This is a genomic window from Anaerolinea thermolimosa, from assembly GCF_001050195.2.
In the GTDB taxonomy this organism is placed as follows: Bacteria; Chloroflexota; Anaerolineae; order Anaerolineales; family Anaerolineaceae; genus Anaerolinea; species Anaerolinea thermolimosa.
Map to the genome: position 1 here is coordinate 3296645 of NZ_DF967965.1, position 43089 is coordinate 3339733.

General features: G+C 58.6%; 41 protein-coding genes (1 of these 41 running past the window's edge). 19 read left to right on the plus strand and 22 right to left on the minus strand.

The features are described from left to right. Positions 1-204: the start of a response regulator gene (locus ATHL_RS14780; RefSeq protein WP_062195484.1), read on the minus strand. 1485 nt of this gene lie to the left of the window's left edge; the window shows 204 of its 1689 coding nt (coding positions 1-204); it begins with the start codon at positions 202-204; its stop codon lies off the left edge, out of view. Between the two features lie 104 nt (positions 205-308). On the opposite strand from ATHL_RS14780, the gene cutA reads away from it, so the two are divergent. Next, a complete protein-coding gene (cutA, locus tag ATHL_RS14785; protein WP_062195485.1) occupies positions 309-626 on the plus strand; it encodes a divalent-cation tolerance protein CutA in 318 nt (105 codons plus the stop codon). Between the two features lie 26 nt (positions 627-652). Here the strand turns inward: cutA and ATHL_RS14790 are convergent, their stop codons facing one another. From ATHL_RS14790 to ATHL_RS14800, 3 genes are all read right to left on the minus strand, one after another. Next, positions 653-2002 carry a thioredoxin family protein gene (locus tag ATHL_RS14790; protein WP_114679508.1) on the minus strand — a complete coding sequence of 450 codons (1350 nt, stop codon included), beginning with the start codon at positions 2000-2002 and terminating at the stop codon, positions 653-655. A gap of 187 nt (positions 2003-2189) precedes the next feature. Then, positions 2190-3302, minus strand: a complete 1113-nt coding sequence (locus ATHL_RS14795) for a DUF5667 domain-containing protein (protein ID WP_062195487.1) — start codon at positions 3300-3302, stop codon at positions 2190-2192. Further along, positions 3292-3840 (minus strand): RNA polymerase sigma factor, encoded by a 549-nt coding sequence (locus tag ATHL_RS14800; RefSeq protein WP_062195489.1) that lies wholly within the window; start codon positions 3838-3840, stop codon positions 3292-3294. The genes ATHL_RS14795 and ATHL_RS14800 overlap by 11 nt, the downstream gene beginning before the upstream one ends. 139 nt (positions 3841-3979) lie before the next feature. Here ATHL_RS14800 and ATHL_RS14805 point away from each other — a divergent pair, with 139 nt between their 5' ends. Genes ATHL_RS14805 through mnhG form a run of 7 tightly spaced genes read left to right on the plus strand, consistent with a single transcriptional unit; the run spans position 3980 to position 9732 of the window. Beyond that, positions 3980-6277 (plus strand): putative monovalent cation/H+ antiporter subunit A, encoded by a 2298-nt coding sequence (locus tag ATHL_RS14805; RefSeq protein ID WP_062195490.1) that lies wholly within the window; start codon positions 3980-3982, stop codon positions 6275-6277. Then, positions 6277-6690, plus strand: a complete 414-nt coding sequence (locus tag ATHL_RS14810) for a Na+/H+ antiporter subunit B (RefSeq protein ID WP_062195492.1) — start codon at positions 6277-6279, stop codon at positions 6688-6690. The genes ATHL_RS14805 and ATHL_RS14810 overlap by 1 nt, the downstream gene beginning before the upstream one ends. Before the next feature lie 4 nt (positions 6691-6694). After that, a complete protein-coding gene (locus ATHL_RS14815; RefSeq protein ID WP_062195494.1) occupies positions 6695-7090 on the plus strand; it encodes a sodium:proton antiporter in 396 nt (131 codons plus the stop codon). Further along, the gene (locus ATHL_RS14820; protein ID WP_062195495.1) at positions 7087-8583 is read left to right on the plus strand and encodes a Na+/H+ antiporter subunit D; all 1497 of its coding nucleotides are present in this window, start codon (positions 7087-7089) and stop codon (positions 8581-8583) included. Before ATHL_RS14815 ends, ATHL_RS14820 begins: the two co-directional genes overlap by 4 nt. Continuing rightward, positions 8580-9053, plus strand: coding sequence for a Na+/H+ antiporter subunit E (locus ATHL_RS14825; RefSeq protein ID WP_174233930.1), 474 nt, complete (start codon positions 8580-8582; stop codon positions 9051-9053). The genes ATHL_RS14820 and ATHL_RS14825 overlap by 4 nt, the downstream gene beginning before the upstream one ends. Then, entirely contained in the window at positions 9050-9313 is a 264-nt protein-coding gene (locus tag ATHL_RS14830; RefSeq protein WP_201797991.1) for a monovalent cation/H+ antiporter complex subunit F, read from the plus strand. Before ATHL_RS14825 ends, ATHL_RS14830 begins: the two co-directional genes overlap by 4 nt. 2 nt (positions 9314-9315) lie before the next feature. After that, entirely contained in the window at positions 9316-9732 is a 417-nt protein-coding gene (gene mnhG / locus ATHL_RS14835) for a monovalent cation/H(+) antiporter subunit G (RefSeq protein WP_062195497.1), read from the plus strand. Here the strand turns inward: mnhG and ATHL_RS14840 are convergent. Further along, the gene (locus ATHL_RS14840) at positions 9729-10841 is read right to left on the minus strand and encodes an NAD/NADP-dependent octopine/nopaline dehydrogenase family protein (protein WP_062195499.1); all 1113 of its coding nucleotides are present in this window, start codon (positions 10839-10841) and stop codon (positions 9729-9731) included. The two genes, mnhG and ATHL_RS14840, sit on opposite strands and share 4 nt — an antisense overlap. Before the next feature lie 57 nt (positions 10842-10898). Next, positions 10899-12527, minus strand: coding sequence for a cobalamin B12-binding domain-containing protein (locus ATHL_RS14845; protein ID WP_062195500.1), 1629 nt, complete (start codon positions 12525-12527; stop codon positions 10899-10901). 179 nt (positions 12528-12706) lie between these two features. Between ATHL_RS14845 and ATHL_RS14850 the strand changes: the two genes are divergently transcribed. Both ATHL_RS14850 and ATHL_RS14855 read left to right on the plus strand, forming a co-directional pair. Continuing rightward, a complete protein-coding gene (locus ATHL_RS14850; protein ID WP_162787735.1) occupies positions 12707-13144 on the plus strand; it encodes a CBS domain-containing protein in 438 nt (145 codons plus the stop codon). Positions 13145-13151: 7 nt separating this feature from the next. Continuing rightward, positions 13152-14441 carry an ArsB/NhaD family transporter gene (locus ATHL_RS14855; protein ID WP_062195502.1) on the plus strand — a complete coding sequence of 430 codons (1290 nt, stop codon included), beginning with the start codon at positions 13152-13154 and terminating at the stop codon, positions 14439-14441. Between the two features lie 51 nt (positions 14442-14492). Here the strand turns inward: ATHL_RS14855 and ATHL_RS14860 are convergent, their stop codons facing one another. After that, a complete protein-coding gene (locus tag ATHL_RS14860) occupies positions 14493-15509 on the minus strand; it encodes a LacI family DNA-binding transcriptional regulator (RefSeq protein WP_062195504.1) in 1017 nt (338 codons plus the stop codon). 92 nt (positions 15510-15601) lie between these two features. Here ATHL_RS14860 and ATHL_RS14865 point away from each other — a divergent pair, with 92 nt between their 5' ends. Next, positions 15602-16375 (plus strand): class I SAM-dependent DNA methyltransferase, encoded by a 774-nt coding sequence (locus tag ATHL_RS14865; RefSeq protein WP_062195505.1) that lies wholly within the window; start codon positions 15602-15604, stop codon positions 16373-16375. Here the strand turns inward: ATHL_RS14865 and folK are convergent. Genes folK through folE form a run of 4 tightly spaced genes read right to left on the minus strand, consistent with a single transcriptional unit; the run spans position 16372 to position 18631 of the window. Then, on the minus strand, positions 16372-16866 hold the full coding sequence (gene folK / locus ATHL_RS14870) for a 2-amino-4-hydroxy-6-hydroxymethyldihydropteridine diphosphokinase (RefSeq protein ID WP_062195507.1): 495 nt from the start codon (positions 16864-16866) through the stop codon (positions 16372-16374). The genes ATHL_RS14865 and folK overlap by 4 nt on opposite strands. Further along, entirely contained in the window at positions 16863-17225 is a 363-nt protein-coding gene (folB, locus tag ATHL_RS14875) for a dihydroneopterin aldolase (RefSeq protein ID WP_062195508.1), read from the minus strand. The genes folK and folB overlap by 4 nt, the downstream gene beginning before the upstream one ends. A gap of 10 nt (positions 17226-17235) precedes the next feature. Continuing rightward, positions 17236-17973: an SDR family oxidoreductase gene (locus ATHL_RS14880; protein WP_162787736.1), complete on the minus strand. Its 738-nt coding sequence runs from the start codon at positions 17971-17973 to the stop codon at positions 17236-17238. Beyond that, positions 17966-18631 carry a GTP cyclohydrolase I FolE gene (folE, locus tag ATHL_RS14885; RefSeq protein ID WP_062195510.1) on the minus strand — a complete coding sequence of 222 codons (666 nt, stop codon included), beginning with the start codon at positions 18629-18631 and terminating at the stop codon, positions 17966-17968. Before folE ends, ATHL_RS14880 begins: the two co-directional genes overlap by 8 nt. Before the next feature lie 329 nt (positions 18632-18960). Between folE and ATHL_RS14890 the strand changes: the two genes are divergently transcribed. Continuing rightward, positions 18961-19899, plus strand: a complete 939-nt coding sequence (locus tag ATHL_RS14890; protein WP_062195511.1) for a carbohydrate kinase family protein — start codon at positions 18961-18963, stop codon at positions 19897-19899. A gap of 111 nt (positions 19900-20010) precedes the next feature. Here the strand turns inward: ATHL_RS14890 and ATHL_RS14895 are convergent, their stop codons facing one another. The 3 genes from ATHL_RS14895 to ATHL_RS14905 form a co-directional block, all read right to left on the minus strand. After that, the gene (locus tag ATHL_RS14895; RefSeq protein ID WP_062195513.1) at positions 20011-21186 is read right to left on the minus strand and encodes a sugar ABC transporter permease; all 1176 of its coding nucleotides are present in this window, start codon (positions 21184-21186) and stop codon (positions 20011-20013) included. Positions 21187-21197: 11 nt separating this feature from the next. Beyond that, positions 21198-22718, minus strand: a complete 1521-nt coding sequence (locus ATHL_RS14900; RefSeq protein ID WP_062195514.1) for an ATP-binding cassette domain-containing protein — start codon at positions 22716-22718, stop codon at positions 21198-21200. An 86-nt stretch (positions 22719-22804) separates the two neighbouring features. Further along, positions 22805-23944 (minus strand): sugar ABC transporter substrate-binding protein, encoded by a 1140-nt coding sequence (locus tag ATHL_RS14905; RefSeq protein ID WP_062195516.1) that lies wholly within the window; start codon positions 23942-23944, stop codon positions 22805-22807. Between the two features lie 305 nt (positions 23945-24249). On the opposite strand from ATHL_RS14905, the gene ATHL_RS14910 reads away from it, so the two are divergent. Further along, the gene (locus ATHL_RS14910; protein WP_062195518.1) at positions 24250-25314 is read left to right on the plus strand and encodes a response regulator transcription factor; all 1065 of its coding nucleotides are present in this window, start codon (positions 24250-24252) and stop codon (positions 25312-25314) included. Here the strand turns inward: ATHL_RS14910 and ATHL_RS14915 are convergent. The 3 genes from ATHL_RS14915 to uvrA all read right to left on the minus strand — a co-directional run bounded on the left by ATHL_RS14915 (position 25311) and on the right by uvrA (position 31525). Then, positions 25311-26912, minus strand: coding sequence for an ATP-binding cassette domain-containing protein (locus ATHL_RS14915; protein WP_084001532.1), 1602 nt, complete (start codon positions 26910-26912; stop codon positions 25311-25313). The two genes, ATHL_RS14910 and ATHL_RS14915, sit on opposite strands and share 4 nt — an antisense overlap. A 113-nt stretch (positions 26913-27025) precedes the next feature. Then, entirely contained in the window at positions 27026-27544 is a 519-nt protein-coding gene (locus ATHL_RS14920; protein ID WP_062195519.1) for a DinB family protein, read from the minus strand. Between the two features lie 18 nt (positions 27545-27562). After that, positions 27563-31525: an excinuclease ABC subunit UvrA gene (gene uvrA, locus ATHL_RS14925; protein ID WP_084001534.1), complete on the minus strand. Its 3963-nt coding sequence runs from the start codon at positions 31523-31525 to the stop codon at positions 27563-27565. A 413-nt stretch (positions 31526-31938) separates the two neighbouring features. Between uvrA and ATHL_RS14930 the strand changes: the two genes are divergently transcribed. From ATHL_RS14930 to ATHL_RS14940, 3 genes are read left to right on the plus strand one after another with little or no spacing between them, the layout of a single operon-like run. Next, positions 31939-33750, plus strand: a complete 1812-nt coding sequence (locus tag ATHL_RS14930) for an ABC transporter ATP-binding protein (protein ID WP_062195521.1) — start codon at positions 31939-31941, stop codon at positions 33748-33750. A 14-nt stretch (positions 33751-33764) separates the two neighbouring features. Then, positions 33765-35597, plus strand: a complete 1833-nt coding sequence (locus tag ATHL_RS14935) for an ABC transporter ATP-binding protein (RefSeq protein WP_062195522.1) — start codon at positions 33765-33767, stop codon at positions 35595-35597. After that, entirely contained in the window at positions 35594-36253 is a 660-nt protein-coding gene (locus ATHL_RS14940; protein ID WP_062195524.1) for a pyridoxamine 5'-phosphate oxidase family protein, read from the plus strand. The genes ATHL_RS14935 and ATHL_RS14940 overlap by 4 nt, the downstream gene beginning before the upstream one ends. Here ATHL_RS14940 and ATHL_RS14945 read toward each other — a convergent pair whose 3' ends face one another. Genes ATHL_RS14945 through ATHL_RS14955 form a run of 3 tightly spaced genes read right to left on the minus strand, consistent with a single transcriptional unit; the run spans position 36254 to position 38543 of the window. Further along, positions 36254-36934, minus strand: a complete 681-nt coding sequence (locus ATHL_RS14945; protein ID WP_062195525.1) for a hypothetical protein — start codon at positions 36932-36934, stop codon at positions 36254-36256. Positions 36935-36978: 44 nt separating this feature from the next. After that, entirely contained in the window at positions 36979-37824 is an 846-nt protein-coding gene (locus tag ATHL_RS14950; protein WP_062195527.1) for an SDH family Clp fold serine proteinase, read from the minus strand. Positions 37825-37844: 20 nt separating this feature from the next. Then, positions 37845-38543, minus strand: coding sequence for a rhomboid family intramembrane serine protease (locus tag ATHL_RS14955; RefSeq protein WP_062195529.1), 699 nt, complete (start codon positions 38541-38543; stop codon positions 37845-37847). Between the two features lie 171 nt (positions 38544-38714). Between ATHL_RS14955 and ATHL_RS14960 the strand changes: the two genes are divergently transcribed. The 3 genes from ATHL_RS14960 to ATHL_RS14970 are packed head-to-tail and all read left to right on the plus strand — an operon-like array spanning position 38715 to position 42244. Beyond that, on the plus strand, positions 38715-39803 hold the full coding sequence (locus ATHL_RS14960; protein ID WP_062195530.1) for a hypothetical protein: 1089 nt from the start codon (positions 38715-38717) through the stop codon (positions 39801-39803). 22 nt (positions 39804-39825) lie between these two features. Then, positions 39826-41430 carry a murein biosynthesis integral membrane protein MurJ gene (gene murJ / locus ATHL_RS14965; RefSeq protein WP_084001537.1) on the plus strand — a complete coding sequence of 535 codons (1605 nt, stop codon included), beginning with the start codon at positions 39826-39828 and terminating at the stop codon, positions 41428-41430. A gap of 58 nt (positions 41431-41488) precedes the next feature. Further along, the gene (locus tag ATHL_RS14970) at positions 41489-42244 is read left to right on the plus strand and encodes a SagB/ThcOx family dehydrogenase (protein ID WP_062195533.1); all 756 of its coding nucleotides are present in this window, start codon (positions 41489-41491) and stop codon (positions 42242-42244) included. On the opposite strand, the gene cyaB is transcribed toward ATHL_RS14970, so the two are convergent. After that, positions 42229-42843 (minus strand): class IV adenylate cyclase, encoded by a 615-nt coding sequence (gene cyaB, locus ATHL_RS14975; protein WP_062195535.1) that lies wholly within the window; start codon positions 42841-42843, stop codon positions 42229-42231. The two genes, ATHL_RS14970 and cyaB, sit on opposite strands and share 16 nt — an antisense overlap. Next, positions 42818-43089: hypothetical protein (locus tag ATHL_RS14980; protein WP_162787737.1), on the minus strand; the 272-nt coding region annotated here is incomplete at its 5' end. The genes cyaB and ATHL_RS14980, both read right to left, overlap by 26 nt.

The following is a 43089-nucleotide window of genomic DNA, read 5'->3' on the forward strand; positions in this document are numbered from 1 at the left end:
CAGGTCTTTCCCGCTCAAACCGGGCAGGTTGATATCAGTAAGGATCAGATCAGGCACCCATTGAATGGCGCGGGCGATGGCCGAGTTGGCGTCTCCTACGGTAGCCACCTGAAACCCCACCGACTGCAACGCCTGCCGCCCGATGAGGTCAGCCACCACAGGGTCGTTTTCCACGATTAAAATACGATCGCGCCCATTCGCCATGCTCTTAATCATAGCATGGTTGCATGGAAAATAGATGTGCGAACGATTTGCCTTAATGAATCTGTTAAGTCTTCCCCCTGCCAGAACCGGAAAGGAGACCCATCATGACCGAACCGTGTTGCATGATCCTCACCACCACCGATGACCCTCAGGAAGCCGAGCGAATGGCCGAATTACTGGTGACCCGCCGGCTGGCCGCCTGCGTACAGACCACCGGCATTACCAGCCGGTACATCTGGAAGGGCAAATTCACCCGGCAGGACGAAACCCTGCTCATCATCAAGACCACCACCCGCCTGGCGATTGAGGTTGAAAGGGCCATCCGTGAAAACCACAGCTACGAAGTGCCCGAAATCATCCAGGTTCCCATTGAGCGGGGCCTGGATGCCTACCTTCAATGGATCGCCGAAAGCACCCTCTGATGACAGAAACCTCACTGGCGGCCCTGTCACCTGCCGGGACGCTTCTCGGTGCCCACCCAGATGCCGTAAGCCGGTAATATACGCCGATGGATCAGTAACACCAGCCCGGTGAGCGCAAAGGCCACCCCGAAGACCAGGAGCGAACTGCTCAACCGGTTCATCAGGGCCGGGTTGAACACCATCACCCCGGCCAGGGTGACCATGAGCATCCCACCGATCAATTTGAGTATCCGCCCGTGTTTCTCTTCCAGGCGGCTGGCCTTAAGCGTGTAAACCGCGCTGAAGAAAAGGATCATTTCATCAAGCTGGTAGATCACCAAGTAGAGCAACAGCAGGAGTACGAACGTCAGCGCACTCACCTGCTGGGTGGTAAGCAGATTCGTCCAAAGCACCGGGAAGCCCGCCGTGCAGGAGAACTCCACCAGCGAGACGCCTGCCGCCATCACCACGGTGGCCCCTGCCAGCCCCCAGAAAGACTGGCTGGCATCCATCACCCGGCGAATCCGCTGATAAATGCCCGGTTTCTTCGCGTCGTCGATGGTAAAAGAAATTCCTTCCTTGTAAAAGAAATAATCCTTGACGTTCACCGCGCCAAAGAAAAGCGCCACCAGCGCCACCACCAGGCGAATCCATCCCACAAAGCTCACCAGGCTCAGCACAGTGAACAGGCCAGCGATGAACAGGGCGTACACCCCCGCCGTCACAGTGAGGAAAATCAGACCGATCAGAAGCACCTTTTTCCGCGAACCCGTGTGCAGGGTGAGGGCCAGCAACATGGTCAGCACCCATACTGAACAGGGATTGACCCCATCCACAAAAGAGATCAGCACCGTGCTGATCCAGACTGACTTTCCCGTCAGGTCTACCGTGCCAAAGAAAGGCAGTTCCAGCGTTTCACGGCTGGCTTCCACCGGTTGGCCGCTCCCCGCCGGTGCCAGAGAAACCTGCCCGGCTGGCACACCGGGAACGATTCCCGCGCCAGGGTCGGGGCAGACCTTGCCCAGGCATGCCTGTACCGCCGCCTCGACCTTTTCCTGAGTCTGGTCGCTAAAACCCTCAAAATACTGATCTCCGATGAAAAAAGTGGGCACAAAACGTGCCTCAAACCCGTGTGCTTCGGCCATTTTCTTGAACAGCGCCAGGTTTTCTTCGCTATTCCAGATCTCAAACGCGCGCACCTCGGCCTGTGGAATGCGCTGGGTCAGGTCGGCCAGAAAGGGTTTGGCTCTGGCACAGTGCGGACAGCCATCTCCCCAGAAGAAATAAATGGGCACTTTGTCTGAAGGCTGGGGAGCCTGGGCAAACACCCCTGAAAAACCACCCCACACCATAAGCCCGGCCCAGATCAAAGCCAGGAACACCTTCCAACCTTTCACGGTTTACTCCTCACCACTGGAAATTTGCACCAGGAAGCACAATCTCGTTCAGTTTACCCGAGATTGTTTTTCGGAAAATGAAAATTATATGAGAAACCGCCCCTGATCGAAAAGCCACCCGCTGGTGCTGATAACAAACAGGGCGCCATCTTTCTGGCGCCCTGTGAAGGAATGCCCGTCCTGAAGGTTACGGTTTTCTCCCTCCGCTGCCGTTTCCACCGCCAGGGGACGGGTTCACCGGTTGCGGGCCAGGACCCTGAGGAGTACACGTTGTGCAATCACCGGTTCCCGGGCCCGGTCCATACCCGCTCCCCGGGATGGGGGTATTTTCTACCCACGGATTCCCCCCGGCCTGATTTCCCTCACCATAACCACTGCCTGGCGTCGGGGTGCCGGTCGTCCAGGGGTTGCCGCTGCCAGCGGGCTTTTCACTGCCTTTGCCCTGGGGAGTACACTCCGGGCAGGTACCCGGCCCCGGGCCGTAGCCGCTGCCAGGGGTGGGTGTTTCTTCTGTCCACGGGTTGCCTGGCGTGGGGTTGCTTTGATCCTCGTAATGACCGGCCCGCACGCGCACCCGATAACCCGCCGGATCGGTGATTCCCTCTTCAACCAGGCGCAGGCGGGTTTGCAGGCGGCTTTGCACCCGCAATAGCTGGGCTTCATCGGATGCAGGGGCGGATAATTTCCACTGTTCTACCCGTTGAAGCTGGTTTTGCAACCGTTCACGCAGGCGCGCCAGCTCCATCGTCATGGACTCATCCCCGGCTTCTGCAGCCTGGCGCAGGGCAAATTCCACCTGCTGTTCCCAGCGGGCTACCAGCCATTCGGGAATGGTCTTTCCTGCGCGAATGAGACCATCGATTTCATCCATGCGCCGCTCCGCAAACGCCATTGCCAGGTCAAGGCGCGTTTGTTCGCGGGTGGTCAGTTGCAGGCGGGCATCCTCACTGGCCAGTTTAATCTCATATAGAGGCTGGTCAGGCGCACTGCCCTGCGCCGCGGCGACGGTTACCCCGGCGCCTCCAAACAATAACGAAAAGATCAGAATCAGCGTTGCCAGAACGTTCATACGAATTGGCTCCTTTCTCCACGGAATGGGTATGTTCCACTCTTTATGACGCAAAGACGCCCGCGGAGATACGGCCACCATGGTCTGAGAGATTTGCTCTGCCTGGGAAAGGAACCGCGCCCGTCCCTGTGCCTGAGCGCGGGGATCACGCGGAGAGACGTCCTTTAAAACCCGCAGCAGGCGCGAGAGCTCTCGCTCATCAACGTCAGAGGTTCGATCACTATGGTTCATCGAGTACAGCTTCTCCTTCCACCCGCAACATACGCCGCAGCGCCGCCAGCGCGCGGTGCTGCAGAGATTTCACAGCTCCCACAGGTTTGCCCAGTGCCCGGGCAATGGCTTCATGATCCCAGCCTTCCAAAAACCTGAGCACCACCACCTGACGCTGATCAGGGGTGAGGGAAAAGAGGGCCGACCTGACACGCTCCCGCTCAATCCGCTCCTCCACCAGGCCGGGATGATCATGCTCCACCCCGATGTCTTCCGTCAGTTCCTGCATGGGCACCGGCTGGCGGCGGTAGTAATCGGTAATCCAGTTATGGGCAATGCGATACAGATAAGCCTGCAACTGGTCCTGCGGTCCGCCGCCATTCCGCAGGGCGAGCAGAAACCTGCTGAAAGTTTCAGCAGTACATTCTTCCGCCAGGGATGAATCACCCAGCAGCCGCGCGGCATATCGATACACACCCGGGCTGTAATGATCGTAAATTTCAGCAAGCGCCGCCAGGTCAAAACGCCTGGCTCGTTCCAGCAGGCCTTCATCCGCCACGGATTCACCTCTGTTTTCTATTATGACGCAGAGGAAAGGAAGAGGTTACGGGGAATCCAAAATTCATCCCTCTACCCTTGTCAACCGGCATTTTTTAAGATAAAAATAAAAAATATTACGACCGACCGGAGGAATCATCATGGTGGGATTGCTTTTTTCCGGCCTGGCCGCAACGCTCATTGCGCCATTCATCGTGCGTCTGCCTGTGCGACGGGCTGCCTGGTTGCCCGGAATTTTCCCCGCGGCCATCTTTGCGTACCTGCTTTTCAGCCTGCCGGCCATGCATACCAGCCGGGAAAGGATCGCCAGCCTGGCCTGGGTGCCTTCTCTTGAGGTCGACCTCACCTTTCGCCTCGATGGCCTGGGGTTCCTGTTCTCCCTGCTCATTGCCCTCATCGGCCTGCTGGTGGTCCTTTACGCCAGCGATTATCTCCAGGGCCACCCGCAGCTGGGACGTTTCTATGCCGCGCTGATGCTCTTCATGACCGCCATGCTTGGCGTGGTCTGGAGTGATCATCTGCTGGGGCTGTTTGTTTTCTGGGAACTGACCAGCATCAGCTCTTATTTATTGATCGGCTTCAACCACGAGGAAGAATCATCGCGCAAGGCGGCGCTCCAGGCATTGCTGGTTACCGGCGGCGGCGGGCTGGCGCTCCTGGCGGGGCTGGTTCTCCTCGGGCTGAGCGGCGGAACCTTCGCATTGAGCACCCTCAACCTGCGCGGAGAAGTGCTTCGTGCCAGCCCAGCCTACCCGCTTGCCGTCGGGCTGATTCTCCTCGGTGCGCTGACCAAATCGGCACAATTTCCGTTCCACTTCTGGCTACCGGGGGCCATGGCCGCCCCGACCCCGGTTTCAGCTTACCTCCATTCAGCAACCATGGTTAAGGCCGGGGTTTATTTGCTGGCTCGCCTCAACCCGGCGCTGGGAGGTACTCCTTTATGGAACACGCTACTGGTCTGCTTCGGGCTGATCACCCTGGCCGGAGGGGCCTTTCTGGCCCTATCCCAGCATGACCTGAAACGCCTGCTGGCCTACACCACGGTGGGTGCACTGGGCGGTATGGTGTTCCTTCTTGGCATTGGCACACCCCTGGCCGTAAAAGCGGCTCTCACGTTCCTGCTGGCTCATGCGTTGTACAAAGGAGCGCTCTTCCTTGTGGCCGGTGGCATTGACCATGCCACCCATACTCGCGATATCCGCAGTCTCAGCGGGCTGGCGCGTGCCATGCCCTGGACGGCTTCAGGAGCACTGCTGGCGGGAGCCTCCATGTTTGGTCTACCCCCCACCTTCGGGTTCGTGGCCAAAGAATTGCTCTACGAAAGCACCTTGGCCCACCCTGCGGCAGGCTGGCTGATTCTGTTCGTGTTCCTGGCCATGATCGGCATGGGGCTGGTATCAGCCTGGGTGGCAATCAGGCCGTTTCTTGGCCCTCTCTCCTTCCATCATGCCCACGAAAATTCGTGGTTGCTCTGGGGGCCGCCGCTGCTCCTCGGGTCGCTGGGAATCCTGGCCGGATGGCAGGCAACCGCCGTGGGTGAGCTGTTGATTCAACCTGCGGCAACCGCCATCCTGGGGGAGGCGCAGAAGGTGAAACTTTCTCTCTGGCACGGGATCACGCCCTATTTCCTTCTCAGTCTGGCCACCATGGCCCTGGCCGCCATGGCTTACCTCTGGAGCAAACCGGTGCAAAAGTCCATCGAAAGATTCTTCGCCCACCTGGCTCCGCTTGGGCCCGAACGCGGCTACCGCCGCGCCATGAACGGTCTGATCCACCTGGCCAATTTTCAGACAAACCTCTGGCAGAACGGCTATCTGCGCGTGTACATCCTTTTCATCATCCTCACAACCCTGGCGCTGGCCACAGGGGCTCTGCTGTTCAACGCGCAGGGGCTGCATCTGCCCGCCTTTACCCCGCCGCGTTTTTACGAGGTCTTGCTGATCGGAATCATCCTTGCGGGGGTGGGGGCTGTCGTACGCACCACCTCGCGCCTGGCAACCATTGCCCTGCTGGGCACAGTGGGGTTGAGTATTTCGCTGATCTACCTCCTGTATAGTGCTCCCGACCTGGCCATCGTGCAGTTCGCTGTCGAAACGCTCACAGTGATCCTCTTTGTGCTGGTCATTTACCGGTTACCCAAGTTCACCCGCATTCAGGGGCAACCAGCCCGCTGGTTTGACCTGTTCGTAGCCCTGGCCGGTGGCACCCTGATGACTCTGCTGGTGTTGCTGGTCACTTCTGAAACGTTTGTCTCGCTGGTCTCTCCGTATTTCAATGCCAGCAGCCTCCCGCTTGCCAAAGGGCGCAATGTGGTCAATGTCATCCTGGTAGATTTTCGTGGGTTCGACACCCTGGGTGAAATTACCGTACTTTCTCTCGCAGCCATTGGGGTTTTTGCCCTCCTTCGGCTGGTTTCTCAAGACAGGAAGAAACCCTGATGAACGGTCGTTCTTTGCTCCTCAATGTTGCTGTCCGGTATCTCATGCCGTTGTTGCTCATTTTCTCGGTGTTCCTGCTGCTGCGTGGTCACAATGAAGTCGGCGGCGGGTTCGTCGGGGGGCTGGTGGCCGCGGCGGCCTTCATGCTCTATGCCATTGCCCATTCCCCTGCCGAAGTACATGACTTATTGCCTGTTTCACCCCGCACGCTCTTCACCCTCGGCCTTTTCATGGCGCTTCTGAGCGGGTTACTGCCCGTGTTTGGCAACCAGCCATTCCAGACCGGCCTGTGGTTGCCCGAGCCACTGCCCGTCCTGGGCAAGGTAGGCACGCCATTCCTCTTCGACACGGGGGTATATCTGCTGGTGATCGGCGTAATCCTGCACATTTTATTAACCCTCGCGGAGGATTGAAGCCATGAACATCCTGATTGCCCTGGCCACTGGCGCCCTTTTTACAGGAGGTCTCTATATGATGATGCGCCGCAGCCTTGTTCGGGTGCTGGTGGGCATCCTCCTGCTTGGCAACGCCATCAACCTCACCATCTTTGCCGCGGGGAGACTCGTGGCGTTCACCCCTCCCATCATCGCACCCGGCCAGTCGCGCCCCCCTGATGGTGTAGCCGACCCCCTCACCCAGGCTCTCATCCTGACGGCCATCGTCATCAGTTTTGGCATCACCGCCTTTGCCGTGGCCCTGGTACGCCAGACGTACTCACAGACCGGCACCGATGATCTCGACCTGCTGCGCTGCACCGATGTACCCTGCCCCCCCGAACCGGACTGGGAAGAGCCTCAGGAGGGAAACTCATGAATCTGGCAGTCATGGCCCCCATCCTTCTACCACTGACCAGTGCCATCCTGGCACTGGCGGCCTGGCGTGCCCCAGGCCTCCAGCGCTGGGCCGCCGTAGCTGGCACCTTCCTTCAGTTCGGCGCAGCACTGGCTCTGTTGAACCGCGTCAACCAGTCAGGCATCCAGACGTTCCAGGTTGGTTCCTGGCCAGCCCCTTTTGGCATTACTCTGGCCGTCGATCTCTTTGGGGCCATCATGCTGGCTGTTTCAGGGCTGGTTGGCCTGAGCGTGGCTCTTTATGCCCTGAACGGAATCGACGATGAACGGGTCGCTTACGGCTTCTACCCCCTGTTTCATATCCTGCTCATGGGAGTCAATGGCGCCTTTGCCACTGGAGACCTCTTCAACCTCTATGTATGGTTTGAAGTAATGCTGATGGCCTCCTTCGTCCTCATGGCACTTGGCGGTACACGCGCTCAGCTGGAGGGTTCGGTGAAATATGTGGTACTGAACCTGCTGGCTTCTTCGTTGTTCCTCTCGGCTACCGGCCTGCTCTACGGCCTCACGGGCACCCTCAACCTGGCGCAACTGGCGCTGGTTCTCCCGGAGACCCAGCCCCACGGCCTGACCCTTGCCCTTTCCATGCTCTACCTGGTGGCTTTTGGCATCAAGGCCGCCATCTTCCCCCTCTTTTTCTGGCTTCCGGCCTCCTACCACACACCGCCCGTGGCAGTGACGGCTCTGTTCTCAGGACTGCTGACCAAAGTGGGGGCTTATGCCATGCTCCGGGTGTTCACCCTCATCTTCCGCACCGATCCGATCTTCACCAACACCCTTTTCCTGGTTCTCGCGGGGCTCACCATGGTCACCGGGGTGCTCGGCGCCGCGGCCCAGTGGGACTTCCGCCGACTGCTTTCCTTTCACATCATCAGCCAGATTGGCTACCTGGTGATGGGGCTCGGGTTGGCCAGCCAGGCGGCCCTGGCAGGCGCCATCTATTTCATGGTGCATGTCATCCTTGCCAAAACAGCCCTCTTCCTCATCGCCGGAATCGTGGAACGCCTGCGCGGGAGCTTTGATTTGCACCAGCTGGGAGGGCTGTACCGTTCTCAACCATGGCTGGCGCTGGGTTTTGCCCTCCCGGCACTGGCGCTGGCCGGTTTGCCGCCCTTCTCAGGGTTCTTTGCCAAGCTGATGCTGGTGCGCGCCGGGTTAGAAGCAGGGCAGTACATCATCGTCTTCACGGCCCTGGGAGTGAGTCTGCTCACCCTCTTCTCCATGAGCAAGGTTTGGGGTGAGGTCTTCTGGAAGCCCGCCGCCATGGAACCGGCTGCTGTGGCAGACCGGGGCGGTGTTCCAGTCTGGATGATTTTACCCACCGCACTGCTGGTGGTGGGTGGTCTTTTGCTGGGTCTCTTTGCCGAGCCTGCCATCCAGTGGAGTCACCAGGCGGCCTTCCAGTTGCTCCACCCTGACCTCTACATCCAGGCTGTGCTGGGAGGGTTGCCATGACCATTTTTCTCCTCAATGTACTCCTGGCAGTGGCATGGGGAGCGCTGATCGGCGACTTCAGCCCCATCAACCTGGCCTTCGGCTTCGCCCTGAGCTACCTGACGCTGTGGGTGGTGCTGAAAGAACGCCAACGGCCAGCTTACTTCCGCCGCTTTCCGCTTGCGATAGAGTTTATTTTCTTCTTTCTCAAGGAACTGACACTGGCGAACCTGCGCATGGCGCGCACGGTGCTTGCCCCGCGATTACCTCTACGTCCGGCAGTGGTGAGCATTCCAGTCGAGTTGCAAAGCGATGCCGCCATCGCCTTGCTGATGAACCTCCTCACCCTCACCCCGGGTACCCTCTCACTGGACATCTCCGGTGACCGAAAGACCCTTTTCGTCCATACCGTCTGGCTGGAAAACGAAGAAGACTTCCGCCGTGAAATCAAAGAAGGATTCGAGCGGCGGGTCAGGGAGTTGTTCGAATGATGGTTGAAATACTCTGGATGCTAACCCTTTTTCTCCTCAGCACAGCTCTGGTGCTCGGGTTTCTCCGCCTGGCACGCGGGCCGCGCCTGCCCGACCGGGTCATTGCCCTCGATTTAATCACCATCATCGTCATGGGCTTCATCATCGTCACCGCGGTGCGCACCCGGCAAACCGCTTTTCTGGATGCCGCGATTGTGCTCGCCCTGATCTCTTTCCTCGGAACGGTGGCTTTTGCTTACGCCATCGAAAGGAGAGTATGAGCATGTCTGAATGGATCATCGCGCTGGTGATGTTTGGCGGAGCTTTCTTCATCTTCCTGGCGTCGGTGGGCATTCTGCGCATGCCCGATCTCTTCCTGCGCATGTCGGCGACTTCCAAAGCGGCCACCCTCGGTGCCGGACTGATGCTCGGTGCCACCGCTCTGGCTTTTGGCGAATTCAGCGTGGCCACACGCGCTCTTGCCACGATTGTGTTTTTGTTGATCACCACCCCGGTTGCGGCCCACATGATCGCCCGCGCAGCCTACTTTGACGGCGTGCCGCTTTTTCCGGGCACCCTCTTGGATGAACTGCGCGGGCATTACCATCTTACCAACCACACGCTTGACAGTGTGGTGCAGGATAGCACCGACACCTGGATCCCCGAAATCGAAGGGGATGATTTTCCTGAAGTGCGCTAGGCGGTCTCCAGCACGCCATTCGTCACGTAATTTAACAGCTCATGACTGCTCAGATCAGCGATGCCCAGCTTTTCCACCGTGCGGCCCTTACGCCAGTAATCAGTGCGGTGGATGATGCACGCCAGGCGGATGATGGCGTCCATTCCACGGACTGAGACCCCAAACCGCTGCCCCAGAGAAGCAATCGGCACCAGGCTCATGGGCACATCCTCAAAGATATAACGGTGGTTGAGGGTGGGCGGCGCTTTGATGCCGTAGTAGCCCGGCTGATTGTGGATGGCCTCGTTGAGGTCTTCTCCCTGCGTATCATAGGCCAGCTTCAGCCATTCCAGCGCCGTGCGGGCTCGAATGCCCAGTGAAGCCGCCACCGTAACCCGCTCCCGATCAAGCGCCTCAAGCACCCGCGCCACAGAGGGGGTAACCCCGTCAATGTAAAACTGATAATCTCCATGCGTGGCTTCGATCCATCCCGCGTTGAGCAGCGCCAGAGCCGGATGAAAGATCGCCCCCATATTGTTCAGCCCCGTCTGCAAGACATTGCCGCCATCGATGAATTGAGGGTAAGCCACGTGGATCATTTCCAGCACCTGCTCGTTGCGTACCGAGGGAAGCGCCGCCAGCGGCACCGCCTCTTTAACCCGGAAAATCCGCGCCTGAGCCGGGCCATCGGAGCGCGAAGCGTAAATGAAGGTTTCCGTTTCGGCGATGGTCACATCAGCCTGACAGCCCTGATCGCGCAGTACCTTGTGGAACTCAATCGCCCCACAGGTGCGCCCGGGATGGAGCACCACCATCTGCCCGTCTTTCAGGTGGGGAGCCAGGCCACGTGCCAGGTCAGCATGTGCTGAAGAAGGCACCACCACCATGATCATATCGGCGTGCTGCGTGGCCTCCTCGAAACTGGACGTGACACATGCCAGTTTTCCAAACCCGCGCAGTTCAGAGTCTGGCGCCTCCAGATCGATCCCCCCACGCCGCGCAATCGCCGCAACATGCTCGTAGGTACGGTTATACAGGGTCACTTCAAAACCCATCAGCGCCAGATGGGCAGCCATGGCTTTGCCGCCGTGCCCGGCGCCTACTACGGTGAACTTTGGATTCTGGTTCATAGATTCTCCCTCCCGGAAAAGAAATGGAAAGCAGAAAGCCGCCGCCTGGGCAGGCGGTCACTGGAGAAAGGATGCAAGGCGTTCAGCCTCACTCAACGGGCGGCCCATTTCATCGACCGCCAGACAGGCCCCATTGACGATCTGCGTACGAACGGCCCCGCGCGCAAAGGGGTTGTTGCGCAATTGCGGGGCATCCAGAATGCCCGATTGCACTGCACGCGCCAGGCAGGCGGGGTCGGCCAGAGGATCCCGGCTTTCTGACCCGGCCAGATTGACCATGGCCTGCAAGGTGATATGCGCCTCACGCACAAGCTCATCTTTCCGCGCCACCACACGCGGGTCGGCAGTCATATCGGGGGCGCCTTGCAGGGCATTTTCGATCGAACGGCGCGCCAGCCCGCAGGCCTCGATGACATCCTCGGCCGTAGCCGCATGGTGAGCTTCTGTGTGACCCACCACGTGAACAATATGCGGGTGCAATGCCATTTGCAGGTAAACACTGGCCACCAGGTGGGCACGGGCGGCCACAGGATCAAGTGGATAGCTGAGCAGACCGGTGCGCGTTTGCCGCCAGATGCGGAATTCCGGCCCCTCCAGCGGGGCAATCAGTTCGAGCACGGCCAGCATCTTGGCCAGGTCCATCGCATCCGAAAGCCCTGGCGGGCTGTTGAACATGAGTTGAGCGATATAATCCTTCACGCCAAAAGCGCGCGCGTTGTATGCCGCAAGGTAGGCCGAAACGACAAACACAACATCGGGGGCATCGCGCATACCCCAGTGGTGCGGTTCATTTAACTCCACCGGGATTCCCCTTGCCCCGTACCAGGCCATTACCTGCTGGTGTTCGCGAATCGAACCTTCCAGATCCCACGGCCCGCGGCCATCCATCTGATTGAACCAGAAGAGCGGAATGGCACACCAGGCAATGTGAATGGTTTCAAGGTACATTTCTGCCAGCCGGATGAAGTCATCCGTGCCCGAATAGGTGCGCAACAACGGGAAGTTCCCCCTTCGGCTGGCCTGATAAAGCAGGCGGTAATCGTCAGCAGAGCGCACCGGCACACCACCCGCACCCCGCCGCCGCACATCCTGGCGTTCAGGGTGGAAAAAATTTTCCTGAGCATCCTGGTCAATGCCCAGCGAGATGACATCCAGCGCACGCGCCTCGGCAATCCGAGCGATTCCGGCGCGCGTTTCTTCCAGATCGGGCAGGCCAAAATGGTGGCGCAGAAGAGGGAAGGGAGCCTTCCAGGCAATGCGCTCGACGGTGGTCTGCGGATAATCGGACTCTTCCTGCCCTACCTGAGACTGCCCTTTGAGGTACGCCAGCACTTCCTCAGCCGAGTCGTGCCCATCAAAGACACGTTCAAAAAAACCCATGCGGGCGGCCCTTTCGGCCACCGGGGGGGTGCCGCCAAAAGCGAAGCGCACCCCGCGCTCGCGTAAATCATCGGCGGCCTCAGCAAACTGCGCCAGGAGGCGCTCGCCGGTCTCGGGGGTGAGGCGATATGATACCCCTACCAGGTCAGCCTGCTCACGACGGGCAGCGTTGAGCACTTCTTCTACCGGAACCGCCGGCCCCAGGAAGATCGTACGCCACCCTGCCGATTCGGCCAGCCGAAGGAAATTCATCACTCCCGCCACATGCACGCACTCTCCGAGTGCGGCAGCCACCACCGTTTTCATCACCATCCTCCTGTCTGGTTTTCCTTTTTTTCCAAAACGTTTTGGAAACCTTCCCCATTATACCGCGTTTTTCACCGTCTCAACCCTCCGCTTCGGTTAAAGGTTGCCGCGTCTCTTCTCCCCGGGCTTTAGACGTATAATTTTTAAAGCGGAGGCAGGATATGAAAATAAGTGCCTGTATGAAACGCAAGGTCATCTCCATCCCGGCTCACGCCACTCTGCGCGAAGCGGCAGCCCGGCTTGTCGCCCATCACATCGGTATGCTGCCCGTCGTTGATGAAGCGATGCACCCGGTGGGTGTGGTGGCGTTGAAAGATTTGCTCAACCTGAGCATGCCCGATTTCGTCCGCCTGGTAGAGCACCTGGATTTCGTCCATGAGTTTGGCGCGGTAGAATCCTTCATCCCCGATGCCGCAACCCTCGCCCGCCCCGTGAAAGACTACATGCGCCCGGTGACCACGGTTAAAGAAGAGTGCGGCCTTCTGCGTGCCTTCGCCATCATGCTGAAACACGATCTGCACGACCTGCCCGTGGTTGATGAGCAGGGCAGGCTCACCGGCATTGCCTCTCGCGTAGATATTGGCACGGCCATTCTGGCCACCTGGTCGCATGGATGACCCACCCATGACCGCCATCCTCCTCTCCTCGGCGATTTTTATCGCCAGCCTGGTGCTCATCTTCACCGAAAAAGTCAACCGCGTCATCGTCGGGCTGGGCGGAGCAACGCTGATGATGATTGCCGGAAGGATTTTTAATTTTTACACCGAGGAACAGGCTATCGGCGCCATCGACTGGAACACCCTCGGCCTGCTGACAGGCATGATGGTTCTGGTCTCACTTCTTGAGCCTACGGGGGTCTTTCAGTTCCTCGCCGTCTGGGCGGGGCGGGTCTCACGGGGGCGCCCTTTTCTCCTCCTCGTGCTTCTGGGCAGCGTCACCACCGTGCTCTCCATGGTGCTGGACAACGTCACCACGGTGGTATTGATCGCCCCGATCACCATTCTCATCTGCGAGGTACTTGGGATCAGCGCCACCCCTTACCTGCTCTCTGAAGCCCTGCTTTCGAACACCGGCGGTGTGGCCACCCTCGTAGGCGATCCACCTAACGTGCTGGTCGCTTCAGCCGCCCATTTTTCGTTCACCACCTTCCTCACCCACGCTCTGCCCGTGGTCATCCTGGCGTGGATGGCCGCTTTATTCCTCCTGCGCTTTCTCTTTCGGGCTGAACTCTCTCAAACCCCGCCAGCCCGTGAAGCCATACTCGGGCTTGATCCATACGAGGCTCTCGATGATCCGCGCTCTGCCCGCCGCGGGCTGGTCGTTCTGGCAGGGGCCATTTTGCTCTTTTTCTTCGAAAGCCAGCTTGAGGTAAGTACTGCGTTTATCGCCATGGGAGCCGCCGCCGCAGGGCTGGCCTGGATTCGCCCTCCCGTCGCCGAAACGCTTAAGCGCATCGAATGGAGTGTGCTGGTTTTCTTTGCGGCGCTGTTCATCATGGTGGGCGGGTTAGAACACGCCGGAGTGTTCAACCTGCTCATCCAGGCCCTGCTGGGCATTCAAAAATTCCCTCCAGTGCTGCTTGGGGTTCTGTTGATCTGGGTTGTGGCTATCCTCTCCGCTGTGGTGGATAACGTCCCTATCACCATTGCGCTCATCCCGGTGATCCTGGGGCTGGGAGAGGCGGGCATGCAAATTAACGCCCTGTGGTGGGCGCTGGTCTTTGGCGCCGGGTTCGGGGGCAACGCCACCATTATTGGCTCATCGGCCAACATCGTCGTGGCCACCCTCTCTGAGCGGACACGCGCCCCCATCACCGGGCCCCTATGGTTAAAACGCGGCCTCCCCGTGATGCTTCTCACCTGCACCGTTGCTTCAATCTTTTTTGCGCTGGCGTACCCGCTCTTTAACCGCTAATCACTGCCGCCCGATCTCTGGCCCGCATGGCCCCGCCGGGTTTACCCGCCCTCACCCCCGCGTCGACGCACGAATGATCAGCTCTGGCTGAATAACGATCACCTGTTGTTCCACAGGGAGCCGGTTAACTGCCGTGTGGAGCAGGGCACACACCTGCCGGCCAATCTCGTAAGCCGGACGGGCAACGGTGGTCAACGGCGGATGGGTATATTCGGTCTCTTTGAGTCCATCAAACCCGGATATCGCCAGTTCACTCCCGATGGAAAATTGAAGTTCTCGCGCCGCCCGCAGGGCGCCCAGAGCGGTGAGATCATTACAGCACACCAGCGCGGTCGGTGGTTGTGGCAGGCGAAGCAGATTCAGAGCAGCGCGATAACCACCCGCTTCGGTCAGGTCACCCTCTACCACCAGCTGGGGGTTCCATGCAATCCTCGCCCGGGCCAGAACGTCTCGATACCCGGCCTGCCGCTCGCGATCCAGAAGCAGGTAAGCCGGCCCCCCGATATAGGCAATCCGCCGGTGCCCCTGTTCAATCAGATGCGCAACCAGCTCTTCCATGGCCCGGCGATCCTGCACTTCGACACGAGGCGCAGGAATTTCACCGCTGGCAACAGGGCTCACCACGGCAAACGGAATGCGATTCTGAGTCAGATACGCCACCCGCCAGTCTTCCATCCGCAGGCGGTTGAGCACAAAACCATCCACCCGCCGGGTCTGCACCCAGTGATGGTACTGACGTTTTTCCTGTTCACTTCCCGGAGCGGCGGAAGAAATGACCAGATCCACCTGACGGGTAGATGCCTCATCACACAGGCCGGTGATGAAATGCACCGAATACGGGTCAGAAAATTGAGACGGCCCGGAAGGCAAAATATACCCCAGCGCCCCCGCCTGGCGGCGGCGGAGTTGCCGTGCAGCATAACTGGGCTCATAACCCAGCTCGCGTGCTGCCGCGATCACCCGCTGGCGAGTTTCTTCCGAAACATCCGTATAACCATCCAGTGCCCGCGAGACGGTGGTGATGGAGAGGTTTAAATGACGCGCCAGATCACGAATGGTTACCGGCATGGCTCAACCCGGGTTCCATGTACCCTGAAAAACCTGTTGATCATTGCTTTAGCGCAACGCACCTTTCCTGCCCATTCATTATACTTTGGCTTATGTATGATCAATTGAGTTCCGTCTACGATCACTTTGTAAACTGGGCATCTCGCCTTGCCTTTGAGATGCCCTTCCTCCTTGAACAGCTTCAACCCCTGGGGTCACTCGAAAGGCCGCTCAACATTCTGGATGCCGCCTGCGGCACAGGAATGCACGCCATCGAACTGGCCCGCCGGGGGGGCCGGGCGGCGGGCGCCGACCTGAGCGAGAAGATGATCGCCCGGGCGCGCCTCAACGCCGCGCAGGCCGGGGTAAGGGTGGACTTCCGCCCGGCAGGGTTCGGGGGTTTGCAGGCCGCCTTTGACGATGTGCTCCCCATGGATGCTCTCCTCTGCCTGGGGAATTCCCTCCCCCATGTACTCTCCCGGCCAGAGCTCCACACCACCCTGACCGACTTCGCCACCTGTCTGCGGCCAGGGGGGCTGCTGCTCATCCAGAACCGGAATTTCGATGCCGTGCTTAACCACCGCCAGCGCTGGATGGAACCTCAGGCGTATACGGAAGGAGATGCCGAATGGATTTTCCTGCGGTTTTACGATTTCGAAGCCGATGGGACGATCACCTTCAATCTCCTCACCCTGCACCGGATCGGAAGAGAACCCTGGATTCAGCAGACGAACGCCACCTGCCTTTACCCCTGGCGGCGAGATGAACTGGAAACCGCCCTGCGCGAGGCTGGCTTCACTTCGATAGCGGTCTTCGGAGGGATGGATGGCTCTCCCTTTGATAGCTCAACCAGCGGCAACCTGGTGCTCGTCGTCAGGCGGGGTTAGGCCGTTCCACCTGTCAGAGGCACATCTTTGCGATGGTCAAGCCGCGCGTCGGTTCGCAGCCGGTGTGCGGCCTCCTGAAGTGTCTCTCCCCCCGGCCCGGTCAGCGGGTAGGGCCATACCTCAGCTACCGGCACTGCCACATGCACCCATTCCCAGATTCGCGGTTCAAGCACCTGTTCTCCCCACAGCACCAGGTCAATATCGATCGTCCGTGGAGCGTTTTTATCCTCACTGCGCACCCGACCCATTTGAGCTTCCAGCGGTCGGAGAACCCCTCTTTTAATCTCCTCCGGGCTGAGGGCAGTACGGATGCGCATCGCCGCATTGAGGAAGGGTGGGCCTGCCGAGCCAACCGCCGGTGTCTGCCACACACGTGAAACCCCCTCCACCACAAAAAAGCCGTGCAACTGCCGCACGGCCAGAGGAAGGTAATATTCAGGCTGGATGTTCGATCCAAGCAGCAAACAGGCCGGTTGTTCCACCGGAATCATGCAAAATCCTCCCGGGTGCGCTCAATTTCAACCCCCACCGAACGCGAAAACCGCACCGCACCGGGCTTTTCTACCCGCACGATCACCCGCTGTACTCTGGGGTCTTCCAGGCATAGTTTGGCCAGGTCTGCCGCCAGCGCCTCCACCGTAAAGCGCGCCGCGCTCTCGGCGTGCGCGAGGGCTCGTTTGGCAATCGTCCGATAGCTCACCGAGTCGTCCAGGCAGTCACTTTCACCCGCCGCACGCAGATCAACCAGCAGGGTGATGTTAATGAGAATCTCCTGTGACTTCTCACGCTCCGAATCATTAACCCCGATAATGCCGCGGGCCACCAGATCGCGAATGAAGATTTTATCCATCCTGCCTCCATTAAATCAAATGTCTGCCGCCATCCACATGGAGAATTTCTCCCGTGATATACGCGGGGCCACCCAGCAGAAAAAGCAGCGCCTCTTCCACCTCTTTCAATTCTGCCCAGCGCCCTGCAGGCACCCGCGCCAGCAAATCTCCGGCATCTTCACCGCTGGCGGAGGGTAGAATGGCCCCCAGCGCCAGACCATTGACGGTAATGCGCGGTGCAAGCGCCACAGCAAGCGAACGTGTCAGAGCGGCCAGCGCGGCCTTGCTAACCGAATACGGAAAGTGATCACCCCCCGGGCGCAGGGCGCGCCAGTCGAGCAGGTTGACATTACGGCCGGTTTTCTCTTCGGGCAAGCGACGGGCAAACTCCTGGCTGAGCAGAAAGGGTGCAGTCAGGTGAATCATCAGGTTGCGGTTCCAGTCCTCAAGCGTGGTAGAGCACCAGTCAAGCGCCTCAAAGACCGAGGCGTTGTTGACCAGCCCATCCAGCGGACGCCACTGCCACACCTGCTCAAGAAGCCGCCTCACCTGCGAGGGGTCATTCAGATCGGCCTGGAAGAGTGCCGCAGTGCTTTCCAGGGTTTCGATTTCCTTTTTTAGGCTCTCAGCCTCATCGCGCGATGTGCCGTAATGAACCGCAACATGCGCCCCGGCGCGGGCACAGGCGAGGGCTAAAGCACGCCCCACCCGCCGCGCCGCGCCGGTGATCAGGATCGTCTTCCCCCGCAGTGTTATCGGCTCAGTCACGGTGGTAGGCCCGGTTGACCTGATCGAGGAATTCCTGCCGCAACGCGCGGTCTTCTTTGAATGCTCCCAGGAAGGTGCTGGTGGTCATGTTCGTTTCGGGCTTTTTCACCCCGCGCATCATCGCGCACATGTGCGAACCTTCCACCACCACAGCCACGCCGCGGGCATCCAGCGTATCCATCAAGAAATGGGCGATCTCGGCAGTCATCCGTTCCTGCACCTGCAGACGGCGGGCGTACATCTCAACCACCCGCGGGATTTTACTCAACCCGATCACCCGACCGTTGGGGATATACGCCACATGCGCCCGCCCAAAGAACGGCAGTAAATGGTGTTCACAGAGGCTGTAATACTCAATATCCTTCACGAGCACCATTTCGTCGTAATCCACGTCGAAAAGCGCACCGTTAATGAGTTTCTCCGGGTCGGTATGATACCCGGCGGTAAGCTCTTCCCACATACGGGCAACTCGCTCCGGTGTTTTCAACAGGCCATCGCGTTCGGGGTCTTCACCGATCGCCAGAAGCAGTTCACGGGTAGCATCTTCGATGACCGGCTTATTCACCGCAAGCGGTTCGGGAGCCAGAATAAATTCCGGGATAGCCTGCGCTACCTCGGGTAGAATACGTTTCCGCGGATTGTTTTTGTTACCGTTCATGATGATCCTCCATAGAGCTTCATGCGCCCCATCTACCGGTAAGTATTCAGGAGCGGTTGTTTGTTTATGCGATCAACATTATACCCTTCAGATCGAGTTGTGTCAGCATTGTACAATCTGTGTATAATGTTTACTGGGCATCAATCTACACATAAATTAGATAAAAATTGGCGCAAAACGTTACCAGGAAGGCTTCTCTCAAACCTCCCCCTACCGCTTCCGGCCTTTCTCTTCAGTAGACCCATGATAGAATAGCCCTATCCCGGAGCGACAGCGGCCTCCAGCACCGGCAGTTTCCGGCATCCTCTCTTTTTCACAGGCAGGTCAACGTGGAAACCAGACGTTTCGATATTATTACTTTTGGCGATCTCTGTGTCGACCTTATCTTAAGCGGCGCTGATGTCACCCCTCAGTTTGGCCAGGTAGAAAAACTGATTGAAGACTACACCCTCGAAATGGGCGGATCATGCTCGATCTTCGCCTGTCAGGCTTCCCGCCTGGGATTGCGTACCGCTCTGCTGGGGCGGGTCGGAGCAGATAGCTTCGGGCAGCTGGTGCTCAACCGCCTGAATGAAGCGGGGGTTACTACAAGTTACGTCTCAATCGACTCCTCCCTGAAAACCGGCCTGAGCCTTGCCTTTTGCCCTCCTGGCGACCGCGCGATCCTGACCTACCCCGGTTCGATCCATGCCCTTACCCCATCCGACGTCAGCGATGAATTCCTCTCCTCAGCGCGCCATTTGCACCATGGCAGTCATTATTTGCACACCGGTTTGCTCCCGGTAATGCCAGAAATTTTCCGGCGCGCCAGAACCCTGGGGTTGAGCATCTCTCTGGACACCAACTGGGACCCTGCCGAGACCTGGAACGGCAACCTGCCCCAGTTGTTATCCATGACCGACCTTTTCATGCCCAACGACCAGGAAGCCCTGCGCATCAGCCGAAAACCGACCCTCGATGAAGCCGCCGAAACCTTTTTGAATTTTGGCGTACAGGCGGTGGTCATTAAAGAAGGCGCACGGGGCGCGCGCGTCTACACGCGCGATACTTTTATCCAGCGCCCCGTTCAACCGGTGAGCGGCGGAGACAGCATCGGCGCGGGAGACAGTTTTGACGCCGGATTCCTCGCCGGATGGTTGCGCGGCCTGCCCCTGGAGCAGTGCCTGCAAATTGCCATGGCCTGCGGGCGTTCTGTGGCCAGTAAAATCGGCGGCGTAGCCGGACAGTTACGCTGGGAAGAAATCACCCGCTCCCTCTCCCTCCCATAACCGGCGATCTGCGCTTTCGCTAAACCTGTTCCGTCTGGCTTCTTCTATAAAAACAGGGGCTGTCTGACCTTACCTGTCAGACAGCCCCGCCTCACATGGAACCCCCTCGAATCATTTGCCGCGGTTGCGGGTGGTCACATCAAAGATTACCGCAAAGGCCAGCACCGCTCCTCTCACAATATACTGAAGAGAAATATCAATGCCCATCAGGTTCATCCCGCTGGTCAGCGAGGTCATCACCAGCGCGCCGATGATCGAACCGATCACCTTGCCCACGCCACCTGCCGCCGAAACCCCGCCCACATACGCGGCTGCAATCGCGTCAAGCTCAAAAAGAGTTCCGGCAGTGGTGGTCGCCGATTGCAAACGCGAGGAGAAGAGGATCCCCGAAAGCGCCGAGAGCATTCCCATGGAGCCAAACACCACGTAAATGAGCTTCTTCACGCTCACCCCGCTCAACTCGGCGGCTTCAGGGTTGCCGCCAATGGCATAAATATGCCGCCCAAGCACCGTCTGAGTGGTGACGAAATGATAAATGGCCACCACCACCAGCACCACTACCACCGTCCACGAAAGACCGTTGTATCCGGCCAGCACCCAGGTGATGGCGCCAATCAATCCGGACATGAAAAGCAACTTGAGGATGAACATGTCAGTGGAAAGCACCTCAAAGTTGTACGCCAGTTTCTTTCGCCGGTCGCTGATTTCGTTGACGATGAACAACAGAATAGCCACCACCCCCAGCAACAGAGTCAGGTTGTGCACCCCCGGGATCACCTGAATATCGGGGATATAACCATTGCCAATGGCGTTGTAGGTGGCATCGGGAATGATGATGGTGCCCGTGCCCGCCGTCACCAGAAGGATCGCCCCCCGGTAAATGAGCCACCCCGCCAGAGAGGCCACAAACGAGGGGATCTTCAGCTGAGCCACGAGGAAGGCCGTAATGCACCCCGCCAGCACCCCCAGCCCCAGCACCAGCGGAATGACCACCCAGGTGGGGAGCTTCCAGAACACCAGCGCGATGGCCGCCACTGCCCCCAGGAACCCGGCCAGGAACCCCACCGAAAGGTCGATGTGCCGGATGACGATCACCAGCGTCATTCCTACCGCCAGCACGGCGATATAGCCCGTCTGGTTAAGCAGGTTGCTGATATTCCTCGACGATATGAATGTTCCTCTGGTTGTGATCGTAAAGATGGCCATGATCACAAACAGGGCAATATACATGCCGTATTCGCGGATATTTTCGCGTAACACCTTCTGCGCATTGCGGAATAACGACATCTCCGATCTCCTCAATCCGTTGCAAGCTGCATGATTTTTTCCTGAGTAGCCTCTGAGGCAGACAACTCACCGGCGATTCGGCCGGAAGAAACCACATAAATGCGGTCGCTCATCCCCAGAATTTCAGGGAGTTCGGATGAGATCATGATGATGCTCATCCCCTGCTGAACCAGCTGAGTCATGATGGTATAAATTTCGTACTTGGCACCCACATCGATCCCGCGGGTAGGCTCATCCAGAATGAGCACCTCGGGTCTGGCAAACAGCCACCTCCCCAGACATACCTTTTGCTGGTTTCCCCCGCTCAGGTTCATTACCTTCTGTTCAACGCTCGGTGTTTTGATGTTCAGCACCATCTTATACTGGTTGGCTATCTTCACCTCGGCGTTGTTATCCACTATTCCATTCCTCGAAATTTCTTCGAGGTTCGCCAGCGAGATATTTTGCTTCACATCTTGAATCAAAATCAGCCCGTTGCCCTTACGATCCTCGGTAAGGTAAGCCAGCCCGGCGCGGATAGCCTCGTGCGGGTGGCTGAACTGTCTGCGTTGCCCATGAAGGTAAAGCTCCCCCTCCAGATGGTACCCCCGCGAATTTCCAAACAGGCTCAATGCAAGTTCGGTGCGCCCCGAACCCATCAACCCGGCAATGCCCAGAATCTCCCCTTTGTGCAGTTTGAGGTTGATATTTTTAAGGATCTTCCGCCCCAGATTCGGGTCATACGCACCCCAGTTCCGCACCTCCAGCACCACTTCGTCTGAAGGCTGGTGCTCTTTGGGTGGGAAAATATGGTTGATCTCTCGCCCAACCATGTTTTTGATCAGGACATTTTCCGAGACCTCGCCTTTGTGAGCATCCAGCGTACAGATCGTCCTTCCGTCGCGCAGCACCGTGACCGCATCGGCAATGGCAATCACTTCTTTGAGCTTATGCGAGATCATGATGCAGGTAACCCCCTGGGCTTTCAGATCCCGCAGTAAGTTCAACAGGTTCTGGCTGTCATCTTCATTCAAGGCTGATGTCGGCTCGTCCAGAATGAGAATCTTCACCTCCCGGCTGAGGGCTTTCGCAATTTCGATTAACTGCTGTTTGCCCACTCCGAGGTCCTTCACCCTGGTCGCGGGGTTGATGTCCAGTCGAACCTTCCTGAGCATCTGGCTGGCCCGCCGGATGGTCTCATTCCAGTCCATCACCATTCCCCTGCGAATTTCATTCCCCAGAAAAATGTTCTCATACACCGTCATTTCAGGAACAAGAGCCAGCTCCTGATAAATAATGCCGATCCCGGCTTTTTCACTGTCTCGTATTCCTGAAAAACGCTGTGGAACCCCTCGAATGAGAATTTCACCGCTGTATTCGCCGTAGGGGTAGACGCCGCTCAACACCTTCATCAGCGTGGACTTTCCCGCGCCGTTCTCGCCAACCAGGCAATGAATTACACCCTCCTGTACGCTAAAGCTCACGTTATCCAGGGCCTTCACACCCGGAAATTCCTTGGTGATGTTCTTCATTTCCAATATAGGGGGGGTCATATCCGCTCCGCGAAACCCTGCTATGGCGTACAGGAATAGTGATGGAAGTCTCCATCACTATTCCTGTTGAGATGCACTACTTCATTTTACTGCAGGCCGGTGAAATCACTGGCGCTGTAATAGCCAGAGTCAATCAGAGCCTCTTTGACGTTGTTCTTGTCCACCGTTACCACCGGCGACTGAATGGCGGGAACGTCGATCTTGCCATTGTTATAGGAACCTTTAGCGGCGGGGGCTTTCCCTTCCAGCAGTGCCACCGCGGCGCTGATGGCGTCCTTCACCAGGGTGCGCACATCTTTGAAGACGGTCATCGACTGCTTGCCGTCCAGAATGTATTGCACCGAGGCTTTTTCGGCATCCTGCCCGGTCACGTAATATTTGGTCACGTCTTTGTCGGCGGCGAATGCGTCGGCAATGGCGCGAGCGGTGCCATCATTGGGGGCCAGGATATACACCGTGCCTTTATCGGCGGCAGTGGTGGCGGTCAGGTTGGCTTCGGCCAGGTTCTTGGCGGTGTTGAAGTCCCAGTTGGTGGTGACCTGCCCGATGATGCGCGCCATCTCATCGCGAGTCAGCTTGGGTTTGTCTTGCAGTGCCACAGCCTCGCTGGAATTCTTGATCACAAAGGTGCCATCCGCAATCTTGGGCTGGAGCACTCCCCACGCACCCTCAAAGAAGATGAAGGCATTGTTATCTGAAGCCGCCCCTGCGTACAGATACAGCGGGTTGCCCTTGCCGGTGGCGTTATCCACCAGGTACTGCGCCTGCTGGGCCCCCACGGCGATGCTGTCGAAGGTCACATAATAATCCACCGCGTCGGTATCACGGATCAGGCGATCATAAGAGATCACCTTCACCCCGGCCTTACGGGCTTCTTCCACCGCCGCAGCCGCCGCTGTTCCATCCTGCGGGCAAATGATGAGCACTTTAATGCCCTTGGTCAGCAGAGCTTTGACGTTCTCCTTCTCCTTGGCCGAAGAACCCTGGCTGAAGAGAATCTCTACCTGGTAACCGGCAGCCGAAAGAGCTTCTTTGAAGCGTGTTTCATCCTGAATCCAGCGCGGTTCATCCTTGGTAGGCAGAACGATCCCCACAGCCAGCTTTTCGCCTGAAGCAGCTGGCTGGGTAGCGGCTTGCTGGGTGGCTGCGGGCTGGCAGGCGGCCAGCAGGGTGGCAGCGATGACCAGAATGGCCACCAGACTGAACAACACTCTCTTCTGTGACATTACACGATCCTCCTGAAAAAACGAGAAAACAGATTGAAATGAGAAACACACGCTTTACGTCGTACGATGAAAAACCGAAGTGTCCATCTGGGCTCCCTGCGCGGAAGGACGAACCATTCTTGAACTCAGAACCACCCATTCCAGCACCCGGAGCCTCACTCTGGGGAGTCCTCCTTTCTTTACCGTACAACAGCCTTCCACTATAATCAAAACAAAAATGGGTTCACACTACAACCCTTAATCTTCCCGATAAACCCTGGGGATATTTCCCCCTTTTTCCGGGGGGTTTCCCCTAATGAGGCTTAATGAATCCAGGCAACCAACCCGTACGCACTTTACTTGCCGATGACCACGCCCTCATCCGTGCCGGCCTTCGCGAAGCCCTCGCCAGCCTCCCCAGGCTGGAAATCGTCGGCGAAGCCGGAAACGGCCCCGAGTTGACTGCCGCCCTGCAAACCCTGCACCCTGACCTGCTGGTAGTGGATGTCAACATGCCCGATTTCGACCCCGTCGCGGCAATTCAAAACATCCGTGCCGCATACCCCGATTTAAAAATCCTGGTCGTGAGCGCTTACGATGACCAATCGTATGTGGTGGGGCTGCTTTCTGCCGGGGTGAACGGTTATCATCTCAAAGATCAGCCCCTCTCGGACCTTTATCTGGCCATTCAACGCATTCTGGATGGCGGACGCTGGATTTCTGACCCGCTGGTCAACCGGCTGGTGAATCACTCAACGGCCAGAGCTGAGCCTGTACCTTCTCTCACCCGCCGACAGCGCGAACTCCTCTACCTGCTCTCCCAGGGATACAACAATCATCGCATCGCCCGGGTCATGGGTCTGAGCGTGAAGACCATCGAGAACCATCTGACGGCTCTTTATCGCGCCATTCGGGTAGAAAACCGGTTAGAGGCAAACCTTTTTGCCATTCACTACCCCGAATATCTCTCCCCGCCCGGCCAGGAAAAGGCCTCCCTGCGCACCGAGAAAACCCAGACCGAATTAACCGTACTCCTCGTAGATGACAATCCGCGCTACCGCACTCAAATGGGAAAGCTCCTCCAGAAAACCTGCCCCACCGCTTTTCTTTACGAAGCGGGCGACAGCAGTGAAGCCATTCAGATCGCCCGGCAGGTCAAACCTCACCTCGCCTTTGTGGACGTAGTCCTGCACCAGGAAGATGGCATTCAATGCACCCGCCGCATCAAAGAAATTTCGCCGAACACGCGGGTTATCCTCATCAGCGCCTACCCCGACCGCGAGTTTCGCCGCCTGGGGTTGGATGCCGGCGCCGTGGCCTTTCTGGATAAAAAAGACCTCGATGCCGCCACCTTCCGTCAGGTCATCGACGATGCTCTTGAGACGCATTAGTTCATCGTGGAACTGGGATAAGGACTGGGAATTTCAATGATCAGCTCCAGCCCACCGCCTGGGGATGAATTGACCTTCATCGTTCCCCCCAGAAGCGACACCCGCTCACTGATCCCCACCAGCCCAAAATGTTTCTCCTGAGAAAGCGCCACCAGGTCTACCGGGCGAAGCAGCCCCTGGCCGTTATCCGCCAGTTGCACCACCAGGCTGGCGGTGGGAGTACGCCGCAGAGAGAGCTTCACCAGGGTGGCTTTGGCGTGCTTGCGCACATTGCGAAGCCCCTCCTGGATAATGCGAAAAACAGAAAGCTCAATCGGCTCTGGCATTCGCCCCAGATTCGGGTCGATCTTTAACTGTACCTGGATGCCGTTCTGCTCTTCCCACTGATGCGCCAGGGAACGTATAGCCGCTGAAAGGCCATGGCTGTCAATGGTAGGCGGACGCAGATCACTGCAAATCTGGCGTAAACTGCTGACTACCTGCCGGATGCCATCTCGAATTTTGGCCAGATTCTGGCGCTGTTCTTCATCGGTCAGCTGGTTTTGGGCTTCTTCCAGGTCATAGTTATAACTCAACAAATCCTGAATAATCTGATCGTGCAAATCCTGGGCAAGGGCTTTTCGTTCGGCTTCACGTTCGGTCATCAGGCGCCGGTTGGCTTCTTGCAGGGCAATATTCAGGCGGTCGAGGGCTTCCATCTGGTCGCGCATCCGTTCGATCAACTGCCGGTTGAGCGAATCCTGTGCCTCCAGGCTCTCCTGCAATTGTTGCTGGTGTCGGCGCAACTCCTCAGCCTGTTGCTGGGCAGCGTGATAGTTCTCGAACGCCCAGATGACGGGCGTCACCTGTTCCTGTCGGCTCGATCCCACAATCAACTCGACAATCTCGCGCGGTGTAGTCTCAGAGGTCAGACGCACTCTGGCCGGGTTGCCCCGATACAGCACCAGAATGCGGTCGGTGACGGAGAAAATATGATTGAGGTCGTCACTGCTTAAAATAACGGCTACATTTTGCAGAGACAGTTCTTTAATCCGCTCCAGTAACTTAAGCTGGCGTTCATAACTCAGAGACGGCAACGGATCATCCAGCAAAAGCAATCTGGAGGGCCGGCAGAAAGCCCGCGCCAGGGCAACAATTTGCCTCTGTTCGTCCGAAAGATCGGGCATCCGCTCGTAGATCAACTCAATCGGCGCCCCAAGGGCGGTGAACACCTCCCGGGCTTTCTCAAGCATCGCTCCAAGATCGGGTTTTCTCAAAAAGCGAGAAGAGGCAATCTCACGCCCCAGGAAGACGTTGTGCAGCACATCCAGGTTCTCTGCCAGCTGAGGGCTCTGATGCACCATTTCGATCCCCAGCTTCTGAGCATCGGCAGGGGTTCTGAAGGCCACGCGCCGCCCCTCAAAGGTAATTTCTCCCCCGCTGGGCTGAATGACACCCCCGAGCAAATGAAACAGAGTCGTTTTCCCGGCTCCACGCTGGCCGACTACCCCCAGCACTTCTCCCGGTTCAATAGAAAACGACACCCCCTCCAGAGCGGCCACTGCCCCATAATATTTGGACAGATTACTTACGCCGAGAAGTTCTACTCGTGCATTCATGTTCCCGCTTTGTAACCATTATACAGCACGCCTCAAAATTCCCGTGAATTTACTCCCCCGGGTTTTGGGGCACTGCTTCTTCAATAGCGGAAACAGAGCACCTCTCGGACGGGTTAAATCTCGCTGACCCTGCTGGAATAGATAACCGCGGACATATCCCCCACAAATTCCGGCAAAGGAGCATGGCCAAGCAGCTGACGCACAGCAAAGGCTTCTCCGGTATGAAACCAGTAGTGGAAGATATTCCGCTGAAGAAGGGTACCGATGTTTTCGCGCATGGGCCTGCCTTCTTCATTGAAAAAAGCATCCAGCTTTTCGGGGGTGAGTGTATCCAGATATTCGTCGGCGGCGGCAGTGATCTCCTGCCAAACCTTCCGCATTTCACCGTAAGGCGGCTGGGAGGCGGGCTGTCCGTATCCCACCAGACGATACAGCTCAGGGTACAGTGCTTTACCCTGCGCAATCCACAACCACAGGTACTGTTCCTGATTGGCCAGATGCCCCACCATCCAGCTGATGCAGTTCATGGGCGGGAGGCGCTTCAGAGCGTCTTCTTCACCAAGCCCCTCCAGACAGCGCATCAACTCACTGCGCGTAAAACGCAACTGACGTACCAGATGCAAAGTAGCCATTTCCTTCCCTTTTCCGGATCAAGCTCCAACCAGTTCGGTTTCTTCCTTTTCCAGCGCCTGCCGCAGGAAACGCGCTGTATAGCTTTCCTCCACCTGGATAATCTCCTCCGGCGTCCCCTGCGCCAGGATATACCCACCCCGCTGGCCCCCCTCAGGCCCCAGATCGATTATCCAGTCCGAGGTACGGATCACATCCATCTGATGTTCGATGACGATCACCGTGTTACCGGCGTCAGCCAGGCGGTGAAGCACATCCAGCAGGCGTTGAACATCGGCAAAGTGCAACCCGGTGGTCGGCTCATCCAGAATGTACACCGTATCGCCGGTGGAAACGCGCCCCAGCTCTCTGGCCAGCTTGACACGCTGAGCCTCACCCCCTGAGAGGGTGGTAGCGCTCTGCCCCAGCTTGATGTAATCCAACCCCACGTCGTGCAGCGTCTGGCACACACGGGTGATGTTGGGAAACGCCGAAAAGAACTCCAGGGCTTCCTGCACGTCCATGGCGAGCGCTTCGGCGATGTTCTTTCCCTTGTAGGTGATCTCCAGCGTGTGCCGGTTGTAGCGCGCCCCTTTACATTCCTGGCAGGTCACCCAGACATCGGGCAAAAAGTGCATTTCGATGCGCTTCAGGCCATGCCCCTGGCAGGCCTCACAGCGCCCCCCTTTGACGTTAAAACTGAATCGTCCGGCACCATACCCCCGCAGGCGTGCCTCGGGCACACTGGCAAACACCTTGCGAATTTCATCGAAGATGCCCACGTAGGTGGCCGGGTTTGAACGCGGGGTGCGCCCGATGGGATCCTGAGTGATGTCGATCACTTTATCCACCTGCTCCAATCCCTCCACGCGGTCATACGGGCCGGGCGAGGTCTGCGCGCCCATCAGAGCGCGCGCCAGCGCCGGGTAGAGTGTTTCGCTCACCAGGCTGCTCTTTCCACTGCCGCTCACCCCGGTGACGCAGGTGATGGCTCCCAGCGGGAAGCGGGCAGTGACATTCTTAAGGTTAAAAAGGCGCGCCCCCGAAAGTGTGAGCCAGCCCCGCGGGGTGCGCCGCTGACGTCCATGCGGCGCAGTGATGCGCAGGTCGCCGCTGAGGTAGCGGCCGGTCAGCGAACGCGGGTTCGCCGCCACTTCGGCGGGGGTACCGGCGGCCACCACTTCGCCGCCCAGCACTCCGGCCCCGGGGCCGAGGTCAATCAGCCAGTCAGCCGCGCGCATGGTTTCCTCATCGTGCTCCACCACCAGCACCGTGTTCCCCTGATCTCGCAGTTCGGTAAGGGTTTCGAGCAGGCTGTGCTGATCGCGTGCATGTAAACCAATGGAAGGTTCATCCAGAATGTACAACACCCCCACCAGTCCACAACCCAGCTGGCTTGCCAGGCGGATGCGCTGTCCCTCGCCACCCGAAAGGGTTGGCGCCGGGCGATTCAGGGTGAGGTAATGCAGGCCAACGTTGAGCATGAACTGAAGCCGGTTGCGCAGTTCTTTGAGCACCTCTCCCACCACCTCAATCTGCTCCGGCTTGAGGTGCGTGGTAACATCCCCGCCGTTCGACAGCCCCACCACCCAGCGGTGAGCCTCTTCGATGGTCATTTCTAACACCTCGGCGAACCCCCTGCCGCCCACCGTCACGTGGCGCGCCTCAGCACAGAGCCGCGTTCCGCCGCACACCGGGCAGGGCTGGTGACTCATAAAGCTCAAGTACCAGCGGCGGGTATATTCAGACTTGGTCTGGCGAAAGAGCCGGTTGATGTGATAAACCGCCCCGCGCTCCTCGGCGTAGTTCTCTCCCTTCCACGAGCCGTCCTGGCTCTCCCAGCTGAAGTGGATTTTCTCCCCGCCCGACCCCCACAGGATCACATCGCGGAATTTCTGGGGCAGATCTTTCCAGGGCAATTCCAAGTCTACCCCATAATGGTCGGCCAGTGCCTGCAGGTGACGCACATGCCAGCCTGGTTTCTTGCGCACGTTGCCATACCAGCGCGACGCACCATCGAGAAGCGAAAGATCGGGATGCTCCACGATTAACGCCGGGTCAACCTCCATCTTGGTGCCCAGCCCGTTACAGGCCGGGCACATTCCTGCCGGTGCATTGAAGCTGAACAGCGCCGGGGTCAATTCGGGCAGGCTGATGCCGCAATGCGGGCATCCGTTCTGCTCACTGAGGAGCAACACCGGGCCATCTATCAGTTCAACCTGCATCAGCCCCCGGCCAGCGCGCAGGGTGGTCTCCACCGAGTCGATCAGGCGCGCCTCAAAATCTCTGCGCTCCTCTGCGGGGTAATCTGCGGGGGGCAAAGTGAGGCGATCTACGATTACCTCCACGGTGTGGGGCTGGCTTTTCGGCCAGCGCGGCAGCCTAGCCCCTTCCAACCACTCCACCATCTGGCCATCCACCCGCGCCCGGGTAAAACCCTCTTTTCGTACCTGATCCAGAAGCGCCGCCGGATCTCCTTTCCGGTTACGCAACAGAGGCGCCACCAGCAAAAACCGCTGTCCGGGCGGCAGGCTGCGAAGCGCCTCTGCCGCCTGCTGGGGACTGGTGGGCTGAATCGCCCGCCCGCACTGCGGGCAATGCTGGGTGCCGGCCCGCGAGAAAAGCACCCGCAGATAATCCATCACCTCTGTCACCGTGCCCACCGTGGAACGCGGATTCTTGCTGACCGATTTCTGCTCGATGGCAATCGCCGGGCTGAGACCGCCAATAAAATCAACCCTGGGCTTGTCCATCTGGTCGAGGTAACGGCGCACATACGCCGAAAGGCTTTCCACATAACGGCGCTGTCCTTCAGCATAAAGAGTATCGAACGCCAGCGAAGATTTACCACTCCCCGAGACACCCGTCAGCACCACCAGTTTATTCCGCGGGATGGTCACATTGATGTGCTTGAGGTTGTGTTGTTGCGCCCCACGGATGGTGATACTATCCGGCTCACTCAGATGACCATTTACCTCTTGATTTTTAGAGCGGGGAGCCTCGGCCGCGCCCGCTGTAGCCGCCTTTCCATTCCTCCCCATGGCCAGCAACCGTTCCCGATCAGAGGGCAACAGATGCAACCCGGGCCCGGCGCCAGAGGTCTTAACTTCGGGAGCCGGTGTGTTCTCTCCCAGGTAACCGAGGAGCTTCAGTTTGGAGAGAACCGGCTCGCCCAACCGGTGATCGCCCTCAAACAGCGCCTGCATTTCTTCAAAGCTTTCATCCAGTTGTTGAATGATCCCGGCAATCTGGTCGAGGAGATGACGGTCTTCAGCATCAAGGCGCTCATAATCGGTGGCAGAAAGCTGCCAGAGCGACTCACCGGCGAGTAATTCCAGCTTGTTAAGCGAAGCCAGGTCGAGGAGCAGTTGATTCTTCAGGTAGTTCCACCCACGCCGCTTGCGGTTGAAGCCAAAATCACCCGATTTCGCCTGATGTTTCCGGCAGAGCATCCAGGCGTCTGCGGCGGTGTAAAACGCATTGGCCGGCAGATCGAGCGTATCCACGGTGATGTTGTGCGCCTTGCGTTGCTCGTCATCGATCTGCGCGTCGATCCGGCGCCAGCGGCCTGCCACTTCATCCCACACTTCGGTCACCCAGTGATCGGCGATCATTTTCTCGGTGAGATAGGTGGCAAAACCGGCACGCAACCGGGCCGGGCGCCCCTGGTGGCGCAGGAAGGCGCAGAAAAGGAGAGCATGGTCGCGGCAGTTACCCACCAGCCGCTCTGCAGGCAGGCGTGCCTCGCCAAGAGGGCGAGAGTCCAGCTCGAGAATGCGTCCCAGCATCTCTGAAACCGACCGCAGGAAGACTTCCTTACGCTGAACTTTGCTCAGCTCAACACCGTAGATATCAATCTCAAACGGATGAATTAACACCCCCTGTACCACTTTTGCCAGGGCAGCGAAGTCGGTAGGCAGGTCTGCCAGGTAGCGGGCGTGCTCACGCGCATCCGAAAGAATGCTGTGAGCGGCATAATAGACCAGGGAGTTGGAAGCAGGCATAAAAACTCCAGCAAGGATGACATGCCGGGTCGGGTCGGGTCAAAAAGACTGGACTGATCGGCAAACGGGGAAGACCGGAAGGGGAAAGGAAAGTTCCTGTTTATTATAGAACATTTGTAAAAGAATAGCAAGAAGTTTTAAGGTCGGCAGTTTTTTTGCCCATTTTCCTGTTCTCTGCTATACTGAAAAAGATCCTTGATTGGATCGGCTACCGGCATCCTCGAACACTCTCCGGCCAGGTGGCACAGGTTTCCCGCAGGAGCCGCATCTTTATCCCTGCGGGCATCCACTTGAAGAGCTTACGGTAGCGCCATTTCATATCTGCTTAAGAGAGCTTCACCACCTTGCCGACCGACCGGGGATAGCGAGTTCCGGCGGTTATTTTATCGTCAGGGGATCAAAATCAGACCATCATGGAACAAACCATTCGATTGCTCCAGAAAAATGGCCCGCAGAAGGGCATTGCGCCGGTACTCTGGCGCTGTTACAGCTACCTGCGCCCCTACTGGAAACTTTCTCTGGGCGCTTACCTGTGCATGTTTGCCATCACCGTGATGAGCATCATCAACCCCCAGCTCATCCGCTGGATCATCGATCGCGGCATCGGCCAGGGCGATCTGCGGCTCCTGGGATGGAGCGTGTTCATCCTGCTCGTTCTCACCATTCTTCGCGGCTTCTTCTCTTACTTCCAGGGCCGCTGGAGTGAGGTGGCCTCGCAAAATGTCGCCGCCGACCTGCGCGCCGAAATCCAGCGCAAGCTCACTGCTCTTTCATTTTCCTACCACGATAAGAGCCAGGCAGGCGATATCCTCTCCCGCGCCATTCAGGACGTTGACCGGGTGCGCTTTCTCACCGGGCGCGCTTCTCTGCGGGTCATTGACGCCACCGTGCTCATGCTTTTCACCGCGGGCATTCTCCTCTGGATGAACCCCCGGCTGGCATGGCTGGCCATTGCCACCATGCCGGTTCTGGCCTGGCGCGCCATCGATTTCGGGGTCAAGTTCCGCCCCCTCTCGGCCCAAATTCAAAAACAACTTGGGGTACTTACCACACGGGTGGAGCAAAACCTGCGCGGGGCGCGGGTGGTGAAAGCCTTCGCCCAGGAAGCCCGGGAGATCCAGCGTTTTGACATTGAAAACGAAGCCTGGTACCGCCTCTCGGCGCAGTCGGCGCGCGTGCAGGCCACAGGGTCTTCTATGCTCACCCTGATTGCCAACCTGGCTTCCGTGTTCATCCTGATCTACGGCGGCGCACTGGTGATGCGCAACCAGCTTACGATTGGCGAACTGGTGGCCTTCACCACTTACCTGGCCCAGTTGCTCAACCCGGTACGCCTGCTGGGTATGTTCATTCCCGCCATTGCCATGGCGGGGGCTTCTGCCGAGCGTGTCTTCGAGATTCTCGACGCCGTCCCCGAGGTGCAGGAAGACCCAGACGCCATCGAAATGCCACCCCTCAAAGGGCACGTGCGTTTTGAAAACGTCTCTTTCTCTTACGGGCGGCGGCGCGAGGTGCTGAAAAACATCAATCTCGAAGCCCACCCCGGGCAGATCATTGCCCTGGTAGGCCAGACGGGCTCCGGCAAATCGACCATCATCCATCTCATCCCACGCTTTTACGATCCCACCGAAGGCCGTGTTCTGATTGATGGGCAGGATATTCGCCACGTCACCCTGCATTCCCTGCGCAGTCAAATCGGCATCGTCCTGCAAGAAACAACCCTCTTTGCTGCATCAATCCGCGAAAACATCGCCTTTGGTTGCGCTCATGCCACCGACGAAGAGATCATCGCCGCCGCAAAAGCCGCTCAGGCCCATGATTTCATCATGCAGACCCCGCGCGGTTACGATACCCTGGTCGGCGAGCGGGGCATCACCCTTTCGGGCGGCCAGAAACAGCGCATTGCCATTGCGCGCGCTTTGCTCATCAACCCCCGTCTGCTGGTACTGGATGATGCCACTTCCAGCGTTGACTCAGAGACTGAAGAGGAGATCCAAAAAGCTCTCGACCGCCTCATGCAGGGACGCACCTCGTTTGTCATCGCGCATCGTCTGAGCACCGTCATCCAGGCAGACTGCATCCTGGTGCTGGATAAAGGGCGCATTGTGGCACAGGGCAGGCACGAAGAATTATTGCGCACCTCGCCGCTTTACGCTGAAATTTATCAGCGCCAGTTAAAACCCAGAAAAACCTCTGTCCCCGAAGGGCAGAAGACCGCATTTTGAGAGGACGATAGAATATGAGTTTTACCATCGGTTCTGGCGGGATGGGCATGGGGCCCGGGTATCTGCTGGATACCTTTGGCTCGACGGCAGAGCACCGTGGAAAGCCCTTCAACCCCCGTGTGGTGCGGCGCCTGCTGGCTTTCCTCCGGCCTCACTGGCGCACGTTACTGGTAGCTTTTGTCGCCATGTTGATCGCAACCGGCCTCACCCTGCTTATCCCCTACCTGCTCAAACTGGCCATTGACCAGTACATCGGGAAAAACGATTATCCCGGTCTGGTACGCATTGCACTGATCACCGGCCTTGCCTACCTGGGCCTGTACGCCTCCAGCGCCGGGCAACAGTACCTGCTTTCGAGGGTGGGGCAGCGCCTGTTGAGCACCATGCGTGCCGATCTTTTCCGCCACCTGAATAACCTTTCGCTCAGTTACCACGATACCCACATCGTCGGGGTCACCGTTTCGCGGGTGATCAACGACGTGGCCGTGATCAACGACCTGCTCTCGCAGGGCTGGATCACCTTCATCGGCGATGCATTTATTCTCGCCGGGATCATCTGGATCATGTTTTCCATGAATGTGAAACTGGCCATCATCGCCCTGCTGGTGGTGCCGCTCATGATCCTGGCGACGGTGATTTTTGCCCGCCACGCCCAGGCAGCCTTCCGCGAGACACGCTCCAGCGTGGCGCGTGTGGTGGGCAACCTGGCCGAAGAAATTGCCGGTATCCGCGTCATTCAGGCCTTTGCCCAGGAAAACACCATCGAAGAACGCTTCCGCGAAGTCAACCGTGCCAACCGCGACGCCAACATCAACGCCATGTCGCTTTCTTTCATTTACATGCCCACGATCGAATTCCTCAGCACCCTGGCCACCGCGCTGGTATTATGGTTTGGGGGGCGAAGCGTCATCGCCGGTGAGGTTACCCTGGGGGTGCTGGTGGCGTTCCTCTCGTATGTTTCTCGATTCTTCCAGCCCATTCAGGAACTCAGCCGGTTGTACACCACCATGCAATCAGCCATGGCTGGCGGCGAGCAGGTGCTCAACGTGCTGGATACCCCTCCCGACGTGCAGGATGCACCCGATGCCGTGGAAATGCCCCCCATCCGCGGGCGGATCGAGTTTCGGAACGTCTCTTTCCGCTATCGGCCCGATGCCCCGGAAGTGCTTCACAACATTAACCTGACCATCGAGCCGGGCACCCGCGCCGCCCTGGTGGGCCCGACCGGCGCGGGTAAATCCACCATCGCCAATCTGGCGGCCCGTTTTTACGAGGTTACCAATGGGGCGGTTCTCATCGATGGTATCGACGTCCGCACTGTGAAACAGGGATCGTTGCGCCGCCAGGTGGGGGTGGTGCCGCAGGACTCTTTCCTGTTTGCTGGCACCATCGCAGAAAACATCCGTTTTGGGCGCCCTGAAGCCTCTGATGCTGAAGTAGAAGAGGCCGCGCGCATGGCCAATGCCCACGATTTCATCATCTCGCTCCCCGATGGGTATCAGACGCCCATCCTGGAAAACGCCGCCAATCTCTCGGTCGGGCAGCGCCAGCTCATCTGCATTGCGCGCGCCATTCTCGTCAACCCGCGCATTCTGATTCTCGATGAAGCCACCGCCAATATTGATACCGTCAGCGAGGCCCTCATTCAGCAGGCGCTCGAACGCCTGCTCCAGGGGCGGACGGCCATCATCATTGCCCATCGTCTGAGCACCATTCAGAATGCAGATATCATTTACGTCATTCAGGATGGACGCATCGTGGAACAGGGGCGGCACGAGGAATTGCTCGCCCTGGGCGGGGTGTACCGCACCCTGCACGGGAAACAGTTCAAAGGAGAACAGGTATGACGGCATTCCCCCAGACCCCGCGCAACCGGGTGCGGCGCATCCCCGAACGCGCCCGTTATGAGAAAAACGAAATTTACACCATTCTGGATGAAGCCCTGGTCTGTCATGTGGGCATCGTTACCGAAGAGGGGCCTCTGGTCTTACCCATGCTGCCGGGAAGGCTCGAAGACACCCTGTATCTGCACGGGGCTCCGGCCAGCCGGTTGCTTAAACACATCAGCCAGGGTGGGGAAGTATGTATCACTGCCACGCTGGTCGATGGGCTGGTGCTGGCACGATCCATTTTCCATCATTCGGTGAATTATCGTTCGGCCGTGCTCTTCGGCAAGGGGCGTCCGGTAGAAAAAGAAGACGAAAAACTGCGCGCACTGGAAGTCATCAGCGAACATGTCTGCCCGGGCCGCTGGGATGAAGCTCGCCGCCCCAGTCCCCGGGAACTGGCCGCCACGGCGGTGGTGGCTGTAGAAATCGAAAGCGCCTCCGCCAAGGTGCGTTCAGGGCCCGTCAATGATGACCCCGCAGATGCCGCCTGGCCTGTCTGGGCCGGGGTGCTTCCCCTCGAACTTCATGCCGGAGAGCCCCTCCCCTCCGAAGGGGTAAACCTGCCGCCCCCTCCCACCGTCACCTCCTACCGGCGGGGTAAAAGAGCAGGTTAGTTACTTTACCAGGCTCTCCCTTAAAAGCTGTAACTCGCTGGTAAGGCGCTCCAGGTCTTGTTCAGCCAGGCGTGAACTGCGCCCCAGGTCGTCGCGCACCAGTTCGAAGAGCTGCTGGAAGGTCTCTTTCTTGGCGGCTCCGAGTTTCTCCATCTGTGCCATGCTTCCCTGAAGGGTTTGCTCTGCCTGGTTCAATGCCAGGCGGGCGGCCGAGGTATCATTCCCGGCCAGTTTGAGGCGTGCTTCACCCACCTGTACCAGCGCCTGCAAGACTACCACCTGCGCCTGCGCACGCTCCAGATCTCCAGAAAGTTGTTCATTGAGCTTCTCAACCCCCAGAAAAGTGAGCGCGGCTTTATCCAGCTCGGCCTGTTTTTCTTCCAGGCTGGCGCGCAGCCGGGTTACCTCAGCCTCCGCTACCCGATTCTGGCGCTGTAACGGTTGGTAAAGCAAGGTATAGGCGGTAAAGAAGCCGAGGGCATACAGACCGACGATAGTCCCCAGAGTGCGGATCAATGCCCGCATGAAACGCCCGCGGCGGGTTTCTTTATCCAGCAGGCGCGCCCAGAGGGATGGCTTTTTAGGTTTCGGGGGCTCAGGCGGTAAAGAAGCCGCTTTGGCAGGGGAAACACGTGGAGCCCCGGCATTGGGAGCGGGGGCACCGGATGCTTGATCGTTCATGAGATTTTCTCCCAGAAACACCCACCAGAAAGGGATAAAATGGCCTACCGCTCTTCACCCCGCCCTGGAATGGTAGGGCGGAGAGGATACGGCATGGGCACGTATTCCACCGAGGGGCGCCGCTGTACCGTTTGCGGGTACAGATTCATCAGCTGATAAATTTCCGGCGGCATCTCGGTGCTGATGTTCATTCCAAGCTCACGCGCCTCTTCCACAGTGATGGGATAATCGTGCGTCCAGCGCCCCGAGGCCAGCTCTTCGGCCAGTTTCCCGGCCACTTCGGGTGAATAGTGACAGCAGGCAATGCGCCGAATGGTATCCTTCACCTGCGCGATGGCCTTGCGAGAAACATCGGCCAGGATGAGCGTCTGGTCATCTACTTCATTGACATTTTTGGCTTCCACCGCCGCGAGGATCGAAACTGCCGGGTACTGCCCGATTTGCGGGTCAACCGGCCCCAGCACGGCATTTTCATCCATCACCACTTCATTGGCGGCCAGGGCGATCATCGTCCCGCCAGACATGGCATAGTGGGGTACAAAGACGGTCACCTTACCCTTGTGCCTGGAGAGGGCATTGGCAATCTGTTCAGCCGCCAGCACCAGCCCGCCCGGGGTATGCAGGATGAGGTCAATCGGCAGATCATCATCAGTCATTTTAATGGCACGCAAAATCTGCTCAGAGTCATCGATGTCGATGTACCGCCCCACCGGGAAGCCCAGCAACGACATACTCTCCTGCCGGTGAATCAGGGCAATGACGCGTGAGTTCCGCTTTTCCTCCAGCGCCCGCAGCAGGCGCAACCGGGTAGCCTGAATGATCTGCTGTCGAATAAGAGGCACAAGAGACGTGACGACCAGAAAAATCCAGAAGAGGTTGAGCAGGTCCATGGGTTTCCTCCGTGTACAGCTTACCAGGGATAGTATTCATCGAGATAAAAGGGACGCACGCGCCGGCCCGCAGCAAACGGGCGGGCAAGGATCAGCCCGGCAACAAACCCGCCGATATGTGCCCACCACGCTACCCCGCCCATGGCCATCCCGCCCGCCACTGCCAGCGATGTCACTCCTGAGAAGAGCTGAGAAACGAACCAGAAACCAAGGTAAACGACGGCGGGAATTTCTACAAACCAGGGCAGGAAAAAGAGAGGAATGAAGGTGATCACCCGGGAATGCGGGAAGAAGAAGAAATACGCTCCCAGCACCGCCGCGATGGCCCCGCTGGCCCCAAGAGCCGGAACCGTGGAACCCGGAGTGAGCAGCGCCTGCGCCAGGCCAGCCAGCACCCCGCCCAGGAGATAGAAAATCAGGAAGCGAAACGACCCCAGCCGGTCTTCGACATTATCGCCAAAGATGAACAACGTCCACATATTGCTGATGATGTGCAACCAGCCGCCATGCAAAAACATGTGGGTCAAAAGCGGCCCCCACGTGAGCGGGTTGGCAAGGTCGAGCCGCGCCGGCACGATGGCGAACGCTTGCACAAACGCGTTCAGCCCCCGTGGACTGAGGCTGGTTTCAAACAGGAACACCGCTGCGTTGACCAGGATCAACAACCAGGTGACCACCGGGAACGAGCGGGAGCGGATGGTGTCTTTAATCGGAAACATCTTCCACCTCCCAGAATAACTAAATTATACCCAAGAAAAGAATGAATGCATCCGTGATGTTAAAGCATTTTTCTCGGGTTTTCTTCCGAACCTCGCGGATGGAGTACAATTAACTAGCCGCACATCACAACCGGCCCCCCCCGAACCCATCCCTTCAACCACTGGAGGAGCATGAATTCTTTCATCTACCCATTTGCATTCACCGAAGATGACACCAGTCAGGTGCGAGGAGCGCTGGAGCTGGAAGAGCCGCTTCCCTACCGTCATCACGGACAAGGAAGCGGCTTTTACCGTCAGGGCAGGATGATCCTGGAAGACGGGCACCGGCTTGACCTGGTGCTCTACCACAGCCAGGCCACCGAAACCTTTATCTACCTGCGAAAGACGCCCCTCAACCGAAACCTGCTGGAGATCATCGGCCTGAACCCGTCAGAAATCCCCACCCTCCCGGAAGTGACTCTGCCGGGCCAGCTCTGCCTGGGAGCCGAGCGTGTCCATCAGGTGGGTACCGCCATTCGAGACGTGATCGGCTCACCGGTGTTGCGCTCGACCTTTACGCATTACCAACAGCAGAACATCGCCGTCTTTCCCATCGTCCGCGAGGGTCTTAAATACCAGGTCAGCGAGGCCATCTTCGATGAATATGGGAATTATTGCGATGAAATCGTACTCGATGCTCACCATGTGTTTGACCGGTCAGTGCCCATCTACAACCGAAAAGTAGAAATGACCCTTTTCAAAGACAAGGATTTTGACCAGGTACGCCGTGAGAACATTCATGTGGCGTTTGTCGCCGACAGCATCGCCAGTGGCCTGGTGATGAAAGAGGTTATCGCGCGCATCCGGGAGCGTTTTGACCACCTCCGGCAGGTAGAAGTGGTTGCCCCGCTGGCCACTATCCGTGGGCTTTGCCGCCTTGCCCGTGCCGAGACCACGCGCGATCTTCCCATCCGCCTGCACGTCTTCGAGACCCTGCTCAACGCTCTGCCGCCCGATTATTATTATTCGGCTCACTACAACGTCCCGCAACTGCATTTCGATCCCCGCCTGGAAGAAGCCTACCGCGCCTGGTGGGGGCAGGACGGGTCTGGCCGCTGGATTGCCGACACCGCCTGTGCCGGTTATGGCTGGAGTGAGGTTTTCTTCTCACCGCGGCGGCAGATTGAAATGATAAATGCCGAACTGGGCTCACGCCATGGTCTGACCATTGCCGATCTGGTAAAGCGCAGGATTGTTCAGTCTCTGGCGATTCAATCCTAGGCTTTCATCTTATAATCACCCCATGACTTCGTCTGCTCCTCCTTCTGCGGGGCGGCAAATCGCTCGCGCCGCCGGAACCGTCATGCTGGCCTTCCTCCTCACCCAGCTCATTGGCCTGCTGCGAGTGGTGGTGGTTTACCGGGCTTTCGGAGCCAGCGCCGAGATGGATTCCTTCAATGCGGCCAACCGGGTGGCTGAACTCCTTTTCAACCTGGTAGCTGGCGGAGCGCTGGGTTCGGCGTTTATTCCCACCTTCACCGGCCTGCTGGCGCGTAAAGACCACGACACTGCCTGGAAACTGGCCTCAGCCGTGGCCAACCTCCTTTTTCTCGTCCTCACCCTGCTGGCCGTGCTCTGCATGGTCTTCGCCCCGCAGATCGTGCGCCACGGCCTGTATGTGCTCGCCCCCGGCGATTCGCCGGGCCAGGAGGCTCTCACCACCGCCCTTCTGCGGTTATTGCTCCCCACCGTGGTGATTTTTGGGCTGAGCGGACTGGTCATGGGCATTCTTAATGCCCATCAGCGCTTCTGGCTGCCGGCCATCGCCCCGGCCATGTATTCGCTCGGCCAGATAGGCGGGGTGCTGCTTCTGCCCTCAGGCCTGGGAATCTACCGCCTGGCGGCGGGAGCGCTGGCGGGGGCGCTCTTTCACCTGCTGGTGCAACTCCCCGACCTGGTACGCCTGCGCGGGCGGTACTGGCTGTTGCTCGGCGGACGCATGGCCGAAGTGCAGGAGGTGGCCCGCCTGATGGGCCCGCGCGTGCTGGGCGTGGCCGTGGTGCAACTCAACTTTATCGTCAACACCATCATTGCCCTCAGCCTGCCCGAAGGTTCGGTTTCGGCAGTGACGCTCGCGTTCACCTGGATGTTAATGCCCCAGGTGGCCATTGCTCAATCTGTGGCAGTGGCGGCCATGCCCACCTTCTCAGCTCAGGCCGCCCTGGGCCGCCTGGATGAACTGCGCACGGCACTGGCGGCCACCCTGCGCGGGGTGATCCTGCTGGCACTACCGGCGGCCCTGGGGCTGATTCTCCTGCGCACGCCACTTATTCGCCTGCTGTATGAAAATGCCACCTTCACCCCCCCGATGACCCGCATGGTCACCTGGGCACTCCTCTGGTATGCTCTCGGATTACCCGCGCACTCTTTGCTTGAGGTCATCGTGCGGGCATTTTATGCCCTGCGCGACACACGTACACCGGTGAGCGTGGGGGTGGTGGCCATGTCACTCAATGTGGGGTTCAGCTTTGCCTTTTCAGCCGGTTTCAGCCGCCTGGGCTGGATGCCGCACGGCGGACTGGCACTGGCCAATTCGCTGGCCACCCTGCTGGAAATGAGCACCCTGCTGGTACTGCTGCGGCGTCGGCTCGGCGGGCTGGGGGGGCGTAACGTACTCATGGCGCTCGGGCAGGCCGGGGTGGGGCTGGCCTTGCTGGGTGCAGGCCTGTGGGCCTGGCTGACTTTTGGAATTTCTCTGCCAGACTGGCTGATCGTCGGGGGCGGGGCAGCCCTGGGGGTGCTGGCTTATGCTGTCGGGCTGGCTTTGCTGTGCGTGCCCGAATGGCATGCACTGCTGCAGGCAGGCCGCCGCCTTCTCGCCCGATGGCATTTAACCCATATCTCCTGATGCTCTGGCGTTGGGCAATACTGCCCTGCGAACCTTTTCTGGAAATGGAGGGATGACCATGAAAGACTTTTTTGCCGAATTTCTCAAGAAGACGTCTTACCCGTTTTTATCACCCAGCCCACAGTCGCAGGGGGCGCCTCAACCTCCGCTGGAAATGCCCCTGCCAGACGACGCCGCACTCATCTCCCTGCCGGCGCCAGAAACCTTTTCCATCCCACCGGTTGACCTGCGTACCCTCATCGAGCAGCGCCGCACGCTGCGCCGCTACGCTGATACCCCCCTCACGCTGGAAGAACTTTCCTACCTTCTCTGGCTCACTCAGGGGGTCAAACGCGTCACCGCCCGCCCTGCCACCCTGCGCACGGTACCCTCGGCCGGAGCGCGACATGCCTTCGAGACCTTCCTCCTGATCAACCGGGTGCAGGGGTTACAGCCGGGCCTCTACCGCTTTGCAGCCAGCCGGCATGCTCTGGTGCATCTTTCAGCCCCGGCAGATATTGCCGAGCGCATTTTTACGGCCACTCACAACCAGGAACACGTCCGCCTGAGCGCCGTGACCTTCCTGTGGGTAGCCGATACCTGGCGCATGGCCTGGCGGTATGTGGAACGTTCCATGCGTTATCTTTTCCTGGACGCCGGGCACGTCTGCCAGAATTTGTACCTGGCCGCCGAATCGATTGGCTGTGGGGTGTGTGCCATTGCCGCTTTTGAGGATGAGGCCATGAATGCCGCCCTGGAGCTGGACGGCGTGGATCGGTTTGCTATTTATCTGGCGACGGTGGGCAAGAAGGAAGCCGATCAATCATCGGCGTAAGACAACCCCATGTCATCGGGTTGAACGGAGACCCCCTGCAAGGCCCGGAAACTGAGATCAGAAGGGGGAAGGCCAAAGGTTCGGCGCACCTCTTCAAATAACGCCAGGTAACTGAGCGCGCTCCGGGCCTCCCAGCGCAGGCCAAGCTGTTCTGCCAGCCGGCGAATCTCATCCGCATTTTCCCCTTCGATCTCCACAAAATGGCCGTAGGGCATTTCATCCAGCACCACCACCGTTTCACCCAGGCGGTAGGTGGTGCGGTATTTTTCATAACGAACAACCACATGGTAGCCCAGGGCCTCCAGCAAATGCTGAGCCGCGGTGAAATTACTCACCTCGAATTCAATCTCCTGGCGCATGGAAACTTCTTCACCGATCCGCGCCGGGCCTTTGAAGGTCATCACGGCGCGATGATCACGCCGCAGCCGCAGTACCTGACGTGCCTGAGCCAGTTCTCCCCTTTCGTTATCAAAACGCAGGTTGATCTCATAAACCCGCGGGCTTTCCAGCTGCGCGCCTAACGCCTCCAGGCGGGATTGCAGGGCTTGTAAATTTCGCACCATAAATTTGGCCTCAATTTCTTGTTCGTTGCTTGCCATGGTATCCCTTTCCTTCCAGCGCTGTCCGCACCACCCACTCCAGGAAAAGCCATCCGATGAGAGTCACGCCCAGAGAGAATGGCCAGTTAACCTGCATATCTGGTGAGCGCGTGAACGCCAGCCGGTCGACCCAGTAAGACAGGGTGAAGACCAGCCCGATGATCCTCACCGCTGCCACCCGCCAGGGGGTCGAATGAACCATCAACGCCGCCCCTGCCAGCCCGGAGCCCCCCCACAGCACACCCC

Bases quoted from the DNA above. Each gene is read 5' to 3' on its own strand.
- ATHL_RS14920 (WP_062195519.1), bottom strand. From the start codon at position 27,544: ATGGCTACTTTGCATCTGGTACGTCAGTTGCGTTTTACGCGCAGTGAG.
- uvrA (WP_084001534.1), bottom strand. From the start codon at position 31,525: ATGCCTGCTTCCAACTCCCTGGTCTATTATGCCGCTCACAGCATTCTT.
- ATHL_RS14940 (WP_062195524.1), top strand. From the start codon at position 35,594: ATGACGGCATTCCCCCAGACCCCGCGCAACCGGGTGCGGCGCATCCCC.
- ATHL_RS14935 (WP_062195522.1), top strand. From the start codon at position 33,765: ATGAGTTTTACCATCGGTTCTGGCGGGATGGGCATGGGGCCCGGGTAT.
- folB (WP_062195508.1), bottom strand. From the start codon at position 17,225: ATGGATAAAATCTTCATTCGCGATCTGGTGGCCCGCGGCATTATCGGG.
- folE (WP_062195510.1), bottom strand. From the start codon at position 18,631: ATGAACGGTAACAAAAACAATCCGCGGAAACGTATTCTACCCGAGGTA.
- ATHL_RS14960 (WP_062195530.1), top strand. From the start codon at position 38,715: ATGAATTCTTTCATCTACCCATTTGCATTCACCGAAGATGACACCAGT.
- ATHL_RS14895 (WP_062195513.1), bottom strand. From the start codon at position 21,186: ATGTCGTTATTCCGCAATGCGCAGAAGGTGTTACGCGAAAATATCCGC.
- ATHL_RS14850 (WP_162787735.1), top strand. From the start codon at position 12,707: ATGAAACGCAAGGTCATCTCCATCCCGGCTCACGCCACTCTGCGCGAA.
- ATHL_RS14795 (WP_062195487.1), bottom strand. From the start codon at position 3,302: ATGAACCATAGTGATCGAACCTCTGACGTTGATGAGCGAGAGCTCTCG.
- ATHL_RS14860 (WP_062195504.1), bottom strand. From the start codon at position 15,509: ATGCCGGTAACCATTCGTGATCTGGCGCGTCATTTAAACCTCTCCATC.
- ATHL_RS14865 (WP_062195505.1), top strand. From the start codon at position 15,602: ATGTATGATCAATTGAGTTCCGTCTACGATCACTTTGTAAACTGGGCA.
- cyaB (WP_062195535.1), bottom strand. From the start codon at position 42,843: ATGGCAAGCAACGAACAAGAAATTGAGGCCAAATTTATGGTGCGAAAT.
- mnhG (WP_062195497.1), top strand. From the start codon at position 9,316: ATGTCTGAATGGATCATCGCGCTGGTGATGTTTGGCGGAGCTTTCTTC.
- ATHL_RS14955 (WP_062195529.1), bottom strand. From the start codon at position 38,543: ATGTTTCCGATTAAAGACACCATCCGCTCCCGCTCGTTCCCGGTGGTC.
- ATHL_RS14855 (WP_062195502.1), top strand. From the start codon at position 13,152: ATGACCGCCATCCTCCTCTCCTCGGCGATTTTTATCGCCAGCCTGGTG.
- ATHL_RS14810 (WP_062195492.1), top strand. From the start codon at position 6,277: ATGAACGGTCGTTCTTTGCTCCTCAATGTTGCTGTCCGGTATCTCATG.
- ATHL_RS14910 (WP_062195518.1), top strand. From the start codon at position 24,250: ATGAATCCAGGCAACCAACCCGTACGCACTTTACTTGCCGATGACCAC.
- ATHL_RS14825 (WP_174233930.1), top strand. From the start codon at position 8,580: ATGACCATTTTTCTCCTCAATGTACTCCTGGCAGTGGCATGGGGAGCG.
- ATHL_RS14830 (WP_201797991.1), top strand. From the start codon at position 9,050: ATGATGGTTGAAATACTCTGGATGCTAACCCTTTTTCTCCTCAGCACA.
- folK (WP_062195507.1), bottom strand. From the start codon at position 16,866: ATGATTCCGGTGGAACAACCGGCCTGTTTGCTGCTTGGATCGAACATC.
- ATHL_RS14950 (WP_062195527.1), bottom strand. From the start codon at position 37,824: ATGGACCTGCTCAACCTCTTCTGGATTTTTCTGGTCGTCACGTCTCTT.
- ATHL_RS14805 (WP_062195490.1), top strand. From the start codon at position 3,980: ATGGTGGGATTGCTTTTTTCCGGCCTGGCCGCAACGCTCATTGCGCCA.
- ATHL_RS14845 (WP_062195500.1), bottom strand. From the start codon at position 12,527: ATGAAAACGGTGGTGGCTGCCGCACTCGGAGAGTGCGTGCATGTGGCG.
- ATHL_RS14945 (WP_062195525.1), bottom strand. From the start codon at position 36,934: ATGAACGATCAAGCATCCGGTGCCCCCGCTCCCAATGCCGGGGCTCCA.
- ATHL_RS14905 (WP_062195516.1), bottom strand. From the start codon at position 23,944: ATGTCACAGAAGAGAGTGTTGTTCAGTCTGGTGGCCATTCTGGTCATC.
- ATHL_RS14820 (WP_062195495.1), top strand. From the start codon at position 7,087: ATGAATCTGGCAGTCATGGCCCCCATCCTTCTACCACTGACCAGTGCC.
- ATHL_RS14915 (WP_084001532.1), bottom strand. From the start codon at position 26,912: ATGAATGCACGAGTAGAACTTCTCGGCGTAAGTAATCTGTCCAAATAT.
- ATHL_RS14930 (WP_062195521.1), top strand. From the start codon at position 31,939: ATGGAACAAACCATTCGATTGCTCCAGAAAAATGGCCCGCAGAAGGGC.
- murJ (WP_084001537.1), top strand. From the start codon at position 39,826: ATGACTTCGTCTGCTCCTCCTTCTGCGGGGCGGCAAATCGCTCGCGCC.
- cutA (WP_062195485.1), top strand. From the start codon at position 309: ATGACCGAACCGTGTTGCATGATCCTCACCACCACCGATGACCCTCAG.
- ATHL_RS14970 (WP_062195533.1), top strand. From the start codon at position 41,489: ATGAAAGACTTTTTTGCCGAATTTCTCAAGAAGACGTCTTACCCGTTT.
- ATHL_RS14840 (WP_062195499.1), bottom strand. From the start codon at position 10,841: ATGAACCAGAATCCAAAGTTCACCGTAGTAGGCGCCGGGCACGGCGGC.
- ATHL_RS14900 (WP_062195514.1), bottom strand. From the start codon at position 22,718: ATGACCCCCCCTATATTGGAAATGAAGAACATCACCAAGGAATTTCCG.
- ATHL_RS14815 (WP_062195494.1), top strand. From the start codon at position 6,695: ATGAACATCCTGATTGCCCTGGCCACTGGCGCCCTTTTTACAGGAGGT.